The organism is Mesorhizobium sp. M1143, assembly GCF_040318435.1.
In the GTDB taxonomy this organism is placed as follows: domain Bacteria; phylum Pseudomonadota; class Alphaproteobacteria; order Rhizobiales; family Rhizobiaceae; genus Mesorhizobium.
This window is the reverse complement of sequence record NZ_JAMYMJ010000010.1, coordinates 1-52,527: the sequence shown is the minus strand read 5'-3', so window position 1 is coordinate 52,527 and position 52,527 is coordinate 1. Positions and strand designations below refer to the sequence as shown.

67 protein-coding genes (1 of these 67 only partly in view) are annotated in these 52,527 nt (G+C 62.5%); 33 read left to right on the top strand and 34 right to left on the bottom strand.

Translation table 11 applies throughout. From position 1 onward, the window contains the following. The 3 genes from NKH35_RS10580 to NKH35_RS10570 all read right to left on the bottom strand — a co-directional run. Nucleotides 1-143, bottom strand: the beginning of a protein-coding gene (locus tag NKH35_RS10580) for an amino acid ABC transporter permease (RefSeq protein WP_023705694.1). Its footprint begins 1,015 nt before the window's first position; the window shows 143 of its 1,158 coding nt (coding positions 1-143); its start codon is at nt 141-143; its stop codon lies beyond the left edge, outside the window. A 4-nt stretch (nt 144-147) separates the two neighbouring features. Next, complete coding sequence (locus NKH35_RS10575; RefSeq protein ID WP_023671481.1) at nt 148-1,335, bottom strand: amino acid ABC transporter permease; 1,188 nt, start codon at nt 1,333-1,335, stop codon at nt 148-150. Nucleotides 1,336-1,397: 62 nt separating this feature from the next. After that, nucleotides 1,398-2,426 carry an amino acid ABC transporter substrate-binding protein gene (locus tag NKH35_RS10570; RefSeq protein WP_023671480.1) on the bottom strand — a complete coding sequence of 343 codons (1,029 nt, stop codon included), beginning with the start codon at nt 2,424-2,426 and terminating at the stop codon, nt 1,398-1,400. 458 nt (nt 2,427-2,884) lie between these two features. Here NKH35_RS10570 and NKH35_RS10565 point away from each other — a divergent pair, with 458 nt between their 5' ends. From NKH35_RS10565 to NKH35_RS10545, 5 genes are all read left to right on the top strand, one after another. Beyond that, nucleotides 2,885-4,054 carry a cystathionine beta-lyase gene (locus NKH35_RS10565; RefSeq protein ID WP_023734276.1) on the top strand — a complete coding sequence of 390 codons (1,170 nt, stop codon included), beginning with the start codon at nt 2,885-2,887 and terminating at the stop codon, nt 4,052-4,054. Nucleotides 4,055-4,279: 225 nt separating this feature from the next. After that, nucleotides 4,280-5,368 carry an HPP family protein gene (locus NKH35_RS10560; RefSeq protein WP_023734277.1) on the top strand — a complete coding sequence of 363 codons (1,089 nt, stop codon included), beginning with the start codon at nt 4,280-4,282 and terminating at the stop codon, nt 5,366-5,368. A gap of 103 nt (nt 5,369-5,471) precedes the next feature. Further along, the gene (locus tag NKH35_RS10555; protein WP_023730437.1) at nt 5,472-6,140 is read left to right on the top strand and encodes an RNA polymerase sigma factor; all 669 of its coding nucleotides are present in this window, start codon (nt 5,472-5,474) and stop codon (nt 6,138-6,140) included. A 115-nt stretch (nt 6,141-6,255) separates the two neighbouring features. Further along, nucleotides 6,256-6,780 (top strand): DUF4142 domain-containing protein, encoded by a 525-nt coding sequence (locus NKH35_RS10550; protein WP_023705691.1) that lies wholly within the window; start codon nt 6,256-6,258, stop codon nt 6,778-6,780. 10 nt (nt 6,781-6,790) lie between these two features. After that, a complete protein-coding gene (locus tag NKH35_RS10545; protein WP_023671475.1) occupies nt 6,791-7,102 on the top strand; it encodes a cupredoxin domain-containing protein in 312 nt (103 codons plus the stop codon). On the opposite strand, the gene NKH35_RS10540 is transcribed toward NKH35_RS10545, so the two are convergent. Next, nucleotides 7,078-7,962 (bottom strand): crotonase/enoyl-CoA hydratase family protein, encoded by an 885-nt coding sequence (locus NKH35_RS10540; RefSeq protein WP_023734279.1) that lies wholly within the window; start codon nt 7,960-7,962, stop codon nt 7,078-7,080. The two genes, NKH35_RS10545 and NKH35_RS10540, sit on opposite strands and share 25 nt — an antisense overlap. A gap of 81 nt (nt 7,963-8,043) precedes the next feature. On the opposite strand from NKH35_RS10540, the gene NKH35_RS10535 reads away from it, so the two are divergent. After that, nucleotides 8,044-8,634 (top strand): TetR/AcrR family transcriptional regulator, encoded by a 591-nt coding sequence (locus NKH35_RS10535; protein WP_023734280.1) that lies wholly within the window; start codon nt 8,044-8,046, stop codon nt 8,632-8,634. Nucleotides 8,635-8,726: 92 nt separating this feature from the next. Here the strand turns inward: NKH35_RS10535 and NKH35_RS10530 are convergent, their stop codons facing one another. Beyond that, entirely contained in the window at nt 8,727-9,953 is a 1,227-nt protein-coding gene (locus NKH35_RS10530; RefSeq protein WP_023709703.1) for an anion transporter, read from the bottom strand. 766 nt (nt 9,954-10,719) lie between these two features. Beyond that, complete coding sequence (locus NKH35_RS10525; protein WP_023684337.1) at nt 10,720-10,956, bottom strand: hypothetical protein; 237 nt, start codon at nt 10,954-10,956, stop codon at nt 10,720-10,722. A gap of 274 nt (nt 10,957-11,230) precedes the next feature. Between NKH35_RS10525 and NKH35_RS10520 the strand changes: the two genes are divergently transcribed. Then, nucleotides 11,231-11,557, top strand: coding sequence for a hypothetical protein (locus NKH35_RS10520; RefSeq protein ID WP_023727873.1), 327 nt, complete (start codon nt 11,231-11,233; stop codon nt 11,555-11,557). Nucleotides 11,558-11,765: 208 nt separating this feature from the next. Here the strand turns inward: NKH35_RS10520 and NKH35_RS10515 are convergent, their stop codons facing one another. Next, nucleotides 11,766-12,119: an HWE histidine kinase domain-containing protein gene (locus NKH35_RS10515; protein ID WP_352914460.1), complete on the bottom strand. Its 354-nt coding sequence runs from the start codon at nt 12,117-12,119 to the stop codon at nt 11,766-11,768. Between the two features lie 608 nt (nt 12,120-12,727). Here NKH35_RS10515 and NKH35_RS10510 point away from each other — a divergent pair. The 4 genes from NKH35_RS10510 (at nt 12,728) to NKH35_RS10495 (ending at nt 14,596) form a co-directional block, all read left to right on the top strand. Further along, entirely contained in the window at nt 12,728-12,895 is a 168-nt protein-coding gene (locus tag NKH35_RS10510) for a Thivi_2564 family membrane protein (protein WP_352914385.1), read from the top strand. Nucleotides 12,896-12,908: 13 nt separating this feature from the next. Beyond that, a complete protein-coding gene (locus tag NKH35_RS10505) occupies nt 12,909-13,202 on the top strand; it encodes a hypothetical protein (protein ID WP_023734282.1) in 294 nt (97 codons plus the stop codon). A gap of 161 nt (nt 13,203-13,363) precedes the next feature. Next, nucleotides 13,364-13,834, top strand: coding sequence for a GFA family protein (locus tag NKH35_RS10500; RefSeq protein ID WP_023734283.1), 471 nt, complete (start codon nt 13,364-13,366; stop codon nt 13,832-13,834). Between the two features lie 567 nt (nt 13,835-14,401). Further along, nucleotides 14,402-14,596 (top strand): hypothetical protein, encoded by a 195-nt coding sequence (locus NKH35_RS10495; RefSeq protein WP_023684343.1) that lies wholly within the window; start codon nt 14,402-14,404, stop codon nt 14,594-14,596. A gap of 70 nt (nt 14,597-14,666) precedes the next feature. Here the strand turns inward: NKH35_RS10495 and waaF are convergent, their stop codons facing one another. After that, on the bottom strand, nt 14,667-15,689 hold the full coding sequence (gene waaF, locus NKH35_RS10490) for a lipopolysaccharide heptosyltransferase II (RefSeq protein ID WP_023734284.1): 1,023 nt from the start codon (nt 15,687-15,689) through the stop codon (nt 14,667-14,669). Beyond that, nucleotides 15,686-16,627 carry a glycosyltransferase gene (locus NKH35_RS10485; RefSeq protein WP_023808296.1) on the bottom strand — a complete coding sequence of 314 codons (942 nt, stop codon included), beginning with the start codon at nt 16,625-16,627 and terminating at the stop codon, nt 15,686-15,688. Before NKH35_RS10485 ends, waaF begins: the two co-directional genes overlap by 4 nt. A 483-nt stretch (nt 16,628-17,110) precedes the next feature. Between NKH35_RS10485 and NKH35_RS10480 the strand changes: the two genes are divergently transcribed. Continuing rightward, nucleotides 17,111-17,704, top strand: a complete 594-nt coding sequence (locus tag NKH35_RS10480; RefSeq protein ID WP_198029717.1) for a glycosyltransferase family 25 protein — start codon at nt 17,111-17,113, stop codon at nt 17,702-17,704. 56 nt (nt 17,705-17,760) lie between these two features. Further along, nucleotides 17,761-17,955 carry a hypothetical protein gene (locus tag NKH35_RS10475; RefSeq protein ID WP_050590411.1) on the top strand — a complete coding sequence of 65 codons (195 nt, stop codon included), beginning with the start codon at nt 17,761-17,763 and terminating at the stop codon, nt 17,953-17,955. A gap of 19 nt (nt 17,956-17,974) precedes the next feature. Here NKH35_RS10475 and msrA read toward each other — a convergent pair whose 3' ends face one another. The 6 genes from msrA to NKH35_RS10445 form a co-directional block, all read right to left on the bottom strand. Then, on the bottom strand, nt 17,975-18,493 hold the full coding sequence (gene msrA, locus NKH35_RS10470; protein WP_352914381.1) for a peptide-methionine (S)-S-oxide reductase MsrA: 519 nt from the start codon (nt 18,491-18,493) through the stop codon (nt 17,975-17,977). Nucleotides 18,494-18,561: 68 nt separating this feature from the next. Then, a complete protein-coding gene (locus tag NKH35_RS10465; RefSeq protein WP_023734288.1) occupies nt 18,562-18,885 on the bottom strand; it encodes a hypothetical protein in 324 nt (107 codons plus the stop codon). A 3-nt stretch (nt 18,886-18,888) separates the two neighbouring features. Beyond that, the gene (locus tag NKH35_RS10460; RefSeq protein WP_023734289.1) at nt 18,889-19,080 is read right to left on the bottom strand and encodes a hypothetical protein; all 192 of its coding nucleotides are present in this window, start codon (nt 19,078-19,080) and stop codon (nt 18,889-18,891) included. Further along, a complete protein-coding gene (locus tag NKH35_RS10455; RefSeq protein ID WP_023734290.1) occupies nt 19,065-19,304 on the bottom strand; it encodes a hypothetical protein in 240 nt (79 codons plus the stop codon). The genes NKH35_RS10460 and NKH35_RS10455 overlap by 16 nt, the downstream gene beginning before the upstream one ends. A gap of 96 nt (nt 19,305-19,400) precedes the next feature. Further along, a complete protein-coding gene (locus NKH35_RS10450; protein ID WP_023689878.1) occupies nt 19,401-19,604 on the bottom strand; it encodes a Pam3-gp28 family putative phage holin in 204 nt (67 codons plus the stop codon). Next, entirely contained in the window at nt 19,601-20,293 is a 693-nt protein-coding gene (locus NKH35_RS10445) for a glycoside hydrolase family 108 protein (RefSeq protein WP_023734291.1), read from the bottom strand. The genes NKH35_RS10450 and NKH35_RS10445 overlap by 4 nt, the downstream gene beginning before the upstream one ends. A 51-nt stretch (nt 20,294-20,344) precedes the next feature. Here NKH35_RS10445 and NKH35_RS10440 point away from each other — a divergent pair, with 51 nt between their 5' ends. Continuing rightward, the gene (locus tag NKH35_RS10440; RefSeq protein ID WP_156937223.1) at nt 20,345-20,668 is read left to right on the top strand and encodes an LbetaH domain-containing protein; all 324 of its coding nucleotides are present in this window, start codon (nt 20,345-20,347) and stop codon (nt 20,666-20,668) included. Here the strand turns inward: NKH35_RS10440 and NKH35_RS10435 are convergent. Both NKH35_RS10435 and NKH35_RS10430 read right to left on the bottom strand, forming a co-directional pair. Further along, entirely contained in the window at nt 20,665-22,446 is a 1,782-nt protein-coding gene (locus NKH35_RS10435) for a phage terminase large subunit family protein (protein ID WP_352914378.1), read from the bottom strand. The genes NKH35_RS10440 and NKH35_RS10435 overlap by 4 nt on opposite strands. A 241-nt stretch (nt 22,447-22,687) precedes the next feature. Beyond that, nucleotides 22,688-23,320 carry a hypothetical protein gene (locus NKH35_RS10430; protein WP_156937244.1) on the bottom strand — a complete coding sequence of 211 codons (633 nt, stop codon included), beginning with the start codon at nt 23,318-23,320 and terminating at the stop codon, nt 22,688-22,690. 117 nt (nt 23,321-23,437) lie between these two features. On the opposite strand from NKH35_RS10430, the gene NKH35_RS10425 reads away from it, so the two are divergent. Then, a complete protein-coding gene (locus NKH35_RS10425; protein ID WP_352914375.1) occupies nt 23,438-24,259 on the top strand; it encodes a HEAT repeat domain-containing protein in 822 nt (273 codons plus the stop codon). A gap of 322 nt (nt 24,260-24,581) precedes the next feature. Here the strand turns inward: NKH35_RS10425 and NKH35_RS10420 are convergent, their stop codons facing one another. From NKH35_RS10420 to NKH35_RS10410, 3 genes are read right to left on the bottom strand one after another with little or no spacing between them, the layout of a single operon-like run. Continuing rightward, nucleotides 24,582-25,292 carry a terminase large subunit domain-containing protein gene (locus NKH35_RS10420; RefSeq protein WP_023734731.1) on the bottom strand — a complete coding sequence of 237 codons (711 nt, stop codon included), beginning with the start codon at nt 25,290-25,292 and terminating at the stop codon, nt 24,582-24,584. Continuing rightward, a complete protein-coding gene (locus NKH35_RS10415; RefSeq protein ID WP_023734730.1) occupies nt 25,219-25,608 on the bottom strand; it encodes a hypothetical protein in 390 nt (129 codons plus the stop codon). Before NKH35_RS10415 ends, NKH35_RS10420 begins: the two co-directional genes overlap by 74 nt. Beyond that, nucleotides 25,601-26,011 (bottom strand): hypothetical protein, encoded by a 411-nt coding sequence (locus NKH35_RS10410; RefSeq protein WP_352914373.1) that lies wholly within the window; start codon nt 26,009-26,011, stop codon nt 25,601-25,603. The genes NKH35_RS10415 and NKH35_RS10410 overlap by 8 nt, the downstream gene beginning before the upstream one ends. 421 nt (nt 26,012-26,432) lie before the next feature. On the opposite strand from NKH35_RS10410, the gene NKH35_RS10405 reads away from it, so the two are divergent. The 5 genes from NKH35_RS10405 (at nt 26,433) to NKH35_RS10385 (ending at nt 28,958) form a co-directional block, all read left to right on the top strand. Then, a complete protein-coding gene (locus tag NKH35_RS10405; RefSeq protein WP_023734728.1) occupies nt 26,433-27,248 on the top strand; it encodes a class I SAM-dependent methyltransferase in 816 nt (271 codons plus the stop codon). 246 nt (nt 27,249-27,494) lie between these two features. After that, nucleotides 27,495-27,938: a Ros/MucR family transcriptional regulator gene (locus tag NKH35_RS10400; RefSeq protein ID WP_023671447.1), complete on the top strand. Its 444-nt coding sequence runs from the start codon at nt 27,495-27,497 to the stop codon at nt 27,936-27,938. A gap of 42 nt (nt 27,939-27,980) precedes the next feature. Beyond that, nucleotides 27,981-28,175 (top strand): hypothetical protein, encoded by a 195-nt coding sequence (locus NKH35_RS10395; protein WP_023689866.1) that lies wholly within the window; start codon nt 27,981-27,983, stop codon nt 28,173-28,175. 113 nt (nt 28,176-28,288) lie between these two features. After that, the gene (locus tag NKH35_RS10390; protein ID WP_023697755.1) at nt 28,289-28,558 is read left to right on the top strand and encodes a hypothetical protein; all 270 of its coding nucleotides are present in this window, start codon (nt 28,289-28,291) and stop codon (nt 28,556-28,558) included. A gap of 94 nt (nt 28,559-28,652) precedes the next feature. After that, nucleotides 28,653-28,958: a hypothetical protein gene (locus tag NKH35_RS10385; RefSeq protein ID WP_023671444.1), complete on the top strand. Its 306-nt coding sequence runs from the start codon at nt 28,653-28,655 to the stop codon at nt 28,956-28,958. Nucleotides 28,959-28,980: 22 nt separating this feature from the next. Here NKH35_RS10385 and NKH35_RS10380 read toward each other — a convergent pair whose 3' ends face one another. Beyond that, complete coding sequence (locus NKH35_RS10380; protein ID WP_023734727.1) at nt 28,981-29,394, bottom strand: DoxX family protein; 414 nt, start codon at nt 29,392-29,394, stop codon at nt 28,981-28,983. A 145-nt stretch (nt 29,395-29,539) separates the two neighbouring features. Continuing rightward, entirely contained in the window at nt 29,540-30,013 is a 474-nt protein-coding gene (locus NKH35_RS10375) for an Lrp/AsnC family transcriptional regulator (RefSeq protein WP_031262516.1), read from the bottom strand. Between the two features lie 114 nt (nt 30,014-30,127). Here NKH35_RS10375 and NKH35_RS10370 point away from each other — a divergent pair, with 114 nt between their 5' ends. Next, a complete protein-coding gene (locus NKH35_RS10370; protein ID WP_023734725.1) occupies nt 30,128-30,685 on the top strand; it encodes an RBBP9/YdeN family alpha/beta hydrolase in 558 nt (185 codons plus the stop codon). A gap of 83 nt (nt 30,686-30,768) precedes the next feature. After that, nucleotides 30,769-31,134 carry a VOC family protein gene (locus tag NKH35_RS10365; RefSeq protein WP_023727100.1) on the top strand — a complete coding sequence of 122 codons (366 nt, stop codon included), beginning with the start codon at nt 30,769-30,771 and terminating at the stop codon, nt 31,132-31,134. Here the strand turns inward: NKH35_RS10365 and NKH35_RS10360 are convergent. Continuing rightward, a complete protein-coding gene (locus NKH35_RS10360) occupies nt 31,131-31,295 on the bottom strand; it encodes a hypothetical protein (RefSeq protein ID WP_023671439.1) in 165 nt (54 codons plus the stop codon). The two genes, NKH35_RS10365 and NKH35_RS10360, sit on opposite strands and share 4 nt — an antisense overlap. A gap of 241 nt (nt 31,296-31,536) precedes the next feature. On the opposite strand from NKH35_RS10360, the gene NKH35_RS10355 reads away from it, so the two are divergent. After that, nucleotides 31,537-31,713: a hypothetical protein gene (locus NKH35_RS10355; RefSeq protein ID WP_023671438.1), complete on the top strand. Its 177-nt coding sequence runs from the start codon at nt 31,537-31,539 to the stop codon at nt 31,711-31,713. A 114-nt stretch (nt 31,714-31,827) separates the two neighbouring features. Further along, nucleotides 31,828-32,121, top strand: a complete 294-nt coding sequence (locus NKH35_RS10350; protein WP_023685943.1) for a DUF982 domain-containing protein — start codon at nt 31,828-31,830, stop codon at nt 32,119-32,121. 49 nt (nt 32,122-32,170) lie between these two features. Here the strand turns inward: NKH35_RS10350 and NKH35_RS10345 are convergent, their stop codons facing one another. After that, a complete protein-coding gene (locus NKH35_RS10345) occupies nt 32,171-32,890 on the bottom strand; it encodes a Crp/Fnr family transcriptional regulator (protein ID WP_023671436.1) in 720 nt (239 codons plus the stop codon). A gap of 284 nt (nt 32,891-33,174) precedes the next feature. Between NKH35_RS10345 and NKH35_RS10340 the strand changes: the two genes are divergently transcribed. Both NKH35_RS10340 and NKH35_RS10335 read left to right on the top strand, forming a co-directional pair. Next, a complete protein-coding gene (locus tag NKH35_RS10340; protein WP_023671435.1) occupies nt 33,175-33,405 on the top strand; it encodes a DUF6894 family protein in 231 nt (76 codons plus the stop codon). Nucleotides 33,406-33,511: 106 nt separating this feature from the next. Then, nucleotides 33,512-34,012: a hypothetical protein gene (locus NKH35_RS10335; RefSeq protein WP_023685942.1), complete on the top strand. Its 501-nt coding sequence runs from the start codon at nt 33,512-33,514 to the stop codon at nt 34,010-34,012. A 37-nt stretch (nt 34,013-34,049) separates the two neighbouring features. Here NKH35_RS10335 and NKH35_RS10330 read toward each other — a convergent pair whose 3' ends face one another. The 3 genes from NKH35_RS10330 to NKH35_RS10320 form a co-directional block, all read right to left on the bottom strand. Continuing rightward, nucleotides 34,050-36,164: an EAL domain-containing protein gene (locus NKH35_RS10330; protein WP_352914367.1), complete on the bottom strand. Its 2,115-nt coding sequence runs from the start codon at nt 36,162-36,164 to the stop codon at nt 34,050-34,052. 144 nt (nt 36,165-36,308) lie between these two features. Continuing rightward, entirely contained in the window at nt 36,309-36,866 is a 558-nt protein-coding gene (locus tag NKH35_RS10325; RefSeq protein ID WP_023734724.1) for an RNA polymerase sigma factor, read from the bottom strand. Nucleotides 36,867-37,017: 151 nt separating this feature from the next. Further along, nucleotides 37,018-37,407 carry a DUF427 domain-containing protein gene (locus NKH35_RS10320; protein WP_023734723.1) on the bottom strand — a complete coding sequence of 130 codons (390 nt, stop codon included), beginning with the start codon at nt 37,405-37,407 and terminating at the stop codon, nt 37,018-37,020. Between the two features lie 819 nt (nt 37,408-38,226). Here NKH35_RS10320 and NKH35_RS10315 point away from each other — a divergent pair. From NKH35_RS10315 to NKH35_RS10300, 4 genes are read left to right on the top strand one after another with little or no spacing between them, the layout of a single operon-like run. Then, nucleotides 38,227-38,718, top strand: a complete 492-nt coding sequence (locus NKH35_RS10315) for a Csu type fimbrial protein (RefSeq protein ID WP_023734722.1) — start codon at nt 38,227-38,229, stop codon at nt 38,716-38,718. A 26-nt stretch (nt 38,719-38,744) separates the two neighbouring features. Then, entirely contained in the window at nt 38,745-39,467 is a 723-nt protein-coding gene (locus tag NKH35_RS10310; protein ID WP_031262512.1) for a fimbrial biogenesis chaperone, read from the top strand. Further along, nucleotides 39,439-41,850: a fimbria/pilus outer membrane usher protein gene (locus NKH35_RS10305; protein WP_352914364.1), complete on the top strand. Its 2,412-nt coding sequence runs from the start codon at nt 39,439-39,441 to the stop codon at nt 41,848-41,850. The genes NKH35_RS10310 and NKH35_RS10305 overlap by 29 nt, the downstream gene beginning before the upstream one ends. A 14-nt stretch (nt 41,851-41,864) precedes the next feature. Next, the gene (locus tag NKH35_RS10300) at nt 41,865-42,809 is read left to right on the top strand and encodes a Csu type fimbrial protein (protein ID WP_023734719.1); all 945 of its coding nucleotides are present in this window, start codon (nt 41,865-41,867) and stop codon (nt 42,807-42,809) included. Here the strand turns inward: NKH35_RS10300 and NKH35_RS10295 are convergent. From NKH35_RS10295 to NKH35_RS10270, 6 genes are all read right to left on the bottom strand, one after another. Further along, on the bottom strand, nt 42,803-43,789 hold the full coding sequence (locus NKH35_RS10295; RefSeq protein ID WP_023707120.1) for a branched-chain amino acid ABC transporter permease: 987 nt from the start codon (nt 43,787-43,789) through the stop codon (nt 42,803-42,805). The two genes, NKH35_RS10300 and NKH35_RS10295, sit on opposite strands and share 7 nt — an antisense overlap. A 1-nt stretch (nt 43,790) precedes the next feature. Next, a complete protein-coding gene (locus tag NKH35_RS10290) occupies nt 43,791-44,678 on the bottom strand; it encodes a branched-chain amino acid ABC transporter permease (protein ID WP_023671423.1) in 888 nt (295 codons plus the stop codon). A gap of 175 nt (nt 44,679-44,853) precedes the next feature. Next, nucleotides 44,854-45,558, bottom strand: coding sequence for an ABC transporter ATP-binding protein (locus NKH35_RS10285; RefSeq protein ID WP_023734718.1), 705 nt, complete (start codon nt 45,556-45,558; stop codon nt 44,854-44,856). Further along, a complete protein-coding gene (locus tag NKH35_RS10280) occupies nt 45,555-46,358 on the bottom strand; it encodes an ABC transporter ATP-binding protein (RefSeq protein WP_352792485.1) in 804 nt (267 codons plus the stop codon). The genes NKH35_RS10285 and NKH35_RS10280 overlap by 4 nt, the downstream gene beginning before the upstream one ends. A 2-nt stretch (nt 46,359-46,360) precedes the next feature. Beyond that, nucleotides 46,361-47,569: an ABC transporter substrate-binding protein gene (locus tag NKH35_RS10275; protein ID WP_023689847.1), complete on the bottom strand. Its 1,209-nt coding sequence runs from the start codon at nt 47,567-47,569 to the stop codon at nt 46,361-46,363. A 426-nt stretch (nt 47,570-47,995) separates the two neighbouring features. Then, nucleotides 47,996-48,586, bottom strand: coding sequence for a YdeI/OmpD-associated family protein (locus NKH35_RS10270; RefSeq protein ID WP_031262508.1), 591 nt, complete (start codon nt 48,584-48,586; stop codon nt 47,996-47,998). Nucleotides 48,587-48,754: 168 nt separating this feature from the next. Between NKH35_RS10270 and NKH35_RS10265 the strand changes: the two genes are divergently transcribed. Beyond that, on the top strand, nt 48,755-49,369 hold the full coding sequence (locus NKH35_RS10265) for a hypothetical protein (protein WP_023730413.1): 615 nt from the start codon (nt 48,755-48,757) through the stop codon (nt 49,367-49,369). A 188-nt stretch (nt 49,370-49,557) separates the two neighbouring features. Here NKH35_RS10265 and NKH35_RS10260 read toward each other — a convergent pair whose 3' ends face one another. Next, nucleotides 49,558-50,469, bottom strand: coding sequence for a S1C family serine protease (locus NKH35_RS10260; protein WP_023671416.1), 912 nt, complete (start codon nt 50,467-50,469; stop codon nt 49,558-49,560). A 431-nt stretch (nt 50,470-50,900) separates the two neighbouring features. On the opposite strand from NKH35_RS10260, the gene yghU reads away from it, so the two are divergent. Then, nucleotides 50,901-51,770 carry a glutathione-dependent disulfide-bond oxidoreductase gene (gene yghU, locus NKH35_RS10255; protein WP_352914359.1) on the top strand — a complete coding sequence of 290 codons (870 nt, stop codon included), beginning with the start codon at nt 50,901-50,903 and terminating at the stop codon, nt 51,768-51,770. A gap of 197 nt (nt 51,771-51,967) precedes the next feature. Next, the coding region (locus NKH35_RS10250) for an IS256 family transposase (protein ID WP_352653161.1) at nt 51,968-52,527 on the top strand (560 nt) is incomplete at its 3' end.

Below are 52,527 nucleotides of genomic sequence, written 5' to 3'. Positions count from 1 at the left end.
ATAGCCACTACAGTCAGGATGACGTCGCCCACCGAACCGATCAGGTTCTTGCGAACCCAGGCCAAAGGCCCTCGCACGCCGGCCGGGGCTTGTTGAGCGAGTGCCATTTCGGTCCGCACCCAGGAGGTATCATGTTCCTGCATGGCCTTACCTCTCCACCAGCGCCATCCTGGCGTTGACCACATTCATCACCGCCGACGTCACCAGGCTGATGATGAGATAGACGACCATCATGATCAGCACACCCTCGACCGCTTGACCGGTCTGGTTCAGCACTGTGCCGGCGATCGCCGTCAGGTCGGGGTAACCGATGGCAATGGCCAGCGACGAGTTCTTGGTCAGGTTGAGATACTGGCTGGTCAGCGGCGGGATGACGATCCGCATGGCTTGGGGAACGACGACAAGCCGCAGGATAGATCCCGGCCGCAGCCCCAGGGCGCCAGCCGCTTCGGTCTGACCCTTGCTGACGCCGAGAATGCCGGCGCGCACGATCTCGGCGATGAAGGAGGCCGTGTAACAGGACAGCGCCAAATAGAGAGACAGGAACTCCGGCCCGATCTGAAAGCCTCCGGTCAGGTTGAAGGTCGATTGTTTTGGAAAGTCGAAGCTCAAGGGAAAGCCGCTCAGCGCATAGGCCAGGAGCGGAAGGCCGACGATCAGCGCCGCCGAAGTCCAGAATACGGGAAACTGCTGGCCCGTTGCCATTTGCCGCTGGCGTGCCGTGCGCGCGACAAAAAAAGCCATGGCGATGCCGACAAGCAAGGCGACAAACATCAGCCAGGAGCCGTCGCCCCAGATAGCGCGCGGAAAATAGAAACCGCGTTGGTTGAGGAAAGAGCCGAACGGCAAATTGAAACTGTCGCGAGGCGCCGGCAGTACCGCGAGCACGCCTGAATACCAGAAGAAGATCACCAGCAGCGGCGGGATGTTGCGGAACACCTCGACATAGACCGTGCAAATCTTGCGAACCAGCCAGTTGCGCGATAACCGGCCGACGCCGACAATGAAGCCAATGATGGTCGCGGTGATAATGCCGGCAACGGCGACGATAATGGTGTTGATAAGCCCGACGACAATGGCCTGGCCATAGGTCGAGTCGGAATCATAAGCGATGGGCCTGACTGGAATGTCAAAGCCTGCTCGGTTGTTCAGGAAGCCAAAACCGGAAGTAATATGCAAGCGCTGCAGGTTGACGATGACGTTGTGGACGATCCACCAGACGCCCGCCACCAGCAAGATGACAACCACCGCCTGAAAGAAAAACCCGCGGACTTTCGGATCGTTGATGAAGGAACCGCGGCTCGGCTCCTCGCGAAGAACTTCCTGCGACGCCATTGCTCATCCCCTGGAAAGAGAAACCGGAAGGCAGATGATCTGCCTTCCGGATCACATTTCGATCAGCGGATCGGCGGTGCGTATTGCAGGCCGCCCTTGGTCCACAGCGCATTGATGCCGCGCGCGATCTTCAGCGGGCTGCCGGTGCCGACATTGCGCTCGAACATCTCACCGTAATTGCCGACTGCCTTGACGATGTTGACGACCCAGTCATTGCTCACGCCAAGGTCGGTTCCGATCTTGGTTTCGGCTTCCTGACCGAGCACGCGCTTGATCTCCGGATTATCCGAGGTCTTCATCTCTTCGACATTGGCCTGGGTGATGCCCAGTTCCTCTGCCTGCAACAGGGCGAAGTAGGTCCACTTGACGATGTGGTACCACTGGTCGTCCCCCTGGCGTACGGCGGGGCCGAGCGGCTCTTTGGAGATGATCTCGGGCAGCACGACATGGTCGGCCGGCGCACTCAGCGTCAGGCGGATGCCATAGAGGCCGGATTGGTCGGTGGTGTAGACGTCGCAGCGGCCGGCGTCATAGGCAGCGTTGACCTCTTCCAGCTTTTCGAAGACGACCGGGTTGTACTCCATCTTGTTCGCCTTGAAGTAATCGGCGAGGTTGAGCTCGGTGGTGGTGCCGCTCTGCACGCAGACTGCCGCACCTGAAAGCTGCAGCGCCGAATTGACGCCAGGCAGTTTCTTGGCGTTGATCATGAAACCCTGGCCGTCATAATAGGTGACGCCGATGAAGTTCAGGCCAAGCGCGGTATCGCGATTGATGGTCCATGTGGTGTTGCGCGACAGGAGATCGATCTCGCCCGACTGCAACGCGGTGAAGCGCTCCTTGGCGCTGAGCGGCGTGAACTTGACCTTGGAGGCATCGCCGAAGACTGCACCAGCGACAGCGCGGCAGAAATCCGCGTCGATGCCTTTCCAATCGCCTTTGTCGTCAGGCGCCGAGAAGCCGGCCAGGCCCGTCGAGACACCGCACTGGATGAAGCCCTTCGCCTTGACGGTATCGAGCGTTGTCGCCGACGCGGCCGAAGCCATCCATCCAAGCGCAGCGGCACCGAGAATGCCAATTGCAATATGTTTCATAACCCACAGACCCTTTTCTGTTTTCAGGTAAACCCTGATCCTCAGGCAAATCCTGATCTTTTCCCGCGTGAACCCGGCTCCCATCCGGCTCATTCCGGAACCTCGCGTCGTAACCGACGCCCGGCCCCTCCCATTCACGAACTGCATCGAAGGCGATTATCTCTGTGAGGTCAAGGGAAATGACCGTTTCACGACAGCTTTGAAAACCAATTGCCGCAAATGCCTGAATTGCAGACAACAGCATCAGGAAGGCAGCAAGCCCCGCAAATAAAACCGGCAAAGTCCGTCGACGCTAATCCACATCCACTCATGAAATCCGCGGCTCTGGATCGCCACGCATTCCAGACTATTCATGGGGGAATTGGCCTATGCAAAGGGCACCGCCTGGCGGGCGCCCGCTGTTGCACGGCCAATGCCGCCGCTCTATGGCTAGCGCTTTCACCACGAGGCGAAGAGCAATGGCGACTGACGGCAACGAAATGGGTATCAACACGCGGCTTGCCCATTCGGGCAACAACCCGCACGACTATTTCGGCTTCGTCAATCCGCCGATCGTGCATGCCTCGACCGTGCTCTATCCGAATGCGTCGGCGATGGCGGCGCGCAGCCAGAAATACACCTATGGCACACGCGGCACGCCGACCACCGATGCGTTGGCGCATGCGATCGACGCGCTGGAAGGCTCCGCCGGCACCATAATCGTGCCGTCGGGCCTGGCGGCGGTGACCGTCCCGTTTCTGGCGTTTCTCTCGGCAGGCGATCACATCCTGATTGTCGATTCCGTCTACCATCCGACCCGCAATTTCGCCGACACGATGCTGAAGCGGCTGGGTGTCGAGGTCGAGTATTACGATCCGCATGTCGGCGCCGGCATCGCCAGCTTGATCAAGCCGAACACCAAAGTCGTGTTTACGGAATCACCGGCCTCCAACACCTTCGAGGTGCAGGATGTGCCGGCGATCGCCAAGGCGGCGCATGAAACGGGCGCCATCGTCATGATGGACAACACCTGGGCAACGCCGCTCTATTTCCGTCCGCTCGACCACGGCGTCGATATCTCGATCCATGCGGCGACGAAATATCCGGCCGGGCATTCGGACGTGCTGCTGGGCACAGTGTCTGCCAATGCCAACTGCTGGAAGCAGCTTTGCGAGACGTTCTACACGATGGGCTGCTGCGCGGGCCCCGACGACGTCTACCAAGTCCTGCGCGGCCTGCGCACGATGGGCGTTCGGCTGGATCACCATCAAAAGAGCGCGCTTGCCATTGCCGTCTGGCTTGAAGGCCAGCCCGGCGTGGCCCGCGTGCTGCACCCGGCGCTCCCCAGCCACCCCGACCACGCGGTGTGGAAGCGTGATTTTTCCGGCTCGAGCGGCATCTTTTCCATCGTGCTCAAAGGCGGCGGCCAGAGACAGCAGCATGCCTTCCTCGATGCGTTGAAAATCTTCGGTCTCGGCTATTCCTGGGGCGGCTATGAGAGCCTTGCCGTGCCGGTCTTCCTCGGCGACCGTACCGTCGCCAAGGGCCCCTATGACGGCCCGCTGATCCGGCTGCAGATCGGGCTTGAGGATGTCGAGGACCTCAAGGCCGATATCCTGCGCGGGCTGGAAGCGGCCGCTGCGGCATGACACCAGCAAACTTGCCAAGCTGATTCCGCTAGCCGGCTTAACCCGTTGAAAGGATTGGCGAGCGACTTTCGCAGGCGATTGACCTCGCAAAGCCGCTCGTCGGTCAACCAAGCGCAATGTTATTTCCCCAACGCGCGCTTTTTCGGATCGGTTTGACTTTCAAAATCGTCGGGCCAACGCCATTGCAGGCGCTGCGCGCACAATTCCAGCCGGACTGAGCTTGCCATGGCCTTTCGTCTCTTTGTCCCCATTCTCGCCGGCGCGACGCTGCGCGAGCGCCTCATCGCCTGCATCGGGGCGATGATCGGCATTGCGCTGACCGGCGCGATCGGCGCGCTGGTGCTTGGCAATGGCCCGCATGTGCCGCTGCTGGTGGCGCCGATGGGGGCGTCGGCGGTGCTGCTGTTCGCGGTGCCTGCAAGCCCGCTGGCGCAGCCATGGTCGATCATCGGCGGCAATACAATATCGGCGCTGGTCGGCGTGATCGTGGCCCATTTCGTCCATCAGCCCGTTCTCGCCACGGGCATTGCCGTGGCGATGGCGATCGCCGCCATGTCGTTCTCGCGCTGCCTGCATCCGCCGGGCGGAGCCGCCGCACTGACCGCCGTGCTCGGCGGGCCGGCCGTGATCGGTGCGGGCTTCCTGTTTCCGTTCGTGCCGGTGGCGCTGAACTCCATGATGCTGGTCGCGCTCGGCTATGCTTTCCACAGGCTGTCGCGACGCAGCTACCCGCATGTGCCGGCCCCTGCCCCGAAAAGCACGCACGGAACCAGCGATCCGCCGGCTCAGGAGCGCATCGGCTTCCGGGCCGAGGACATCGATGCCGCGCTGGCTGCGCTCGACGAGACCTTCGACATCGACCGCAACGATCTCGAACAACTGCTGCGACAGGTCGAACTGCAAGCGACGATGCGCGCACACCGAACCATGTTGTGCGAGGACATCATGTCGTGCGACGTGATTTCGGTCGATGAACACGCGTCCGCCGATCGGGCGCGTCATCTGCTGCTCGACCACAATATCCGCACGCTGCCGGTTGTAGACAAGGACGCCAGGCTGGTCGGCACCGTTGGATTGAGGGAATTGGCGCGAGCCGACGAAGCCGTCGGAAGCGTTACGTCGACAGCGTCGACCGCCGCCGCCGGTACGCCCGCCATGGCCCTGCTACCGGTGCTCACCGACGGCCGCACCCATGCAGTCATCATCGTGGACGGGGACAGCCGCATCCTTGGCCTGATCACGCAGACCGACCTGCTTGCGGCCACGGCGCGAGTGCAGGCTGCTGACAAGCCGCTGGCGGAAGCAGTATTCTAGGCGCCGTCGGAGCCGGGCGAAAATGGCCGGGAACCTTTTGCCGGCGATGTCATCCAATGTCTTGATCGAGGTTTCGGACGGGGATTGGATCGAGGAACTGGCCATGCCTGCTATGTCTGTACCAATGCCCACGGCTGCTTCAAGCGAGATGCTTCTCGTGCGCCGCGCGCTGGCACGCGAAGGCAACGCCTTCTGCATCATCATGAAGACCCATAATCAGCGGCTCTATCGCATCGCTCGCGGGGTGGTGCGCAACGATGCCGAAGCCGAGGACATCGTCCAGGAGGCCTATGTCAGAGCCTTTGCCCATCTCGATGCCTTTCGCGGGGAGTCCTCATTGGCCACCTGGCTGTCGCGCATCGTCATCAACGAGGCGCTCGGTCGTCTGCGCAAAAGGCGGCGGACGGTGGCGAAAAACCCGCAAGCCGAAATCATCCAGTTCCCCCTCAATCCCAGCGACGATCCGGAGCGGACGATGGCGCAGCGGCAGATCCTCGAGTTGGTGGAACGGGCGACCGACAGCCTACCCGATGTTTATCGGACGGTGTTCGTGGCGCGGGTTATCGAGGGGCTCAGTATCGAGGAGACCGCCGAGCTGCTTGGCGTGCGGCCGGAAACCGTCAAGACAAGGCTACACCGCGCCCGCGCCCTGGTACGCAAGGCACTCGACGACCAGATCGGGCCGGTGCTGCTCGACGCCTTCCCGTTTGCCGGCCGGCGCTGCGACAGGCTGACCAGCGCCGTCATGCAGCGGCTCGGCCTGGAGAGCTGATCATCGGCTGATTTGGCCGATTTCCCCGGGAACGTTTGCCGCCGCTGCGCATCCAATGACCGTCAACTGAAAAACACGGCCCGGCGCGATCCCGCGTCCGGGCGAAGGAGATGCCATGGTTACCCGACACACCGCCGCCCTCGCTGCCTTGCTGCTGCTTGGCGCTGCCCCGCTCGCGCAAGCCGCCGACAAGCCGACGGACCCGCAGATCGCCCACATCGCCTACACGGCAGGCGTCATCGATGTGGAAGCCGCCAAGCAGGCGATCAAGAAATCGAAGACCAAGGAGGTCGTGGATTTCGCCAACGACATGGTGCGCGACCACGAAGCGGTCAACGCGCAGGCACTGGAACTGGTAAAGAAGCTGAAGGTGACGCCGGAAGACAACGCAACCAGCCAGGCGCTGACCAAGGCTGCGGCCGAGGAGCGGGCGAAGCTCGCCAAACTCGACGGCGCAGCCTTTGACAAAGCCTATGTCGACAACGAGATCGCCTACCACAAACAGGTCGACGGCGCGCTTGAAACCCTTTTGATCCCATCGGCCAGTAATACCGAGTTGAAGAGCCTGCTGGAGACCGGCCTGAAGATTTTCCAGGGCCATGAACAGCACGCCGAGCATGTTGCAGGTATGCTGAAGTAAGGACCAGGCCATGTCGAAACGGCTGCTATGGATTGCACTGGCGCTGGTCTTCGGGACCTCACCCGTGCAGGCCGAAACCATCCAGGTCACCATCGACAAGCTTGTCTTTTCGCCGGCCACCGTCGAGGCGAAGGTCGGCGACACGATCAAGTGGGTGAACAAGGACGTGTTCGCACATACGGCTACCGTCAAGGGTGGCTGGGAAGTGATGATCCCGCCGAAGGCAACAGCGAGCCTGACCCTGCGGAAGGCGGAAGCGGTCGAATATTTCTGCCGCTTCCACCCCAACATGAAAGGTCATGTGGCCGTGACGGCGCCTTGATCCCGGTCCGCAAGCCCGTCCTGCTGCGTTGAGGCTCGCCTGGCTTCATCCGGCCGGGTGATGTGCGTCCACGAGCCGTCACAGCCCGGCTGGCGCCGTGCGATCCAGGCATCCAGCCCTTCGCGCAGATCAGCGGTCGGAGCCATGCGGGCGAACTGCTCGGCCTCGACAGCCAAGCCTTCCGCGATGCTCTGGTTCAGGCCCCGCGCCACTGCTGTGAGGATCGAGGCAATTGCTGCAGGAGAATGCCTGGTCATGCGCCGGGCGAGATCAATTGCGGCGGGCATCAGCTCCTCATGCGGCACCACCTGATTGACGAGGCCGAGTTCGAGGGCGCGCGGCGGCGGGAACCAATCGCCGGTCAACAGCAGCTCGAGCGCCCTCTTGCGCCCTGCCAGTCTCGGAAGCCGCTGCGTGCCGCCGAAAGCAGGCGGCATTGCAAGGTTGATCTCAGGCTTGGCGAACAAGGCGCGGTCGCTGGCGATAGCGAGCGGCACGGCTTCGGTGATCTCGCAGCCGCCGCCGAAGGCGATGCCGTTGACGGCGGCGATGACGGGCTTGCGGAATGCCTCCAGCCTTGCCGTCAGCCGCTGTCCGCGCATGACGAAGTCGCGCAGGGCAACGTCGACGCCGATGGCCACGCTGCCTGAGAATTCATGGATGTCGCCGCCGGCGGAGAAGGCGCGCTCTCCTGCTCCAGTGAGGATGACGGCGCGGATGGCATCGTCGGTCTCGGCGGCATCGAGGAGCGCAAGCAGGCGATCAATCAGCGCATAGTTCAAGGCGTTGAGCTTCTCCGGCCGATTAAGTGTGAGGATGGCGATCCCGTTGCGGGCCCCGGTGAGCACAAGCTCGGTCATGTCTTTTCCTTCCCTGTGTTTGTCGACGGAGAGGATCAGGCTTTCGGTTGTATGTATATTCACTAGTCGGTATACTTGCGTATGAGCCAAGCACCAAGCCCTACCCGCAAACGCATTGTCGATGCCGCAACGAAGCTGTTCTATGCCGAGGGGATCGGCCGCGTCAGCGTCGATGCAGTGGCGGAAAAAGCCGGGCTGACCAAGCGCACGCTCTACTATCATTTCAAGAGCAAGGACGATTTGATCGCGGCCTATCTCGACGGTCGCGACCAGCCGAACCTCAAGCAGATAGCCGGCTGGTTCGAGATGGCCGAAGGCGATGTCGAGCGCAAGGTCGAGGCGATTTTCACCAATCTGGCGCGCGTGGCGAAGCACCCGAAATGGAGAGGCTGCGGCTTTCTGCGCACGGCAGCCGAACTCGCTTCCATGCCCGGACACCCGGCCGTTAAAGCGGGGGCGCGGCATAAGCAGAATTTCGAGACCTGGCTGGCCGGCGAACTCACAGGCCACGGCGTCGACGAGCCGCAGACCCTGGCGCGCGAAATCGTGCTTTTGATGGACGGCGCGTTCTCGATCATGCTGATCCACCGCAACCCCGACTATGTCGAGGCCGCCGGACATGCCGCTGCAACGCTGGTTCGAGCAAGGTCAGGATCGGCGACTATCCGCTAGAGCGTTCACCGTTTAATGGAGACGGCGAAACACGCTATCTCTTTGACGCAATTCCGGACGGAGAACCACTTCACACTTTTCGTGGAGTTGCTCTAGAATCCAGCCGCCAGCCATGCCGTGCCGACGGCAAGGGTCAGCAGCGTCAGTGGCAGGCCGACCTTGAAGAAGGCTGAGAAGGACAGCTGCGTGCCGGCCGCCCGCGCCTGTTCGGCGACGATCAGGTTGGCGACCGAGCCAAGCAAGGTGAAGTTGCCGGCCAGCGTCGAGCTCATCGCCACCACCAGCCAGGCACGCCCGGGGTTCTCAAGGCCGGGTATGAATGGCCGCAGCGCCAGCACGGCCGGAACATTGCTCATGATGTTGGAGAGCACCGCGGTGAAGCCCGATAGACGCCAGACGTCGTCCAGCCCGAGGTTCTTGGCCGAGGCGATGATGTCGGGCGTCAGCAGCGTCTTTTCGGCGCCGGCGACAACGATGAACAGGCCGGCGAACATGAACAGCAGCGGACCGTCGATCTCGCGGTAGATGCGTGCCGGCTTGATGGCGCGGGTGAGCAGCAGGATGGCGCCGCCGATGAGCGCTGCCTTGGCAACCGGAACGCCGGCGAAGAAGGCGATGGCCAGGCCAATGCAGACAACCACCGCCTTCAGCACCTGTCCCGGCAGCATGCGGCCGCGATAGACTTCCGGGTTGAGATCGGCGGTGCGGGCGAATTCGGCGCGGTAGACGATGCGCACGATGACGACGACCGCGACGAGGCCGAAGAGGGCAACCGGCGCCAGGGCGGCCGAAAAAGCTGGGTAGGAAATTCCCGACAGCGCGCCGATGACCATGTTCTGCGGGTTGCCGGTGATGGTGGCGACGCTGCCGCAGTTGGACGCGGTGGCGGTGGCGATCAGATAGGGAATGGGATTGCGATTGATGACACGGGTGACGTGGACGACGATCGGCGCCATGACCAGGCAGATGGCGTCGTTGACCAGGAACGCCGACAGCACGCCGGTCAACAGCGTCACCATCACCAGCAGCACGAAAGGCGCGTGCGCATGCTCGATAGCGTAGGCGCCAAGCGCCCGGAAGGCGCCGGACACCTTCAGATGCGCCACCACGATCATCATCCCGAGCAGCAGCGTAATGGTGTCGAAATTGATGGCGCGATAGGCATCTTCCATACTGAGTGCGCCGATGGCGATCATCGCCGCACCCCCCAGCAAGGCGATCCCTGCCCGGTCGAGACGGAGGCCTGGAATACGCCCGATTGCGACGCCGGCATAAGTCAGGACAAGGATCAAAAGTGCCGCTGCGCCCATCAATGTCATTGGCAGACATCCTTGTCCAAACGAACCGACGCAGGAACGGACTGTTCCCGCTCAGGCATTTGCCGGGCAGCTTTAACGCCGCTCCAGCAAAGCGAAAGCCTATAACGATCCGAATGCGAAAATCGGTGGGCAAAATCGCGGGTTGACCGATGCCGGGAGCAACCGGAGCTTGATCTTGAGACGGCCGTGATTGGGAATGAGACAGGCGCGGCGGACTGCCGGTGGCCTGAGATTGCCATCCGCGAACTTCCCCTCGGAAGGCTCTCGTGGCGTATGTAATTAAATTCTAATTTAGGCTTTCCGGGTATGGATAGCTTAGCCATGTTTCGGCCTTGGGGTTTCAGATGGTCCAGGTTCTTGAGAGGGAATGCCGTGTCTCGGAAAACGAGGCTTTGCTGGCCCGCCCGATGGAATGTCCACAATGCCACGGAACCCGCAAGGTGTTTGTCTGTGCCCGGTGGGCGAGCTCGAACGGCCATTGCTGCCCCGGAGGAACACACCGGCTCAGTTGCCCCGGTCACAGCGTCGCGTGCATGGAGTGCGAAGAGAACCTTGAGCGTGTCTGAAGCGATCGCGACTATTTCCTGTTGGGAAAACGCAAAAAGCCCGCTCCGGCGAACCGGAGCGGGCTTTGCAACCATACGCCAAGAGTACCCTGCTGAGACCAGTACCCTGCCGAGAGCCGACCCGCTTTGCGTTTCCGCCACCGCAATAAATTGGTAGCGGCACTTCCAGAAAAAGCGATTGTTGGCTAACCGCCGTCGGATTACTCGCCCGACTGGCCGTCGCCAGTCACACTGCTGCCCAGAATTCCAAAGTCCTGAGACTTTGTTCCTTGTCCCGCAGTCAGGAATCCATCCGCATCCAGGCCGCGCCGCAGCAGTTCCCGCACTGCCGCGGACCGGCTTGGCATGCGCTTTTCGAAGCGCCAGTTTTCCAAGGCAGCCAATTCCTCGGCTGTCAGCATGATCTGCAGTCGCTCGGGTCGTTCCAGGTCGGCCATTCGCGCCTCCAACCGTCAAGACCAAAAAATATGGTGAGTTAGTATGTGCCTCAATTGCAGTATAGCTAGGGGTCCCCGTGCAGCGCGTCAAGAGAGGCTGATGGGTGACTCACATACAAGACCAACGATGAGGGAGATACGCCGATAGCACAACCAGTGTAGTCTTCTAACTATTTGATTTGGTTGAGAATATCTTATATTCTTCTTGCCATCTGAAGGTCGTTAGCGCATCTTGATCACGACGGGACAACCGGCTCCTGAAAGGAAGGTTTCCATGCGCTACGGATATTCGGCTCGGCTACGGGAGGATCTCAATTCACGGGTCCTGGGCGCGCTGCGCTCGCGCGGAATGGTCAATATTGCGGTGGTTGCCGAGGACATACGATTGCGTAACCTGGACGAGAACGTCGCCCTTGAAGACGTCGAGCGGCTTGTGATGCAGACGGCCCAACTCTACGGCGCGGTGATGGAATTGGACGGACTGACCTCCGTCGAGGCGGGGAGATTGACTTCGCTTGCCGACGATAAGCACGAACTGTCTGGCATCGGCAATTCCGACACCACAGGCGGTCAAACCGCTCCCCTGCTGGGATTGTCCTAAGCGCGACCCTCTCTTTCAATCGACAAAATCCGCGAGAGAGATTTGGACCGAACTCGGCGGCGCTTTGAGCGTCCAGACGACGCCTTGTCCCCAAATTCCAGTTGTCCGGTGCCGCTAAGCGCTTGTGGCGCAACCCGCTGGAGGACGACGGAGCCAAAACCGCGGCGCGTCGTCCCACTCAGGTTCGGCCCATCCAATTCACGCCAGGTCAAGCTAAAGGTATCGGTGCCGTCGGTTGCCGGCGCCGTATCCCAGTCGATTTCGACTCGTCCGCCGTGACGTGACAGTGCTCCATGCTTTGCCGAATTGGTGGCCAGTTCGTGGAAAGCGATGCCGAGATACTGCACGGCATTCGGGCGAGTGTGATCAAAGGCCCGGCCACCGACAAACGGTCCTGCGCCGCGAAAGCTTTGAGTTGCGCCTTGATCAGGTCGCCGATGCTGGCGCCGCGCCATTCGGCGTCGACCAGGAGATCGTGCGATTGCGAAAGCGCCGAGATGCGCTTTCGCACCTGTTCGAGGAATGTCGCCGGGCTGCCCGCCGATTTGCTCGTCTCACCGATTATCGAAATGATGACCGGATCCGGGCTTCGTCAGCTTGCGTTTGCGTGCGCAGATCAAGCAGCTGTTGATGGCGCCGACAATTTCGCCGATTCGTCGCGGAGCAGGCGTGGTTGGGCTCTAAACGGAATAAGTTCGCCATCCGGCCGCTCTGCAATGGCCTGGTCCCACGGGATATCGCTTCCTTCAACCATGGAAACGGCCATCGGGCACTCAGCATGCGCCATCGGCCGACCATCGAGGTGACGGAGTTTTCACGCACCGCACCACAGGTCTCGGCCAATGACCGGACGATGCCCCAAACGTCGGCAGCGGCCTCGTTGTAGAACGTGATGCGGCCGTCTTTGTCGGAAGCTCGTCAACCCGAGGCGGTTCTCCCGTTAGCCCCGCCTGAGGCCAGCAACAAGTTGCCTGGAACTGTGTCGCCGATGGCAAACGACAACCATTGCGGCAAACAGGCCCTGATCGGCGTTCAGCTTCAAAGGCCGCGGAACGCTGTTTCGCAGCCTTTACGTTGCGCCGGCGGCTTCGCATCGACAGGAACCAATCAACGGTCAGAGCGTTTGCCGCTGCGTACTCTTTTCAGACATAGCCAATCGGAGTGAGGGACATGGCTTCATCGGCACTTATCGGCATTCTGATCACCTTCCTGGTGATCGTGCTGGTGCTCCATCTCGTCCAGCGTCTGCCGCTCGATGGCCGCACGAGGCAGATCGCGCAGATCGTTGTCATCATTATCGGCATTATTTCGCTGTTGAAATACCTGGCAGTATTTTAGGATATGGATCGCCATGACATCACAAGCAATCGCAGGGATCATCGGAACGGCGTTGTTTGTCGCGACAAGCACGGCGTACGCCCGACCCGACACGCGTTCGATGACCTGCGAGGAGACGCAGCGCCTGATCCAGAGCCATCACTCGGCGGTGTTGACGACCGGCCGGAATACTTACGATCGCTATGTCCGCCAATACGGCAACGAGTGCGACTGGCCGGAGGTGCCGGTCGCTGCCTCCGTTCCGACACGTGATGGCCAGTGCCGTGTCTATTGGTGCCGGGAACCGGTGTTCGATTTCCCGAACTGACATATCCAGCAGCCTTGCGGCGGTCGTTGCTATGGCGCTCCCGGGTTCAGACGATGCATTGCGCGAGGCGACATGGAACCCTTGCGCTGCGCGTGAATTGATTGTGCGCATGGCCCTGCAAGATGTAGCGGTGTGATGCCCAACCAGATGGAGGAGCGGTCATGCCCAATGATACAAGGCGGAGCGGCAGCTGCCTGTGCGGCGGCATCCAGTTTTCGGTGACGGGAGATCCCTTTCGGATTGGCCTTTGCCATTGCAAGGACTGCCGCAAGGCTAGCGGGTCGGCTTTTTCGGCGTTTGCAGTGTGGCCGCTCGAGGCATTCGAAACGACGGGTATCGTCAGCAGCTACGGCGACAGAAGTTTTTGTCCCACCTGCGGCGGCCGGGTCCCTTTGGTTCGTGAGAATGAGGTGGAAGTGACGATTGGCAGCCTCGATGAGGTGCCCACCGAAGGGCTGGAGCCCAGCTATGAACTCTGGGTCAATCGCCGTGAGCACTGGTTGCAACCCTTGCCTGCCGCCCGGCAATTCGAGCACGACCGGGTCGATGACGAGCCGACAAACCGTACAGCCGAACCGATTTCTGACGGTGTCGAGACGCCGTCTAGCTTGCCGCAACGCAAGTCGGCCTAGCGCGAGCGGCGCAGACAGCCGGCAGGCAGGAAATCGTTCTCGAAACCGCCCGATGCCGACAGAACCGGGTCCGACAACATTTCACCCGGCAGAAGCCAAACGCAAAAAGCCCGCCTTGGCGTCAATCCAAGGCGGGCGGTAGATCATCCGGCCTGCGCTGCCGTGGAACGATGGGTTGGCCAAAGCCCTGGGCTGAGACCCATGCCGTTTGTAACCGGCGATTGACTACGGAGCGGCCCCGGTCAGCTGGAATTCGTCTTGTGGTTGCAACGATGCTACGTTTGTTTGGGAACGAGAGCTTAAGACCACGCAATATCGTTACGTCAACTATGCTGTCCAAGTATCTCGTGGTGTGAACTGAAGGAATCTTCCTGTCTTGTACAAAAGAACGCTTTGTTTATTTTCTTTCCGTCACATAGTGTAGCGAATCTTGAAGCCGGATGGGGCGATTTTCGTGCAGGCAGCGCCTTCGCAGGATCGCGGTCCGCACGTGCAATATCCACTTCACGGCAATCTTCATGCAGCATAGCCAGCGCAAAGTTCATACGCAGACGTTGGGGGGCACCGATGGACCAGCCGAGCAAAATGGAGAACCTGCAGTTCGCGCAAGGGATACTGCGGGAGCTTAGGCAGAAAGCCGAAGCCGACGGCGAGAAGCTTCTGACTTATCTCATCGACATGGCCTACCTTGAAGCCAGCGACCGCATCCGTGCACATTGGGTCGGCAATCACGAGCCCGAAAGCCGCAGGGCCATGGGGTAACCGAAACGCAGCGATGGTTGCCCCCACGGGGCGTTTTTAACCAGACGCCTGGGGCCGGCGAGACCATTGGTCAGTTGGCGATACCGGCTGAGATGTCAGCCAGAGCCTCCCTCACCCGAGTTTCGCTGATGCCCCGCGTGTCCTTGACCCAGCTGGGCGTCGAAAGCGGTGGTTCGATAAAGCGAACATGGTTGTTTACGGGCCCATGCACATAGGGGCGATTCAGCCCGTAGATGAGCGCGCATGGGACGTTCAGGGCAGCGGCGGCGTGGGAAATCCCGCCATCAACCCCGAGGAACATGGTTGACGCAGCGATCTGGCACATCGCGTCAGCAATCGACGGGGTCGAGGTGAAGTCGATTGCCTCAGGAATGGCGGCGCGGATTTTTGCGGCACCGGCGTGCTCGCGCGGTCCGCCTACAATCCAGATTGCCCAGCCGCGATCATGATGGTCTCTGGCGATCGAAATGAAGCGCTCGACGGGCCATGAGCGGAAATTCTCAATGTCGGCAGTATAGAGCGCCAGGGCCGGTCGGCCGGCATCGATCTTCTTGTGCTGGCGCCAATCGTCCAACTCGGCCGGATCGACCACAAGCCGGGGCGCCGGCCACTCTGCGCCCGCAGCCGGCTTTTCGCCAAGCGAGGCAATCGAGCAGACCTCCTCGAAGAGCCGCGTCTTGCGGGCTCCGAAGGCCCATAGATGGGCCAACCAGCCGGCGGGGAAGCGATTGAGGAGGCCGAATTGCAACTCCTGCGGATAGCCGATGCGCTCCTCTATTCCGGCCATGAACGCCATCAGCGCCGCCTTGGTGCTGCTGGTCATCAGATAGGCCGTACGGTAATTTTCCTTGCGCAACTCGCCAACCAGGCGGCTGCGCTCGCCAAAACCGGGGCGCTGATGACGCTTGGCAAGCGCCCAGCCCTTCCTGACATGCGGCATCAGGCGCGCCAGCGGCGCTGCGACAGGCGAGGTGACGACATCTATGGGGCGATCAGGAAATCGCGCAGCGATGATCTGGATGGCGGAATGGCAACGGACGAAGTCGCCGACCGCGGGGAAGCCGACGAAGAGGATTGGATCGCCGGTCGTCAAGGAAGCGCTTCGCCGTCAAGGATGCGGGCATAGAGATCCAGATAACCGCGCGCCGCTTTTTGGATGGGAAATCTCGTCGCGGCCGATTCGCGGCATTGCTGAGGCGTAAGGTCGGCGACGGCCTCGAAAGCGGCCGCAAATTCTTCATCGGTCTCAAAGAAGCGCCCGCTGTCGGCATCGACCGTCTCGGGCAATGCGCCTCGCGTCGTCGTCAGCACCGGAGTGCCGCACAACATGGCTTCGACCGGTGCGTTGCCGAACGGCTCCTCCCAGGCGATGGGGTTGAGGAAGGCTCGCGCTTCGCCGAGAAGGCGAAGCTTCGGCTCGCCGTCAACGATTCCGTGGAAACGGTATCGCCTGCCAAGGCTCTTGAAAAACAACCCTTCGCGGCGGGTCTGACTTCGGCCCAGCAGTTTCCAACGCGAGCCACCGGCGATATCGAGACCGAAATCGAATTTTTTGGCGAGATCGACAGCGCGGTTGAGGCCTTTGCTTGATCGTGCAATGCCGGCGAGAAATAGCAGGCGGTCGCCCTTTGCAGCCGACAAACGATAGGCGTCCACCGGAAAGCCATTGTAGACGAATGTCTCGCGCCCATGCTGGCGGGCATGATTGGCGCTGATAAAGCTCCAGTTCGCAACTGGCATGGGCTGGTCCGGCATAAAGCCGCGCTGCGTATTCAGCGTTGGAAATGGCACCTCGACGGGCCAACTATGGGTGTGGACGATTTGAGTGTCGCGCGGAATGGCTGCCCGGCATTCGGCATCGGTCGAAGCGTGCCGGACTTCGAAGAGCGGGTGGCTGGAGCCAGGGCCAGCGATCACCACGACTTCGTGTCCGAGACGAACCATCTCCGTGGCCAGCCATTCGACCTGACGCTGAATCCCACCGTAACCTCGGCAGGGTATTACGCCCTTCAAAACGAGCGTCACCCGCATTGACCTTGCCTCACAATGCTCTCAAGACGGCCCAGTTGCGTCACGGGCTGGGCATTGTCAAGGTCGCGCCAGCAACGCAAAAAGCCGCGGCGGCCTCGACTGGGTTACGGAATCGTTAATCAGCGCTTGCTACTATGCCGGATGACCAAGAATCTCGGCAATGCGCCCACGACCATCTCCAGGCAACAGCCAAAGACCTCCGCTCTTGGTCGGCTGGCGCCCGCCCTGTTTCCCCTTGTGGTCGTCGCGCTTGGATACATGATCGGCCGGCAATTCTTCGGCTTCTAGGGCGACTCGACTCGTCTACCCGCGCACGGTTAAGCCTCGCGCCTCGCCGGGGATGCAGTCAATGTCCACCCAACCTCCAAAATCAACCGGCGGCACGTACGCCGCTACTGCCCCGCACGTAAGCAAATTTTGTGCAATCACGGGAACGTGATATTCACTGATCACCGGACAAAGGGGGCGCTGATGAGGTGTCTGGTGATCAATCTTGATCGTTCTCGCGATCGGCTGGCGCATGTCGCGTCCGAGTTCGGCCGGATCGGAGTACCATTTGAGCGTGTCTCCGCCATTGATTGCCCCGATTGCTGCTCTGTCGCCAAAAGCCCGCTGAGCGCTGCTGAGGTTTGCTGTTTCCTGAGCCACCGCTCGTGTTGGGAGATCGTTGCGGACGGCGCGGATCAATATGGCGCGGTTTTCGAAGACGACGTCGTTTTCGGCGCTGGCGCCGGCTCGCTGCTTGCTTCCGATCGATGGGTGCCACGCGATGCCGATGTGATCAAGCTGGAAACGCATTTTGCCAAAGTGAGGGTCGGACGCAAGGAAGTCGCTCTCGATGATGGGTTTTCGCTTGCCAGACTTTATGGCCTGCACGCGGGCGCCGCAGGCTATGTCCTCTCCAGATCGGCAGCGCAAAGATTGCTGCGCGGGACCATGCATCTGAGAGGAGAGGTCGACTTCGTTCTTTTTCACCCAGGATTCATGACCTGCTCGCTCAACCGAATCTATCAGATCATGCCGGCGCTTTGCGCACAGCACCATTTTGTTTCGGACGAGAGCGCTTTCCAAGCCTAGTGCGACGGCCCGGGAGGCGGCCAAAACCGTTTCTCGATCGAATTGTTGGAGAAGCGGTGCGAACCTTCGCCTATCTTCGAAACCAGAGCCTGACCGGAACAAAGAAGATCGAGGCCGTCGCGTTCTCAGGCTCTGAGGTCGACGGCAAACCCGTCCACGGCGCGTTCGTCTATGGGCAGCCCGAGCACGGCCACCTCTACGAGGCGGCCGGCATACCGATCGCGCGGAAGAATAGTTCGACCGCCAGATAAGCAGACGATAGCGGCTGCGTTACGAAACAGCCTTTTCGCGGACCGGAAGCTTCCAGCCCGGCCTGACAAAGTGGCAGGTATAGCCGTTGGGGTATTTCTCGAGATAGTCCTGATGCTCTGGCTCCGCCTCCCAGAAGTCGCCCGCCGGCGCAAGCTCGGTGACGACCTTGCCCGGCCACAGTCCAGAGGCATCGACATCGGCGATGGTGTCTTCGGCGACGCGCTTCTGCTCGTCGCTGGTGTAGAAGATCGCAGAGCGATAGCTCATTCCGACATCGTTGCCCTGGCGGTTCCTGGTGGTCGGATCGTGGATCTGGAAAAAGGATTCGAGCAATGTGCGAAAGCTGATCCTGGCCGGATCGAAAACGATCTCGATGGCTTCGGCATGGCTGCCGTGGTTGCGATACGTGGCGTTTGGCACATCGCCACCGCTATAGCCGACGCGGGTAGAGATCACGCCGGGATAGCGCCGGATCAGATCCTGCATGCCCCAGAAACAGCCGCCGCCAAGGACTGCACGTTCGATGGACGTCGCCATATCATACCTCCATTGGATTGCTCCTTAGGTAGGCATTGTCGCTGGCTTCTTCCAGCATCTCAAGTGCATCACTCGTTGCCGGCCGAGCCGAACCGCCGCACGATGACCTCGAAGACGATGTCGGAAATCCACATGGCCGAGACGCCGATCAAAAAGGCGGCGGCGAGCGTCGTGGTATCGTCGGCCGGATCGGGGATAGGCACGCCGGTTGCCCTGAACCAGGCGACGGCAGGCAGCGTCAGATACGCAGCCGCCAGCGCCCCGCAGATCGGCGAGGCAATCATCTCGCGCAGCTTGTAGCGATGGCGCGACAGTGCTCGCAGCACGCCGCCGGCTAGCCCGGCGGCGACGACCGGCCCCTTGATGCCGAGCATGTCGAAGAGGTCGTGCATCGGCTAAGGCCTCCATCCGCAGAGCTTTTGTCCCTTGCGGTTGTGCGCCAGGAGCGCTCTCGCCTCGGCGTCCGACAGGACGTCGACGGCTTCGGCCGAATGGCGCAGCGGGCTCGAAATCGCGCAGAAGCCGCCCGAAGCAGTCGTGCACCCGGCAAGCGCCACAAGCAGCGCAAGCATCAGTCCCTTGCCCATGATTTCAGCTCCTTTCGAACAGCGTCCGCCGGCAGTGCGCCGACGTCGTTCTGCACCTGCTCGGCGACCGCGCGCGCCGCGGCCTCAGCGGCCGCCAGTTTGCTGCGCTCGGCCCTGGCGCCGGCCAGCCGCTGGTGAACGCCCCAGCAAAGGGCGGCGATGACCGATGCCAGGAAGCCCAGCAGCGCCTTGTTGCCAAGCAGGACGGCGAGGAGCGCGCTCACAGCAGCCACCCGGCGACAAGCCCGGCGGCAAAGCCGATAGCATAGGGTTTCGCGGCTTCGAGATAGGCGATGAGCAGTTGTTGAAACCCTTCCATGTCAGTGCTCCCAGCCGGATTTGCGGGCCAGCCAGTGCCAGGTCTCCGTGACCGAGGCGATGGCGAGACCGGCGGCGATCTCCAGACCAGCTTGAATGTCGGGGTCGGAAGAAAATGCCGCCGCGTCGTCGGCGCCGAGCAGGCCACGCGCGACCAGAACACCGGCGCCGTAACGCAAGCCGATGCGGATGAAGACGGCGATCATGTCGAACTCCTTGCGAAAATCGATTTCAGGATTTGAAGCAGCGCACGCCAGAACGGCAGGCGTTCGACGGGGCTGACGCGCCCGCCGGTAGACACCGGCGGCATCGCACTGCCGGGCTTCGGCGAGAGCGCTGATGGCTGGGGCGGGGTGCCCGGCAAAGGTGCCGGAGCGGGCTGTAGTGCCGACATCAACAGCGCCTGGGAACGGACCGACCGGATGCGATCGCTCCAACCCTTGCCGAAAACCGGCCAGGTCGGCAGCCGCCGCAGGAATGCCAGGCGGGCATCGCAAAGATCGTCGATGACTGCGCCCGGTGGCCTGGCGCCGACAGCTTTGAGCGTGGCCGGGCCGATCCTGCCGTCCTGTGCGGTGCCAACTGCCGCCTGCAGATATTTAGCCGCCCTGCCCGGCCCACTGTTCACGGCGAAGTCGAAGACGGCATAGTCGACACCGCCGGGAAGCTCGGCGCCCGCAGCGGCATCCCAATAGAAGCGGCGATAGACCGTCGCCACCTGAGCATCCGTGATATGGCGAAGGTCGTCCTTCGTCGCAACCGCCTTCACGTAGCGGCGGAAATTGGCCAGCGTCACGCCCTTCATGGTTGCGCCGCCGGGATCAGCCGGATTGTCGGACCAGCCGCCTTCCGATTTGAGGACGAGCGCAAGCGCCCGCGCGAAGTTGCGGTCCATGGGGTTTTCCTTTCTGCCCGCGAAAGGCAGGTTGTCGATTTGCGAAGCTGCTTGCGGTTAGGCGTCGATCATCGAGACAACGTCGCTGGAGACCTTGGCGGGGCGGTATTTGGTGGCGTCGGCCGGAAAGGAGATCGGAACGGCGAATCGAGCGACGGCACCATTGCCGTCGTCGCCGCTGCGATGGTGATCGAAGATGCACCTCCGTATGCAGTGTTAGGAAGAATTCCGGCAAAGGTGATCAAGAAGCGCTTCGACGACGAAAATAGCCGAGGCTTATTGAGATTCGGTGGTGGATTGGGCAGACGCCATATCTCGGAAAGAGAGAGCGGCCTTTTGATCTTTCTTTTGAAGATTCACTCGAATTTATGTTAGGCCCATGCCCTAATGACAAGCCGCCAGCTTGCATTGGTAATATTTAGAAATCCACCAGTGTCTTTGCGTGTAATCTGAACGGCACTAGAAGCCTGCGACCCAAATCTAACGACCATGTTTGTAGTATCGGGAACGACACTTAGGCCTCGATTGGTGCTTGCTTCGTGCGATCCAATCGAGACAGGTTCTTCGTCTCCAATAGAATAGCCACCCTCAGCAGTGGTGCACTGTAAGAATGCAAGGTAATTTTTCGGCTTCACCCCCAGCCCATGAGCCAACGTCAGCGACCCGCCGGATGTGATGGTCTGTTGCGGGCTTTCATAAAACTTCTGAAGCAACGCCGTGGACGACTGGACATAGCGTGCATCCTGTTCGGCCTGCGACCATTGCAGCTTGATCCATCCTCCCCAGGCACCGCCAGCCTGCCTGCGCCGCCATAGCTTTTGGTCTGCCGCCGTAGTGTCGTTGACGAAATCATGCACCGTCTGCGTCCGGTAGCCAGTGCTTCCGTGCGCTTCCACAAACCCCAGGAACCAATTTACGCCGTCTGGCGCATTAGCCGCCGCCGAGGCCATATACCAGCCGTTGTCCAGGGCGTTGTTCCAATCGGTGATCGTCTGCGCGACGACACCGAGGTTAGGTCGGCTATCAAGTTTCAGATCAAACCCAGCCTTGACGAACCCCGTTGTAGCCAATTGCGTGGTATTCGTTCCAGGCGCTGCGGTCGGCCCCGTTGGCGTCCCGGTAAATGTCGGGCTGGCCTTCGGCGCCAGGCTGGACACCGCGATCCCACTATCCTTCCCCACCTTGCCCGTGGTGCCCGCGAAAGTGACAATATTGTCGGTTGCCGAAGACGCAGGCCCCAAAAAATCTCCTACTCCCGTCCCGTCGGCGCCTCTGTCGCCGGCGCGGTCGAACATCAACCAGATGCCGTTGGCCACCGTCGGCAAAGTGCCGGCGCCACTGACATAGGCGAGCGTCAGTTTGCGGTAGCGCGTCGCCGCCATCAAATCGTCGCGCAGCTTGACCACATGGCCGTCCTTGCGGTGGTAGAGGCGAAACTCCTCGAACCAGGGCAGCAAGGTCGAAAACACCTTGAAGCGGCCGGATTGCATGCGGTCGAGCATCTCCATCAGCCCGGCCTCGACCGAGACCGAGCCGTCGGCGAAGCGGGCGTGGCCCGACAGCATGTTCAGCCCATGCGCGGAATATTGTCTGGCAAGTGCGGTGCCCGCCCCTTCCAGCGTCTCGCGGCGGCCGTCGCGCGGCCAGGCCCAGGGCAGCCACTCGCCCCACGGCTTCAGGGCCAGTACCTGCATGGCCGGCGTCTGCTGCGAGGCCCTGGCTGCTTTGGTGACGTAAACGATATCAGCTTCCGTATCCCAGGCGAGTTCGACGGCGGCCGAGGGATGGTCCCATCCGAAATCGAGCGCGCCGATCCGCGGCCAGTAGCGCGGCAGCCGGAACGGCTCGCAGGCGATCAGCTCCTCGGCAATCGGAAAGATGCGGCCGGAGCCCAGCACCGGAACGCCGCGCGCCCGCGCCTCGCGCTCATGCTCGGGATAGGCGGCGACGATCGCGGCGCGCTCGTCAGGCGAATAGTGTTCGACGTCGTCTATGGTCATGAAGGTGACGTGACGGGTCATGCAAGCATGCTCCAATAGAGTGTGGCCATTGATACCACCGCTCATCAATGCGAAGCTGACCCAAGACTTGGGGGAACACATGATTCGGATTGCAATCGTTGTCGCCATTGCCGCCAGTGCATCGGCATGCACCAGCCAGGCGAATGTTCCTTACGATACGAGTAAAAAAATCTGCAGAACCCGTACCGATCCAGGAACAGGGTTCAAACGCGAGGTCTGCGTCCCCGACACTCCCAATCAATCCTGTATGCTCTATATATATCAGTATACCGGTCGAGAGAAAATATTGTGCGGCCCATTAACGCGCAAATCGCCAACCGCCGAGGGTCGTGCCAGGCAGCTTGCGGGCACCAAATATCCCTGATTCGACTTATCAACTGGGTTTGATGCGGATCACCTTTGGCGCCTGCGCATCCATGAACATGTAGCACCTGCCGAGCAGCGCCTTTTTGCCGAGCTCATCGAACACATTCTGCCCCAGCGGCGTGATCAGCACCTCGCCCGTAGCCAGCCCATCCTGGTGGCGGGCCTCGATCTCTTGCCAATGCGCATTCGCAACGTCGGAGAGCACGACATTGAAGGCTGGATGATTGTAGCTGACCAGCACGTTGCCATCATCCATGTCGGACGGCTTCATGTCCGGGTGATAGTTGTAAATCATGGCAAGCGTCTGGATGGCGGCCATGGCTGCCGCCTCATCGGACAGGCCGGCTTCCGTCAGCACGCAGGTGCCGTTTTCAAGGATGGCAAAGTCACGGCCTCTGTCGAAGTAATAGCCGAACCGTTCCTCGATGCGATCGATGGGTTGTGAAAACGAGGGTCGCCATTTGGGCACCTGGGGCTTTGATACCTCAGCACCACCCGCCGGCGACACGACAAGCGACGACAAACCGCCTGTCAATACCTGCCGCCTGTTCATGGACTTGGTTCCTCGACAACCTGGCCACCAGTCTAGTCGCGGTTCGCGATTCCGCAACGCGCCGAAACGGGAAAGCTTCGCTCTCATCTTTTCCTTTATCGCTTTATGCGGTAGGTCTTGCCGTGCATCGGCGACATCGATGCGTCTGGCTGGTGCATTCTGCGCGGCCTGTACTCTACGCGGGTGGGACAGCCACTCTTTGCCATGACAGATCTATTCGAGGCGATGCGCCTGTCCGCCGAGGACAGCGAGGTTGCTCATCTTTTTTTCAGCGAAGGCGGTAAGATCCTGCTGCCACTCGGCAAATCGACAAATGCCATGACAGGTCAGGAGATGCTGGAGCGGCTGCTGTCGTCCCCGCATGATGACGATGGCGCGCTTGCCAACGACCTTCTCGGCGAGCTCGGCAAGACGGTGCCGTTGGAAAGCCTTCGTCTCCTGCTGACCTCTGCCAATGCTGAGACGCGAGCGGCGGGTGCGTTTATTGCCACCTTTCAAAACCAGAACATAAGTTCGATGGTGGGTGAGCTGGCCGCGCTGCTTAGGGACAGCAACCCGCGCACGCGCTTCGATGCCGTGGAGTCTATCTTGCGATGCAGTACGCGGAACGATGGTCAGCATCTCGCGCACGCGTTGTTTGCCCTTGATGATTATCACGATGGTGTACGCATGGGAGCCGTCAAATTTGTGCGCTTTGCAAAAGACTGGCAGTTAAAGCTTGCGCGTCAGCACGCCGCGTTGCTCAGGCCGCAAACGCCGTTTTCGGTGATCGCCGATATCTCCGGGCAATGGCGAGATGATGCATCAGGCATGATCCGTGCGATGCTCGACCATTCAGAGCCGGTAGTGCGCCGTTACGGCCTGGGGCTGGCCAGCCGGGCGAGGTTGGTCGTTGTTGACGCGTTCGTCGAATGGGCGCAGGCGTCCGCCGATCCTGAAATCAGCAAACTGGCAACCGATTGCATCGAGCACAACCAGATATCGCACCACGCCGTATGGCAATCATCATTGCCGGCAATCGCCTGAGGCACCGCTGATCTCGGGGACGTGACATGACGTAGAGCCTGCCGAACTGATTCAAAGTAATGTCGTATGATGTTGTCCGCGCACGATATTTGCGCCGGGCGTGGCGGCTCTTACCTTCTCCCCTTGTGGGGTGAGAAGCGGTCCGCGTGGCGGACGAAAAGCCAATTGCTTGGCTTTTCGAGCTTCGAACGCCCTGAGCCTGCGAGGGGCCGGATGGTGGCCGATCCAACCTGCCGGGTCCCCGCTGCTCCGCAGCGTCCCGGCGTTCGCCGGCCTTTCGTCGTGCCACTGGCACGACGAATTCGCTTCGCGAACCAGCTGCTCACCCCACAAGGGGGGAAGGGAGAACCTCCTGCGCCGTTAAAAACCGCAACACCACGTCGCTCATGCCCAGCAGCGGCGTGAACGTCACGATGGTGATGCCGCCGGTGGCGTTGGTGCGGGTCAGGCCTTCGGAATAGATATCGAGCGGCGGCTCCTCGTCGAACCAGACGCCGTGCAGGGTTTCGCCCTGCCACTTTTCGCGGCCCTTCTCATAGCTCTTGAACGAAAGCACCGATTCATCGGCCTGCACGTCGCCGCCGCCGCCCCAGCGCACCACGATGCTGTCGAGCGCGCCCGGGGCGCCGCGGCCCATGGTCGTGTGCAGGATGGCGTTGGCCGGGATCATGCCGGTGCCCCATGCCGCCTGCTGCTGCGGCGGGCCGACCAGCACGCGCTGCGGGTTGTCGCGCGTGCCCTCGCCCGTCACGCCGGCAGCCCATAGCCTGACGGGGGTGTCGAAGGTCTTGCCCTGCCACCACGCGGGGTAGCGGCCGGTGAGATGCATGGCCCATTCGGCGCCGCCGGCCCTGGTCTTGCCGAGCTGGTTGCCGGCTATGAACAGACGTTCCCGGTTCTGCGCGCCGGCGGCGTGAAACTGCGCCTGCCTGGGATAAGGCCGGTAGGCGGCAAGCTGGTTAGTCCTGCGCCTGCGGTCCAGTTCCTGCAGCAGCGCCAGATAGTGGCGGCTCGCCTTCAGGCTGGTCGCCAAACGGCCCGAGGACGGCTTCGAGGCCGCGGATGCGGCGGCGGATCTCGTCATCGCTCAGGGCTTCCAGATTGTCAGATGAAACATGCAAATCCTTGGCCAGATCCTTGGGCAGCACCGATTGCACGATCTTCAGATACTGGTCGGGCTTGTCGGCCCGGACCGCGGCAATGACGCCGGCTCCATGGGCGCGGAAGTCGGCGCGCACCGCGTCGAGGAAATCATCGCCAAGCGTCTTCTTCGTCCGCTTCGGCTTGGCAGCGGCGGCGGCAGGCGCCTTGCGGTCAGGGCGCGCACGCGGCGCCGTCCGGTCAGCCATGATCCGAGATCCCGGCGGGCTCGGCAGTCGCTGCCTGCTTCGCCGGCCGCTTGATCTTGGCGGACTTGATCTTGCCGGACTTGCGCCGTGCCGATTTTGGCCCTGACCGTTTTGGGGCGGCCTTGCGGGCTGCATCAGCGGCCGGCGCGTGGCGCTTTCCGGCAGACGCGGCTTTCAGGCTTGCCCTGGCGATCGCCCTTGCGTCGTGCGCGCCGCGCGGAAAGCCGAAGCCGCCGATGGCATCGACGGGACCACCGCGAACCATGCCGATCAGCACGCCCGGCACGACCGGCTCCATACGGCCGATGCGCGCCTGCGGGGCAGCGCCCTCGAACACGCCAATGGCGCTGACGACCTCGCGGCCGTCATCGTCGGTGATGATGGTGGCATAGCGGTTGGACAAGGGAGGCCTCGCGGATAAGGCAGAATGAACCGAGGATAGCGTTCCTTCACGCCCCCCTCTGTCCTGCCGGACATCTCCCCCTCAAGGGGGGAGATTGGCAGCTCCAGGGTCGCGACCAATTTGCAGCGCCGACGATTGGCGAAAGCAAGGCGGCAGTCCGATCTCCCCCTTTGAGGGGGAGATGGCCGGCAGGCCAGAGGGGGGTGCTGCCCGCCGACATCCGATATCCGCACGTTGTGGGCATCAGGAAAACAAAACCCGCCTCGTGGGCGGGTCGGTGGACAAATCATAGCAAAGCTGCCCTCACCCGTCAATGCAAAAAAGGAAATAATTCCTACTTCGGTCAAAGCCGCGTCTTGGCGCGGCCGCGCATTGCGCAAGGGCAGCATCGATGGGATGCTGCGTCTCGTCGGAGAGCGCAATGAGCAATGTGACCAGTCACTATGGCAGCGGCGGCATCGTCGAGCGCATCCTGTCGGCTGTGCCGGACGCCAGGGCCGGCAGCCTCGCGGCCGAACAACTCTATCCGTTCGACCAGCTTCATGGCCGCGAGCTGATCGCCACGCAGGACCATGCCGCGCGTCTTGCGCCCTCCGCCGGCGATCGGGTTCTGGACATCGGCAGCGGCATTGGCGGCCCAGCCCGGTTCCTTGCCGAGACCTATGGATGCAGCGTCGACGGCGTCGACCTGACGCAGGCGTTCGTCGAGGCATCCCGCCGATTGACCGAGTTCTGCGGCCTCAGTGACAAAGTGCGTTTCCATGAGGCCGATGCGACAAGGCTGCCTTTTGCAGACGACACATTCGACGCGGCAATCTGCTTCTATGTCGGCATGAATATCGCTGACAAGGCGGCGGTCATCGGGCAAGCGTGGCGCGTGCTGAAGCCGAAAGCCAGGCTTGTCTGGACCGAGGCGGTGCTGGCGGACGGCGAGCCTTACTATCCCTTGCCTTGGGCGGTGTCGTCGGCGGCCAGCCATCTTGTCGACGGCGAGACCCTGAAGGGTCTGTTTGCTTCAGCCGGATTCCGGGTCGACGATGTCATCGACGAAACCGGCGATCATGTCGAGCTGGCGTTGAAACGGGCAAATTCCGGCATCGTGCCCTCGCCCGCCCAGCAGCAGGCCAATGAGATCGTGCTCGGCGCCGAGTTCGTGCGTCGGCGAAAAAACTACATAAGCAGCCTGAGCGAGGGAAAACTCGCCTCACTGGCCGTTATTGTTTCCAAGCCGGCATGAAACAAAAACCCGCCTCGCGGCGGGTTGCTGGCGCAAATCAGCACCATGAAAAAATTATAGCATAGCTGCCCTCACCGGTCAAGATATGTCAGGAAATAATTCCTACATCGACATCGATCGGAGACTCGGCGATGCTAGCGCTACCACATCCGGCGTCAAGTCATATGCATATGTTCTAAAGTGCCATGCCGTCGGCGGATGTTGTCTGATAATTTGCCCTTTGGCATCAAGGGGGCAAAAGAAGCCATGTCTGAGGACAAAATCCGAAATATAAATCTGACCGCCGACATCGTCGCGGCATTCGTGCGCAACAATTCAGTGCCTCCGGATAGCCTGCCGGCGTTGATCGAGAGCGTCAATGCAGCGCTCGCGGCCGTGGACAATCCCGTTGCTCCGCCGCAACCTGCGCCTGAGCCCGCGGTCAACCGCAAGCGCTCGGTAACGCCGAATTTCATTTACTGCCTCGAGGATGGCAAGAAGTTCAGGTCGCTGCGGCGTCATCTCGGCTCCGCCCATGGCATGACGCCGGAAGCCTATCGCGCCAAATGGGACCTGCCCGGTGACTATCCGATGACGGCGCCCAGCTACGCCGCCAAGCGCTCGGAGCTGGCAAAGGAGTTCGGGCTCGGCATCAGGACACCCGAGGCCCCGGCCGCCAAGGCGCCGGCCAAGAGCAAGACCAAGGCGTAAAGGCACGCCCCCTCCGTGCCGTACGCCTGCTGGAGGACGATCGTGGTGGCCGGAGAGCCCAATGACGTTCGCGTGGAACGTGTGGACCGCCGCCAATGGGCGGTGCTGGTTGCCGAGAATGGCACGGTGACCCAGCATCTGTTCATGGCCCAGGAAGCGGCCGAGGAGTTTGCCGACGGCGAGCGGACAAGGCTCGGCCTTCCCGCCAGGCCGCCGGCGGCGGATCCGCTGGCCTGAACAGTCCTTCAACGGGCTGCAGGATACAAGACGCAGCCTTCGACAGGCCGTCTAGCGACTGGTCATTAGCTGGCTCTTATGGAATCATTCCACTCCAATCGGGGGAGAGCGGGATGGACAAACCAGCCATGGCATCCGTGTTCAGGATGCGGCAAGCGCCAGCCACTGTTTCGGGCGTTCGCAGCGTCGGCCAAGGCCAGGCCGATCCGGTCATCGGCAGAAGGCCGCTCGGCGAGGCGATCCGCTTCGTCATCGACGCCCATCCCCATTACGACATCAGCGGCGTTTCGATCGCCTATGGCGACGGCTCGGCCCCGCGCCTCGGCAGCCGGGAGGTCAAGGCGCTGTGGGCCGAATATGGCCGCCGCTGGATGGAAGAGTAGCGCAGGCCATCGGCCGACGCCTATCGCTTGCATCCCCGTCCGGATCGTAACAGCGGCTCATGCGTTGAGCGTGAGCCAAATGGGAGCAACAGCCATGAACGTCGCCAATCTGCAACTCGAAGGCCTGCTGATGGCCGTCGCCTCGATCAATCAGGTACTGGTGCGCAAGGGCCTGCTCACGGTGGAGGATATCGACATTGCGCTGCGCAAGGCCGAGGCCATCGAAACCGGCGAGGAGCGGTCCGACGGCATGTCGGAGTCCAACCGCGACGCCGTCAACTTTCCGATCCGACTGCTGGAACTGGCCAATCAATGCCAGCCGGAGGCGGACATGCCGTCCTTCTCGAAACTGGCCCGCATGGTCGGCCAGATGAAGGAACCCTACAACGACCAGATGTGAGGCGGTCTGCCGACGCGGGGCCTCACCCTCGGCCGAGCTTCGAGGCCAGCACGCTGCCCGGTCCATGCACGCCGGCGAACAGCAGGCCGGCGGCGAACGGGAAATGGGACATGAAGGCGCCGAACTCGGCCTGGTTGCCGGTCCAGTGCGACGGACCGTGGAAGGCAAAGCCGAGGAAGACCACGTAGACGGCGGCGACCAGGGCGGCCGGTGTGAAGAATGCTCCGGTCAGGAGGGCGATCACCAGCAGCGTTTCGAGGATCGCGGCGCACCAGGCCAGAAACAGCGGGAACGGGAAGCTGGCGGCGGCGATGTAGCCGGCGGTCATGTTCATATCCATGAACTTGAACGCTGCTCCCATCGCGAACATGGCGGCCAGGGTCAGGCGGGCGATGAGAATGGCCGCGGTCTGCCACGGCGATTGAACGGCTTCCATGATGTGCTCCAAAGGTTTGCAACGGGTTTCATCCCAAGGACGGGCGCGACGCCGCCGATCCGACATCGTCCCGCAAAATTCTTTCCCGGCGAAGCAGAACTTCTGAAAAGGCCGCCGCTTGCGGGCAAGCCTGATTGCCGCCCGCTCAGAGCTTCGCCATCAGCTCCCGCCCCAACCGCTTCGGCGGCTCGGCGCGCAGCACCACATCGGTCGTCACCGCGCCGTAGCGGCCGATGGCGTCGACGATGCTTTCGAGGTCGGGCGGCGACGGGACGACGACCTTGACCAGAAAACAATCCTCGCCGGTCACCCGCAGCACCTCAACCACTTCCGGCATGGCCGCGAATTTCTTCAGGCAGGTCTGGATGTGCTCATGCGTGGTGCGCAGGCGGATCATGGCCATGGTGCCGAGACCGAGGGCGGTGGGATCGATCGCGGCCCGGTAGCCGGCGATGATGCCGCGCTCCTCCAGCCGCTTCACCCGCTCCGACGTCGCGGGCTGGGACAGGCCGACGCGGCGGCCGAGTTCGGAAATGCCGATGCGGCCATCCTCCTGCATGATCTCGATGATTGCCATGTCGGTGGGGTCGAGCCGTGGCCGGTAATCGCCGTTTGCCATGAACACCTTCAATCCATCGGAATTCTTCGTCGCTTTCCGATGATCTCTCATTCCGCGAACAAGGAGAAGCCCTAGGATTGGGACATCATCTGCGGCGAAGAAACAGGATTTTCCATGACCGACTTCATCATTCTGCCGGGCAGCGGCGGATCGGGCGAGGCCCACTGGCAGACACGCTGGCAACAGGCCGACCCGGCGATGCGCCGCTTCAGCCCGGCAAGCTGGGAGCTGCCGGATTTCGACGACTGGGTGGCGGCGCTGGACGTCGCGGTGTCACAGGCACAGACCCCGCCGGTGCTCGTCGCCCACAGTCTCAGCTGCCTGCTGGTCGCGCATTGGCAGGCGGTGTCGAGCAGTCGGATCGGCGGGGCGTTTCTGGTTGCGGTTCCCGACCCGGCCTCGCCGGTCTATCCCGCTTACGGAATTCCCTTCGCCGATACGCCGCGCGGGCCGCTTCGCTTCCCCTCGCTGATCGTGGCCAGCACCGACGATCCCTATGATCCGAACGGCTATGCCGGTGAGAAAGCCACACAATGGGGCAGCGAACTGCACATCGCCGGGCCGCTTGGTCACATCAACAGCAATAGCGGGCTGGGCGACTGGCCGGCGGGAATGGAGCTGCTGACGGCCTTCGTGAGAGAGAGACAGGCCGACCACGCAATCGCACCGTAGGCGCCCGAAGCGTGCGCGCGGGCTTGCCCCGACTTGTCCCGCCAGCTATCTCTCGGGAGGGGCGTTTGTGAGGGAGCCTGCGAATGGTGTCCGTCCGATATCTGGTCCGCGATGTCGATCTGTCCATCGCGTTTTATACGAGCCATCTGGGCTTCGCGCTGAAGCAGCAATTCGGTCCGGCGATGGCCATCCTGACGCGCGGCGACCTTTCGCTCTGGCTCGCCGGCCCCCTGGCGTCGGCAGCCAGGCCGATGCCGGACGGCCGGACACCCGAGCCGGGCGGATGGAACCGCTTCGTGCTCGAAGTCGAGCAATTGCCGTCAATCGTGACTGAGATGGGCGAGGCCGGCGTGCGGTTCCGCAACCAGATCGTCGAAGGTCCGGGCGGGCGACAGATTCTTTGTGAAGACCCGTCCGGCAACGTGATCGAGCTGTTCGAGCCCAGCTAGGCTTCGGCCGTCGCCTCGGATTCGGCGCCGGGCTTTGCCTGGCCTTCCCACTGCCGCTCCGCCTCTGCTTTGCGCTTCGGACAATCCTCGTAGTCATGCTCTCGCGAACCGCAATAGGAGCAGCATTTTGCCGGCGTGTCGGTTCGAAGCATTGTGGCCATGCACAAGAATGCACGAAAATTCATCCGGTTGCAGCAGCGTCTGCGACGTCGCTGCTGGGATGCGTGACCGCCAGCCTGGCGCCGCCCTCAATAGCCGCCGCCGAGGATCGGCAGAATCTCGGCGGCAGACATTGCGCGCGGCGCGTATTCGTCCGGCCTATATCAAAGTTAAATGCGGATGCTGGGCGTGAGGTGGTAGGTGATCCCGATGGGGGGACTCTCAACGCGCTCGAGGTGTCCCATGGACGTTCGAAATCTGATTGCCAAACTGTCGGCCGCGGTATTGCACCGCCGCGCCGCGTCTTCGCCGATACTGTTCAGGCCGATCCGCAACTCGCTCGCCGACATCCCGTTGAAGCCGGCGCCGCGGCCGCCTTATCGTCCGCATCGGCCGATCTGGCCGGCAAGCAACATGTAGCTCGCCAGGCCTGCAACCAGTTTGTGATTTCCTCGTTTATGGCGATCCCGTTTTCAAGGAGGCAAGTGATGAGATCGATCCGGGCGAGACGCGAATGGTTTGGATGGTGAGCGCATGAGCCGTTTTCTGCCCCTGACGATCAGATTCGTGGACGGCAGCGCGATGACGGTGTCGTCGATCGCCGACGCCAGGAGGGCGCTAGGCGGAACTTGGAAGAACAAGCAGACGGCGGCCTACAAGGCGGCCGACAGGCTGGTGGACGACGCGTTGAACGGCATTTGCCGCCCGGACATCGCCTTTGCCGCTTTCCAGAATGCCGCCGCCCAACAGGGCTTGCTGAAGCCGGCCAAGCCAAGTGCCGCCCTTGCCATGCTCGACGAATTGGCGTCGCTGGATGGGCATCGTTGAAAGACCGGCTGACGGATTGCCTGCGATGTCATGGCGAACGCCGGATAGCCTATCTCGGCTCGCGGTTCATGCTGAGATAAGTCGGGTCGAACTCGGCGATTTCCACCAGCTGCTGCCAGTCCAGAATGGTCACCATGTAATTTGCCCAGCCGATCACACCGATCTTGCGCAACGCGCCGATGACCCGGTTCATGTGGACCACCGAAAGCCCAAGCACATCGGCCAGTTCCGCCTGCGACAGAGGAAGCCGGAAACTCATGCCGTTGGTCTGCTTGACCACTTGGAGCCGCACGAACAGCTCGCACACAAGATGCGCCAGGTGCGAGGTCTTGGACCGCCGGCCCATGGCCACGATCCATTCCCGGTGAATGGCGCCATCGACGAGCGTGTCCAGCCACAGCAAGCGGCTCAGATGAGGCGCCTGTTCGGTGATCGTCCTTAGCCGACTGTGGTCGGCGGCGATCACCCGGCATGGCGACAAAGCTATAATGCCATGGTCCATTGTCTTGAGCAGGAAGGCGTGCAAATCGACAAAATCGCCGGGCACCTGCAACGAGGTGAACTGGCGGCCGCCATCCTCCAGCACCTTGTAGCGCGCCGCCAGACCCTCGATGATGAGCGTGCTGTAGCCTGGCCTCGATCCCTCGGAAACGATGTCCTGACCGGTGGCAAAATCCATCTCGATGGTCATGGCGGCGGCCAGCAGCCCCTTTTCCTGCTCGGACAAAGCGTCATGCTGGCCAAGGTTGAGATAAAGCGGTTCTAGCATCGAGGATCCAATTCGAGATTTCGTGGACATTCGTGGCCTAGCCAAACGCCGGAGATCGGGTGCGGTTGCAATCGGCCGGCACGGCGACGGCTCCTGGCAGGAAATCTGCTCAGGACACAGTCGCATGGAACCATGGGTGCGGGTTGGGATTTAATCCATGTCGCTCAAAAATGGCCCCGATTTTGAGACAACGACATGCATAAAAACACAGACCTGAAGCGCGTCGCCTGCGTCCTTTCAACCGCGATGCGCCTTAGCGTTCTCACGCAGGGATCCTTGCACACATGGAACGGTTCTACTTCGACTTGTACAACGCCGAGACCCAGATTGATGAAGAGGGGCAGCTTTTTCCCAGCCGGGAGCGTGCGGGAGCCGAAGCGCTGCGCATATTGCACGATGTGGCGCGCGACGAGATACCGGAGGGCGACCACCGGCGGATCACCGTCAAGATGCTGAACGAGAACAGGGAGCAGATATTCGAAGCGTCACTGACCATGGCGTCGCTGTGGAGTTGAACTCGTCGACCCTGTCGAGGACTGTATGGAACCTCTTGCCCTCCCCTCTGTTTCCTAAGGAGGGGCCAGCGGCAGAAGCTGCACGGCTGATTGACTGGAGGCATCTATGTCCTTGCAAAAGCTTCATCCCGAGCAGGTCGACGACACACGCAGGCTTGCCTATTCGACCTTTGCCCCGGCGCTGATCGGTTCGCTCACCAAGCGTCTGGCGCGGTGTCAGGGCGTCAAGGAACTGGGCGCCCTGGAAAAGTCGCTCATCCGCCTGATCGAAGACTCTGATGTCGATGGGCCGCAAGCCGAGGCGATGAAAGAGTTCGCCATCGAGCTGGTGGTGTCGACGATATCGGAAGCCCGCGCTCACCCCGACACCAAGAGCGATGTCGAAGCCGTTGGCGAGCGCCGCGCCGAAGGCCGCTCCGAGAACCCGCAGACGCTCGAGGAGCAGTTGCAATCAGGCCTCGAAGACAGTTTTCCGGCCAGCGATCCGCCCGCCGTCGTCTCGACCGCCATTTCCGGCGGCTCGAAGGACCTTGTCGGCACCGACGAGGTGTTGCGCCGCAAGAAGGAGGCGGCGCAGCGAAAGCAGGAAAAGGCCGACGCCGGTTAGCCGGACAAGTCGCGCCAGCTCGGGCGATGAGAAGCCGTCAGCCGAAGCGCTTTTCCGGTGACTGTCCGCTGGATGGTGACTGTTCGCCGGCCCGCGCGACGATCGCCTCGAGCGGCTCCGGCCGGTGAAGCAGAAAACCCTGGCCATAGGCCACGCCCATGCCGCGCAAAATGTCGAGCGCTTCCTGCTGTTCGATCTTTTCGGCCACCACCGCGCAGCCGAGACTTTTGGCGATGCCCGCTATGGCCGAGACGATCTCGCGGTCGAAACGGCTTTCCGCGATATTCTCGATGAACGAGCCGTCGATCTTGATTTGATCGACCGGAAAGCGCTGCAAATATTCGAACGAGCTCATGCCGGCGCCGAAATCGTCGAGGCTGACGCGGCATTGCCGCTCGCGCGCCTTGCGCACGAACTGCTCGGCGGCGTCGAAGTTGGTGACGGCCGCGGTCTCGGTGATCTCGAAACCGATGCCGGAATGCGGCGCCCCAGTCTCGGCGATGACGGCGTCGACGAAATCCCACAGCAGCGGATCGCTCAGCGTCTGCGCCGACAGGTTGAAGCCGAGCATGATGGCGCCTGACCGCATCGCCGCGCCATGCTGCGAAAGCGCTGTCCTGATGATCCAGCGGTCCAGCCGCGAGGCAATGCCGAAGCGCTCGGCGACCGGAATGAATTCGTTGGGCGGGATCAGCTTGCCATTGCGCCCGGCAAGCCGCGCCAGCACCTCGACATGGCGGCTCTCCTGCCAAGGCTGGCCCAGAAGATGGATCTCCTGGCCGAACAGTTTCAGCCGCCCGTCATCCATGGCGTCGACCGTGTCGGCGGCGACACGCGCCGCGTTGAGGCCGCCGGAGCCCGACGCCGCGTCCGCCGAAAACACCGCGAAGCGATTGCGCCCGGCCGCCTTGGCGGCATAGCAGGCGTCGTCGGCGCAGGCCAACGCATCGGCAACCGTGGTGGTGGTGTCCTCGACGAAGGCGATGCCGATGCTGGCCGCGAGCTTTCGCGAGGTCGCCGGCAGTCCGAGGTCGGCGTCACGGACCGCCGCAAGGATGGCGCCCGCCAGCGCCTCGGCCTTGGCCGATTGGCAATTGGGCACCAGCAGCGCGAACTCGTCGCCGCCGAGGCGCGCGGCACGTGCCGATGCCGGCAGGCAGCCCAGAATACCGGCGGCGACACCCCTCAGCGCCAGGTCGCCGGCGGCGTGGCCGGCAAAGTCGTTGAGCGCCTTGAAGTAGTCGAGATCGACATAGAACACCGCCAGCGGCAAAGCCCGCTCGGTGGCGATATGCACGGCCAGCAGCCGGTCGAAGGCGGCACGGTTCAACAGGCCGGTCAGCGCATCGTGGTGAGCGGCGTAGGCGAGTTCCCGCTCGCGTTTCTTGTCCTCGGTGATGTCGCGCACGGTGCCGAGAATCTGGCCCGCCGTCTCGGGCGCCGCGATGAAGCGCACCAGCGATTCGACATGGCGGATTTCGCCGTCGCGCCTGACGATGCGGTATTGCGCGGCGACGACGCCGTCGGTCGAAAGCGGCGCCAGATGGGCGCGCTCTGCGGCATCCTTGTCGTCGGGGTGCAGATAGGAATGCCAGAGGTCGGCGGCCACCTCGTCGGTGTCGGCGACCAGACCGAATATCTCCCTGGTGCGGGCGTCCCAATAGCTCTTGTTGGCGTCGATATCGTGATGCCAGATGCCGGTGCCGCTGGCCGCCAGCGCCAGGCGAAAGCGCACATTGACCCGCTCCAGTTCGGCTTCCGCCTCTTTCTGCCGGCTGATGTCGGTCTGCACGCCCATCAGCCTGACCGGCTTGCCCGTCTCGTCACGCTCGACAATGCCGCCGCGGTCCAGCACCCAGATCCAGTGGCCGTCCTTGTGCTTGAGGCGCAGCTCGGTCTCGATCGAGGCGGTCAGGCCGGAAATGTGCCGCTCGCCGCTGGCCAGCGCCCGCTGGCGGTCGTCGGGATGCGTCAGCTTCAGCCAGAGGTCGTCGCTGTTGGCAAGCTCGCCATCCTCATAACCCAGCATGTGCGACCAGGTCGGCGAATAGAAACAGTCGCCGCTCAAAATATCCCAATCCCATACGCCGAGATGAGCGCGTTCGAGCGCAAGCGCCCAGAATTCGCCGTTGCGTATTTTCTCTTCAGCCATGCCCTGGTTTCGCTCACTCCGTCGCCGCCACTATGCACGCAAGCAGAGAAGAAAGCGTTACCGGGTGGCCGCGCCCACAGTGCGGACAAGGCCTGCAATCGTGCCGGACCATGCCGTAAGGCGTCATCATGCGATTGGGGCTCGTCATGCCATTGGCGCCCTGATTGGAACCGCCCTGGCCGGGCCTGGCTCGACGATCCTTATCGCGCGGCGGCGCGCATTGTCCTCGAGCAGGCCGCGCAGTTCCTCACGGCCGCGCGCGATGCGCGACATCAGCGTCCCGGCCGGCACGCCGAGCATCTCGGCGGCCTCGGCATAGGAGAAGCCCTCGATGGCGACCATGGTCAGCGCGGCACGGCGGTCCGGGCTGATCGCCTGCAGCGCGTCGATGATCTCGCGCGCGGCGACGTTCTCCAGCTGGTCGGCGGGAGAGGCCTGCACCTCGCCGGCCTCCAGCGGCAGCATCGAGGCCTCGCCACGCCGGTTCACCTTGCGCATCTGGTCAATGAACAGATGATGCATGATCGTGAACAGCCATTTTCGCGGGCTCTCTCCCGTCTGCCAGTTGTCCAGCCGCAGCAGCGCCCGCTCCAGGCAGTCCTGGACGAGATCCTCGGCGGAATCGCGGTCGCGCAGCAGCGAGCGCGCATAGCGGCGCAGGCGCGGGATTTCGTCGAGAATTGCTCTCTGCTTTTCGTCCATGACCTTTTGTCTTCGTTTCGGCATGCCGTTGCCGCAAAACCGCTGCGCCCCCGGGTGAGGACAGCTTTGGCTGATCTGAAAAAATTCCTCTGTTCATGCCTGTCGTCGGCTCCAAAAACGCTGGGCACTTTTGGGCGACAGGCATGACGCGCTAGCGCGGCGTGGCGTCGATGGTGACCCGGTCGGGATAGAAGGCGCCGTGGGCGCGAATCTCGGCCATCTCGTCGAAGGGCTGCTCATAGGCCCACATCGCGTCGTTGCCGGTTTCACTCGCCGGCAGCACGTTCCAGTAGCTGGAGTCGCCCTTGTAGGGGCACAGCGTCGACCGCTCCGTCTTCCTGAGCTTGCGGAAGTCGATGTCCTCGAACGGGATGTAGAAGGAGAAGGGATGGGGCGGCTCGGTCACCATTTTGGCTTTTGCCGAGGAAGCGATGATGGTGCCGTTTGCAAACACGACGACACGCCCGTTGAAGGGCTCGACGGTGATCACCTTGCCCGGATTGCGCCTGAAGCCGGGTGACGGGTTCGCATGCTGATCCATGACTGCTCTCCTTGTCCGCTGGTGGTTCGATGCCGGTCGACGGCGTCAGCTCTCACTGGTCACTGATGGGCCGGCGACAGCGGTCACACGCGACAGCTTCTGGCGCTTTTCGAGCTGTGGCTTTTCATAGGTCTTCTTCATCGTTCTTCCTTTTCTGACGTCTGGCAGCCGGTCCGCGCGGCTGCCGGCCGTGGATCATGGCTCCAAGGGACAACAGGCGCATCTCCCGTCCGGCCGATGCGCCGCCGAAGGAAATCCGGGCCAGCGTGGCAAGAACGATTCGCATGTGTTTCGCCGCGATCCGACGGCGGTGGATTTATCTCAGCCGGGACGGCCATGCTTGGGCCGGGCGGAACACGGTTTTGGCGAATGCGGCCCTGTCAGCACGACCGCAAGGCTTGGACAGGCGCGAACAGCTACCGGCGCGGCTATGGCGATGGCTGCTTGGCGCCGGTGCACGCCGCGAAATATCGATAATAAAGGGCGACAGGTGAGACTCTACAAAATCAAGATGATTTGCCAGATATTTTCGCCTTTTCGGCACGAGAAGCAAAATAAATTTTCGACAGACGAACTTTCACTTCGGAAAAATGTCCATTTCATCTCTGTTAACCAAATATTAACCAAAATTATCCGATACATACCGAAGTTATTCGCTGTCGTAATCCGAGTCTAAGTTGTAATAATCATTGCACAGTTCGCTTCTGACATTACTGTATCGTTGATGTCTTGCGAAGCATGCAACGGAGGAGCTGTAGGAGTGAAATCCGGGTCAAGACTGTGTTGCGAGGAACGGTCTGCCCGACGGAGGAAACACGCATGAGATTGCTGAAATATGCGCTGCTGACGGGAGCGTCGCTGCTTCCCATCCTGCCCGCGATCGCCGCGACCGCGACGGGCAGCATGAATGTCCGCATCACGATTACCGACGAATGCAAGGTGCAGACGGCGAGCGATCTCGATTTCGGCTCGCACGGTGTCATTGATGCGAATGTCGACCAGACCAGCACCATCAACGTGCAATGCACGACCGGCAAGTCCTACAATGTTGGTCTGAGCGCCGGAGCGGGCGCGGGCGCAACGGTTGCTGTTCGCAAGATGACCGGGCCGGCGTCGGCGACGATCGACTACACCATCTACAGGGAAAGCACCCGGACGCAGCTTTGGGGCACCACGATCCCCACCGACACGGTCGGCGGAACCGGCAACGGCGCCATTCAGCCGCTGACGGTCTACGGGCGTGTTCCACCGCAGACGACACCGGCGGCGGGCCTCTACACCGACACCGTTGCGATCACCATAACGTACTGACAATCGATACCAACACGAGGACGATCATGCGATCCATGCTTTCATGCATCGGAGCCACGGCTGTTCTGTTGCTGTGCGCCGGTCTCTCACAAGCCGCTTCGCTCAGGGTGGCGCCGACAGGTCTCGAGCTGATCTCGCCCGACGCCTCGGCGGTTCTCAACCTCAGCAACGATGACCCCAAGCGGCCGATCAATGTGCAGATACGCGTCTTCGCCTGGAGCCAGGCTGGCGGGATCGAGACGCTGACGCCGACTACGGACGTCGTCGCCAGCCCACCATCGACCAAACTCGGACCCAATGCCCAATACGTGGTTCGCGTCGTGCGCGTCAGCAAGGCGCCGGTGCGGGCCGAGGAAAGCTACCGCGTCATCGTCGACGAGTTACCCGACCCGTCGCGCAAGAAGGCCGGTACGGTCGCGCTCGCGCTGCGCTATTCGGTCCCGGTGTTTTTCCGCGACGCCGATGCCGCCGCGCCGGCAGTCGCCTGGAGTGTTTCGCGCAAGGGCGGCAGTCTTGTGCTGACAGCCAGCAATACCGGTGAAAGTCGTCTCCGCTTGTCCAACCTATCCCTGACCCAGAACGGCAAAAAGCTCGGCAACCGAAACGGGCTCGTCGGCTATGTGCTGGGCGGCGCGACCATGCAGTGGCCGATCGGCAGCAGCAAATCCTTGTCCGCTGGCTCCGTGCTTTTGAAGGCACAGAGCGATCTTGGACCCTTCGATGCCAAAGTTGCCGTCAAGGGCAAATAGGATCGCGCTAGTCGTCGCGCTCGCGATTTTCACACCTTTCTCGGCGGTGAACGCGCAAGAATTGCCGGCCGTGACGAACCCTGAAGACCCTGGCCAGCAAGCCGGCCGCAGCCTTTATCTAGAGGTGTTCATCAACGACGTCTCGACCAAACTGATCGGCAGCTTCACCCAGATGCCGGATGGCGGCCTGGCATCGACGCCGCAAGAGCTGAAGGAGGTCGGCCTGAAACCGCCGGAGGACATAGCCGACGCCGGCGGCCTGGTCAGGCTCGACCAGTTGGCCGACGTTTCGTTTCGGATCGATGAGGTAGCCCAGCGCCTCTACGTCACCGCCGCCGACGACAGCCGCGAGGCGCGCATGGTCGATCTCGGCTTGCGCTTGCAGGACCGGCCGGCGCCGCAATCGGGCTTGGGCGCGGTTCTCAACTATTCGCTGTTTGCCAGCTCCAACACATTGTTCGACAAGGACGTCGAGCTGTTCCAAGGCGTTTCCGGCGGCTTCGATGCGCGCGTGTTCAGCCCCTATGGCACGCTCAGCCAGTCGTTCATCGCCGGCTATTCCGATGGCAAGCTGGGCGGCTTTACGCGGCTCAACACGACCTGGAGCTATTCCGACCCCGACCGGCTGATGACCTACCGCGCCGGCGACTTCGTCTCCGGCGGCTTGTCGTGGACGCGGCCGGTCTATCTCGGCGGCGTCCAGGCGCAACGCAACTTCCACCTGCGATCGGACCTGGTGACGCTGCCGCTGCCGTCCTTCGGCGGCACGGCGGCGGTGCCGTCGACGCTCGAGGTCTATACGCAAAACGTGCGTACCTATTCCGGCGACATCCAGCCCGGGCCATTCCAGGTCACCAATTTGCCGGTGTTCACCGGCGCCGGACAGGCCCAGGTGGTGCTGCGCGACAGCCTGGGGCGCGAGACCACCGCCACCTTGCCGTTCTATGCCTCCAGCATGATGCTGCGTCAGGGACTGCTCGATTTTTCCGTCGAGGCGGGCATGGCGCGGCGCAATTTCGGCATCTCTTCCGACGACTATGATGGCCGCGTCATGGGCGTCGCCAGCGCGCGCTACGGCGTGACCGACCGGCTGACATTGGAAGCCCATGCCGAGGGCGGCGCCGAGCTGATCAATGGCGGCATAGGTGCTGCCTTCCCGCTCGGGCCTTATGGCGCGGCGTCGGTGGCGGTGGCCGGCAGCCATCATGAGGGGCGCACCGGCTCGCTGGTCGATGCCAGTGTCGAATTCGGCTATGATGGCTGGGCGATCAACGCTCACATGCAGCGGGCCTTTGGCGGCTATGATGACATCGCCTCGGTGACGGCGCAGCCGGTTCTCGACCCCGACGACTTCACCCGTTTCAGCGCCGGCGTGCCGCGCGCTGTCGACCAGGTGACACTCAGCGTGCCGATGCCGATCGATTTCTCCAGCCTCAACCTGTCCTATACGCATTTGAAGAGCGCCAAGGGCGAAAGCAGCCAGATCGTCGGCCTGTCCTACAGCCAGGCATTCTTCAAGCGCAGCACGCTCTATGCCACGGCCTTCGCCGATCTCGATGACGACAGCAGCTATGGCGTGTTCGCCGGGATTTCGATCCCGTTCAACGACGACATCTCGGCCTCGACAGGCGTCGAGCAAGGCCCTGACGGCCTCAATGTCACTGCCGACCTCGCCAAGGCGGAGCGGGCCGAGGACGGCAGCATCGGCTGGCGGCTGCGCACCTCCGAAGGCGAGGTTCCCAACCGCTCGGCAGCGGTGAGCTACCGGGCGCCGTTTGCGCGCCTCGCGGCCGGCGCCCAGCAGTTCGACAATGATTTTCGCGTGACCGGGCAGATGGACGGCGCCATCGCCGTGGCCGGCGGCGGCGTGTTCGCCACCAATCGCATCGACGACGCCTTTGCCGTCGTCGATGTCGGCACGCCGGACGTGGAGGTGTTGCATCAGAACCGGCCGGTCGGGAAGACCGACAGCAAAGGCCGCATCCTGGTCACCGGGCTGAATTCCTATGAGCCGAACACGGTGTCGATAGACCCGAAGAACCTGCCCGTCGACGCCGATATTCCGACCACCAAGGAGACTGTCGTTCCGGCCGACCGCAACGGCGTCGTGCTGAAGTTCGGCGTGTCGGAGGCGGCGCAGGCCGCGCTGGTGACGCTGGTCGACCCGAGCGGCACGCCGCTCGAAGCCGGGCTTGCCGGCCGCGTCGACGGCGGCACGGAAGATTTCGTCGTCGGCTATGATGGGCAGGCCTACATCAAGGGCCTCGGCAAGCAGAATGCGGTGGTGGTCGGTCTGGCGGACGGCAGCTCGTGCCGAGCGGATTTCCCGTTCGAAGCGGTGCGAGGCCGGCAAGTGACGATCAAGGATGTGGTGTGCCAATGAAAATCCCAGGCCAAATGATGCGCGCTGCAGTCGTTATAATCCTCGTACTGCTGCCGTCGCTGGCCCGGGCGCAGAGCTGCACCGGTACCGTCACCGACATGAATTTCGGTCTCATCGACACGCTGTCGGCCACCGCAGCCACCGCGACGGCGACACTCAACATGAATTGCACCGGCGGCGTGGTGCGCATCCTGTTCTGTCCGAATATCGGCGCCGGCAGTGGGGGTGCTACCTCGGCGGCAGCCAGGCAGATGGCGAGCGGCGCCAACAGCCTTAACTACCAGCTCTATTCGGACCCCGGAATGAGCGTCGTGTGGGGTTCCTATGCCTGGGCCTATGCATCGCGCCCGCCGCCGCAGGTGCTGGTGCCCATTCTCATCGGCAATGCATCCGGCAGCGCCACGATCTACGCTCGGGTGACCGGCGGCCAGTCAGCGGTTCCGCCGGGCACCTATCAGTCGATATTTTCGGGCATCCACGTCGAGTTTCGCTACCAGAACGACCTGCTCGGCAACAGCTGCAACACCGGCTTCGGTCTGACGGCGCCCGATCCGACCTTCACCATCAACGCCACGGTCCAGGCAAACTGCCTGGTCACCACCCAGAACATCGATTTTGGCTCAAAGGGCGTGCTCACCGCTAATGCCGATGCCACCGGCCAGGTCTCGGTGACCTGCACGCCGTCGACCGCCTATACGGTTTCCCTGGATGGCGGCACGACAGGCGGCACGCCGACCAACCGCAAGATGTCGAAGGGGGCCGAGCGGGTCACCTACGGCCTCTACAAGGACATTGCGCGCGCGCAGCCCTGGGGTGATGCCGGAACGCCGGGAAGCACGGTGGCCGGCACCGGAACCGGTACGGCCCAGGCGCTCACCGTCTATGGCCGCGTGCCGCCGCAGACGACGCCCTCGGCCGGCGTCTACACCGACACGGTGGTGGTGACCATCACCTATTGATCGCGGGCCTCCTCGCCGTTGGCCGGCGCCAGCCAGCGCGCGTAAATCTCGCCGACGATGCCGCGGCGAAAGACCAGCACGCAGATCATGAAGATCAGGCCGGTGGCGATGGTCACCGGGAAGCCGGAGGTGGCGAGGGTGTTTTCCAGCCCGACTACCAGGCCGGCGCCGACTACAGGACCGACCATGGTGCCGATGCCGCCGAGCAGTGTCATCAGGATCACCTCGCCCGACATCTGCCAGGTGACATCGGTCAGCGTCGCGAACTGGAAGACGATCGCCTTGGTGGCGCCGGCAAGCCCAGCAAGGGCTGCCGACATGACGAAGGCGGCGAGCTTGTAGCGGCCGACCGAATAGCCCAGCGAGATGGCGCGGTTCTCGTTCTCGCGGATCGAACGCAGGATCATGCCGAAGGGCGAGTTGACGATGCGCCAGACGGCGAAGACGCCGATGAGGAAGACGGCAAGCACGACGAAATACATGTTGAGCGTGACGTTGAGATCGACGATGCCGAACAGATGCCCGCGCGGCACGCCCTGTATGCCGTCCTCGCCTTCGGTGAACGGCGCCTGGACACAGAAGAAATAAAACATCTGCGCCAGCGCCAGCGTGATCATCGAGAAATAGATGCCTTGCCGGCGGATGGCGAGGAAGCCCATGACCAGGCCGAGCACGGCCGCTCCGGCGGTGCCGAGCAGGATGCCGGCCTCGGGCGGCCAGCCCCATGCCTTGACGGCGTAGGCGCAGAAATAGGCGGCGGCGCCGTAGAAGGTGGCGTGGCCGAACGACAACAGCCCGGTGTAGCCGAGCAGCAGGTTGAAGGCGCAGGCAAACAGCGCGAAGCACAGCATCTTCATCAGGAAGATCGGATAGACGAAGAAGGGCGCGGCTATCAGCGCCAGTATGGCCAATGCCAGCAATACCCGCTCCAGCCGCACGGAGGCGGCGGTGCGCTGTTGGTGAAGGGTTGCCTCGCTCATCTCAGGCGTCCCTTCCGAACAGGCCGGCGGGGCGCAGGAGCAGCACGACCGCCATGATGACGAAGACGACGAGGTTCGACGCCTCGGGATAGAACACCTTGGTCAGGCCCTCGGCGAGGCCAAGCATATAGCCGGTGACGATGGCCCCGAGGATCGAACCCATGCCGCCGACCACGACGACGGCAAAGACGACGATGATGATATCGGAGCCCATCAGCGGACTGACTTGGTAGACGGGCGCGGCGAGAATACCGGCAAGGCCGGCGAGCGCCGCGCCGAGCCCATAGGTGAGCGTCAGCAGCAGCGGCACGTTGACGCCGAAGGCCTGCACCAGCTCGGGATTTTCGGTCGCGGCGCGCAGATAGGAGCCGAGCCTGGTCTTTTCGATCAGGAGCCAGGTGCCGATGCAGATAATGAGCGAGGCCACCACCACCCAGCCGCGATAGTTGGGCAGGAACATGAAGCCGAGATTGGTGCCGCCGGCAAGCTGCGCCGGAACGGCATATGGGTTGCCTGACACACCGTAGTAGAAACGGAACACGCCTTCGATGACCAGCGCCAGTCCGAAGGTGAACAGCAGCCCGTAGAGCGGATCCAGGCGGTAGAGCCGCGACAGCGCCACGCGCTCGACCGCCATGCCGAAGACGCCGACGATGAGCGGAACCAGGAGCAGCGCCGGCCAGTAGCCGATGCCGAGATGGACGAGCAGCAGGTAACCGATGAAGGCGCCGAGCATATAGAGTGCGCCATGGGCGAAATTGATGATCCGCAGCAGGCCGAAGATGACGGCCAGGCCGAGGCTCAGCATGGCGTAGAAGGAGCCGTTGATCAGCCCGACCAGCATCTGGCCGAGCAAGGCCTGGACGGGGATGCCGAAGATCATGGTCATGGCGTCACCGAGGGTGTTGCAAGCGGGATGCGTCTGTGCGGCACGTACCCCCACCCGGACCTTCGGTCCGACCTCCCTACAAGGGGGAGGTAGGGCGGTGGCCCTCCACCCTCCCCCTTGTGGGGAGGGTCGCTGCGCAGCAGCGGGGTGGGGGTACTGCCGTGGGCTGTCGTCATCATACCCCCAACACCTCGTGCAGCTGTTGCGTGTGAGCGGCAAGCTCGCTTGCGGCAAAACCCTCCACCACCTTGCCATGCTCCATCAGATAGAAGCGGTCGGCGATGCGCGCGGCGAAGCGGAAATTCTGCTCGACGAGCAGGATGGTCATGCCGCGCTTTTTCAAGGTCGCCAGCAGTTCGCCGATGAGCTGGACGATGACCGGCGCCAGGCCCTCGGTCGGCTCGTCGAGCAGCAGCATCTGCACGCCCGTCCGCAGGATGCGGGCCATGGCCAGCATCTGCTGTTCGCCGCCGGAGAGTTTGGTGCCGGGGCTGTTGCGGCGCTCCTTGAGGTTGGGAAAGAGATCGAAGATTTCCTCGACGCTCATGCCGCCCTTGGCCACCACCGGCGGCAGGATCAGGTTTTCGTCGACGGTGAGCGTGGCGAAGATGCCGCGCTCCTCCGGCACGAAGCCGATGCCGCGATGGGCAACACGATGCAGCGGCAGGCGCATCAGGTCGCTGCCGTCGAACGCGACGCTGCCGCTGCGCTTGCGGACCAGCCCCATGATGGCGCGCAGCGTTGTGGTCTTGCCGACGCCGTTGCGGCCGAGCAGCGTCACGGTCTCACCGCGAAAAACGTCGAGGTTGACGCCATGCAGCGCATGGCCCTCGCCATACCAGGCATGGAGATCGCGCACGGCAAGCAGCGGCTCACTCATGCTCGGTCCCCCTGCTCGGTCCCCATGTAGGCGACCCTGACGCGCTCATCGTTGCTCACCGTCGCGTAGTCGCCGGCGGCGAGCACCTGGCCGCGCTGCATGACGGTGATCCAGTCGCAGAGGTCGGCGACGACGGTGAGATTGTGCTCGACCATCAGCACGGCGCGGTCCGTTGCCAGCGAGCGGATGATGCCGGAAATGACACCGACATCCTCGTGCCCCATGCCGGCCATCGGCTCGTCGAGCAGCAGCACTTTCGGGTCGAGCGCCAGCGTGGTGGCGATCTCGAGCACGCGCTTCCTGCCATAGGAGAGATCGCCGGCCGGACGATGCGCGACATCGTCGAGACCGACGACGGCAAGCAGTTCGCGCGCCCGTGGAGTCAGTTGGTCAAGCGCGGCCAGCGAGCGCCAGAACTGGAAGCCGAGCCCGCTCGGCCGCTGCAAGGCGACGCGGACATTGTCGAGCACGCTCAGATGCGGAAAGATCGCCGATATCTGGAACGAGCGGACGAGACCCATGCGGGCCACCCTGGCCGGCGCGGTGCGGGTGATGTCGTTGCCCAACAGTTTGATCCTACCGCTGCTCGGCTGCAGGAACTTGGTCAAGAGGTTGAAGATCGTCGTCTTGCCGGCGCCGTTCGGCCCGATCAGCGCATGGATCTGGCCGTGATGGACGTCGAGGTCGACATTGTTGACGGCGACGAAACCGGCAAAGTCGCGCCGCAGGCCGCGGGCGGAAAGCACCACCCGCGGCTGGATTTCGGCACCGTCCTGCTGGACGGCCACGGCTTGCACCATCGTCACTTGGTGACGAGCGGGCAGCCGCTGTCTTCGGCCTTGATGAAGGCCTTGTCGCCCGGAATGGTCGCAAGGTAGGTGTAGTAATCCCAGTCCTTCTTCGACTCCTCGGGCTTCTTGACCTGGTAGAGATACATGTCGTGCACCATCGAGCCGTCGGCCTGTACCTTGCCGTTGGCGTTGATGATGTCGTCGACGGGCATTTCATGGAGTTGCTTGGCGACCGCCTCGGTCTCGTCGGTGCCGGCCTTGTCGATGGCCTTGAGATATTGCAGCACCGCCGAATAGGTGCCGGCCTGGATCATGTTGGGCATGCGGTTGGTGCGCTTGAAGAAGCGCCCGGCGAAGTCGCGGCTCTTGTCGTCGCGGTCCCAGTAAAACCCTTCGGTGAGCACCACGCCCTGCGCCGCCTGCAGTCCGAGGCCGTGCACCTCGGCAAGCGTGAACAGAAGTGCTGCCAGCCGCTGGCCGCCGGCGACGATGCCGAACTCGGCCGCCTGCTTGATGGTATTGGAGGTGTCGAGGCCAGCATTGGCAAGGCCGATAACCTTGGCGCCGGAGGACTGCGCCTGCAGCAGGAAGGAGGAATAATCCGTCGATCCCAAGGGGTAACGCACCTCGCCCAGCACTTTGCCGCCGCTTGCCTCAACAACCTTTGAGGTCTGCTCCTTCAGCGAATAGCCGAAGGCATAGTCGACGGTGATGAAATACCAGCTGTCTCCGCCCTGCTGCACCAGCGCGCCGCCGGTGCCGACCGCCTGCGAGTGAGTATCGTAAGCCCAGTGGAAACCGTAGGGCGAGCATTGCTTGCCGGTCAGGTCGGCCGATGCCGCTCCGGTGACGATGTCGATCTTCTTCTTTTCCTTGGACAACCCCTGGACGGCGAGCGCCACCGAGGATGTCGTCAGTTCCATGATCGCGTCGACCTGCTCGGTGTCGTACCACTGGCGCGCAATGTTGGAGGCAATGTCGGGCTTGTTCTGGTGATCGGCGTTGACGATCTCGATTGGCGCGCCCTGCACCTTGCCGCCAAAATCCTCGACCGCCATCCTGGCGGCCTCGACCGACCATTTGCCGCCGAAATCGGCATAGACGCCCGACTGGTCGTTGAGGATGCCGATCTTGACCTTGCCGTCGGAAATTTCGCCGGCCGCCGCCGGCATCGCAGTCGCCGCAAGCAGCGCGGCTGAGACGAGATAGGATGCTTTCACAGGTGGTTCCTCCCTTGTGGCCGACGCCGGGAAACGCGGCGGCCTTGCAATGGTTCAACAGTTCCGTCCGGTTCTCGCTGAATCCGGGCCAGCGCCCGTCACTTCTCCTCTTGGCAACCCCTCCGCCCTGGGTGCGCCGGGAACCGTAGCATCACATTTCGCGAGGCGAGAATGCTATTTTCGCAGCATGGCGTGCAGGCATAACGACAAGCCTTGGAGGCCGAGTTCCTTCACCCCCCTCTGTCCTGCCGGACATCTCCCCCTCAAGGGGGGAGATTGGTTGTCACTGCCGCCGTTGCCAGTCGCCGACGTTGCAGGGTGGCGCCGTCAGCGAAGCTGCTGATCTCCCCCCTTGCGGGGGAGATGTCCGGCAGGCCAGAGGGGGGTGTTCAAGCGCTAGCTTATGAGTGACTAGGAGCGAACGCCTCACCGATTCTGCGGATAGATCGTCTCGCCGCGCTTCAGCATCGCGACGAAAGCCTCGATCTTCTTCTTGCGCCCCGCCTCCGTCTTCATGTTGTGGGTGCGGAAGGCGAGCGCGAAGCGGTTTTGGGCGGAAAGCTTCGCCAGCATCTCTTTCGCCTTTGGCTCGGCATCGATGGCGGCCTGCAGATCGGCGGGGATTTCCATGGCTGAGCCATAGGCACGGTCCCAGCGGCCGTCGGCCTTGGCCGCCTCGACCTGTTTCAGCCCGTGTTCGGTCATGCGGCCCTCCGCGACCAGGCGGGCAACATTGTCGATGTTGATCTTGCTCCAGATGCTCTTCTTGCCGCGCGGCGTGTAGCGCTGCAGAAAGCTCTTGTCGTCGAGCCCTTTGCGTACCGCGTCGATCCAGCCGAAGCACAGCGCCACGTCGATGGCCTGCTTCGGCGTGATCGAGGCGAGGCCCGAGCCGACCTTGTGGACCTTGATCCAGACCTCGCTCTCGCCGGCATGATTTTCGCGCAGCCAGGCGTAAAAACTGTCGGGATCGGGGAATTCATGAACCTTGTCGGGATCGACCTTGAACGGCGCCATCATCACCTCGTTGTTGCCGGGCCGGCTGTATCGGCTGTCGATGCCAGTTTCCGTCAGCTGCGTCGATAATCCCTAACTATTCCGCACTGGCTTGCGCCGCAGCCGACGCCCGTGGCAGTTTCCTGCTGGTCAGCCGGGCAAGGCAGACTGCAATTCGGGGGAAATGCCATGCGAGCGATGTTACTCGGCCTCATCCTTCTGCTGCCGGCCTCGGCACTGGCCGAACCGATCGAAACCCAGAAAATCATCACCGCGCTGACCGGCGACTTCAATGGCGACGGCGCCGCCGATCTGGCGATGATCGTCGAGACCGAGCCCGAAGACGATACCATGGACATGCATTTCTTCCTGAGGGACAAAAAGTACAATTTTCTGAAACCCGCCGGCGTCGTGCATGAGCAGGTCTACGGCGAATGGAACGACTACGACCAGCCGCATTATGAGGGCTCCGGCATCGAACCGGAGTTGACCTTGCTGCCCAACGGCTCGATCAAGATCTATCTGCCGGGGCTGATCGGCCCCGGCGAGCGGACCGACATGACGCTGACCATCGCCTGGCGCAACGAAGCCTTCGTCGTCGCCGGCGTTGCCTATGACCATTACAAATACCAGTCCGTTGTCGTCTACAGCAGCTGCGACTACGACGTGCTGACCGGCAAGGGCAAAAGTATGCAGACGCAGGATGATGACAGCAAGGTGAACAGTATCGTGTCTGTCGAAGGCCAGGTCGTGCCCTTCGCGGAGTGGGACACGGGGACGCCTTTTAGGGTATGCGGGGATTGAGGGGGCAGCCAATCTCCCCCCTCGTGGGGAGATGGCCGGCAGGGGGGCCGCTGTCCCGCCAACGCACCGGCCAGTGTCAGCCACGTTTATCCCGCGATTCTTGTCAGAAAATAGATCGAGAGGTCGCGATTCTTCGCGCCCCCCCTCTGCCCTGCCGGGCATCTCCCCCACTTGGGGGGAGATTGGCTTCACTGCAGATGCGGTTTCTTCAAAAAGCTGTTTCGGTCGGCGGATTTCACTCGCAGCCAAGTCTCACGACCGTCACGCACGACCCTGAGAGGAATCTCCGAACCCGCCGGATTCTGCCATAGCTTGCGGTAGAAATCGGCGAGCCCGTCGACCTCGCCATCGCGCACGTCGGAGATGATGTCGCCCTGGCGCAGGCCGGCCTTGGCGGCGGGGCCGCCTTCGGCGACGCTCATCACCACGACCGCACCGTTGCTCTCGGCCGAGAAGGCGCCGAGCCATGGACGTGGCGGCTTCGCCACCTGGCCGCGCGTCAGCAGATCGTCGAGGATCGGGGTCAGAAGGTTGATCGGCACGACCATGTTGATGTCAGCGACCTCGCCGTTGCGGCTCATCTGCAAAAGCAGCGAACCGATGCCGAGCAGGCTGCCATCCTGGCCGATGAGCGCCGCGCCGCCCCAGGACGGATGCGCCGGGGCAATGAAGATCGCCTCGTCGAGCAGATATTCCCAATAGCCGGCGAATTCCTGCTTGGTGACGATGTGTGCCTTGACCGAGCGGCCGGTGCCGTCGGCAAACACCACGGGGTCGCCGATCTTGGCCTTCGAGGCGTCACCCAGCGCCACCGCCGGCAGGCCGAGCGGCGCCAGCGCCTGCACCAGGCCGAAGCCTGTCTCCTGGTCATAGGCCAGCGCATGCGCCGGCACGACGCGGCCGTCCTGGTCGGTCAGCCAGACTTCCTCGGCCTCGGTGATGAGATAGCCTATGGTGAGCACCAGCCCGTCGCCGCGGATGACGACGCCGCTGCCTTCCCGGCGCGTGCCCAGGGCATTGGCCGTGAAGGCATCGTCGGGAACCATGGCGCGCACGCCAACGACGGAGCGCAAGAGCGGGGAAACGGGATCGATGGGCATGCTTTCATCCTGGCAGATTATGCGTGGGCAGTATCCTCTATAGGTATGCCGCGCTGCACAGGGCGCAAGGGCTTAGGCAACAAGGCAATCATTTCAGAGGCTGGCGCTGCTCCTCGTCCGCCTGCCGGCACCTTCTCCCCCGTATAGCGACGGGGAGAAGGGAGATGGCCGCAACATCGGCGCTCTTGGCAACGCTGGCAATTGGCGAAATCAGTAGGCGACAGCGTCCTTCTCGCCGTCACTATACGGGGAGAAGTGCCCGGCAGGGCCATGAGGGGCGGCGCCGACATCGATAATAGTTCAACACAAGTTGAACCTTTCTGAATTGCACCTATGTGTTCCCGTATCTAGGTTCCGCCGACTTTTCCGCCATCAGTCTCGCGCCCTCGCGCAAGTCGTTTTCGCCCCGCCAAACCCAAGGAATTTCCCGCATGACCGAATACACCCCGCCGAAAGTCTGGAGCTGGAAGAAAGCCAATGGCGGCACGTTCGCCAGCATCAACCGGCCTATTGCCGGTCCGACGCTTGACAAGGTGCTGCCGGTCGGCAAGCATCCGCTGCAGCTCTATTCGCTGGCGACGCCGAATGGGGTCAAAGTGACTGTCATGCTGGAGGAGCTTCTGGCGCTCGGCCACAAGGGCGCCGAATACGACGCCTGGCTGATCCGCATCAACGATGGCGACCAGTTCGGCTCGGGGTTTGTCGAGGTCAACCCCAACTCCAAGATCCCGGCGCTGCTCGACCGCAGCGGCAAGACGCCTGTCCGCGTCTTCGAGTCCGGTTCGATCCTGCTTTATCTCGCGGAAAAGTTCGGCGAGTTCCTGCCGACCGAACAGCCGGCGCGCGCGGAAACCTTGTCGTGGCTGTTCTGGCAGATGGGTTCGGCGCCCTATCTCGGCGGCGGCTTCGGCCATTTCTACGCCTATGCGCCGGAAAAGTTCGAATACGCCATCGACCGCTTCGCCATGGAGACCAAGCGCCAGCTCGACGTGCTCGACCGGCGGCTGGCAGAGACCGAATATCTCGGCGGCGCCTTCTATTCGATCGCCGACATGGCGGTATGGCCCTGGTATGGCGGCCTGGCGCTCGGCCGCATGTACAATGATTCCGCCGAGTTCCTGTCGGTACAGGACTACGAGCACGTACAACGCTGGGCCAAGGCGATCGACGCCCGCCCGACCGTGCAACGCGGCCGCATGGTCAACCGCGCCTTCGGCGACCCCGCCATGCAACTGCACGAGCGCCACGACGCCAGCGATTTCGAGACGAAGACGCAGGATAAATTGGTGGTGGCGGAGTGACTTTTTTACCCTCCCCCTTGTGGGGAGGGTCGATCCGCAAAGCGGATCGGGGTGGGGGTCGGCGCCAAGCACCCCCACCCGACCTTCGGTCGACCTCCCGGTAGTGTGCTGAGAGTTCTGCAAATTCGCTGAGAGGGGGCGGTCATGGCAGGCTGGTGATTGTTCACGTCACCTGATTCCCGCGAAGGAACGCCACCATGACCAAGACTGAAGTTAAGACCGCCAGCGCTGCCGTCAAAGACATTTTGCTTTCGAACCCGGATGGATTGCACGAAGTGCTCCGTGCGGTGATGCAGGAGGTGCTTGAGGCCGAGATGGACGAGGCGCTGGGTGCCTCGAAGAGCGAGCGCACGCCCGAACGGCTTGGCTATCGCTCGGGCTATTACGGCCGTACCCTTGTGACGCGGGTCGGCAAGCTCGAGCTGCGGGTTCCGCAGGACCGGGCCGGGCGCTTCTCCACCGAGCTGTTCGAGCGCTACCAGCGTTCCGAGCGGGCCTTGGTGGCGACACTGGCGGAGATGTATGTGCAGGGCGTGTCGACCCGCAAGGTGAAGGCGATCACGGAAGAACTGTGCGGCCATGCCTTCTCGGCCTCGTCGATCTCGGCCATCAACAAGCGGCTGGACGAGAGCCTCGCTGCCTTTGCCAGGCGCCCCCTTCAAGAGCCGTTTCCTTACCTCATCCTCGATGCGCGCTACGAGAAGGTGCGTGAAGCCGGTGTTGTCATGAGCCAGGCGGTGCTGATCGCGGTCGGTAT

What these genes read in the sequence shown, in the direction of transcription:
- NKH35_RS10575 (WP_023671481.1), bottom strand. Translation starts at nt 1,335, where the DNA reads ATGGCGTCGCAGGAAGTTCTTCGCGAGGAGCCGAGCCGCGGTTCCTTC.
- NKH35_RS10570 (WP_023671480.1), bottom strand. Translation starts at nt 2,426, where the DNA reads ATGAAACATATTGCAATTGGCATTCTCGGTGCCGCTGCGCTTGGATGG.
- NKH35_RS10565 (WP_023734276.1), top strand. Translation starts at nt 2,885, where the DNA reads ATGGCGACTGACGGCAACGAAATGGGTATCAACACGCGGCTTGCCCAT.
- NKH35_RS10560 (WP_023734277.1), top strand. Translation starts at nt 4,280, where the DNA reads ATGGCCTTTCGTCTCTTTGTCCCCATTCTCGCCGGCGCGACGCTGCGC.
- NKH35_RS10555 (WP_023730437.1), top strand. Translation starts at nt 5,472, where the DNA reads ATGCCTGCTATGTCTGTACCAATGCCCACGGCTGCTTCAAGCGAGATG.
- NKH35_RS10550 (WP_023705691.1), top strand. Translation starts at nt 6,256, where the DNA reads ATGGTTACCCGACACACCGCCGCCCTCGCTGCCTTGCTGCTGCTTGGC.
- NKH35_RS10545 (WP_023671475.1), top strand. Translation starts at nt 6,791, where the DNA reads ATGTCGAAACGGCTGCTATGGATTGCACTGGCGCTGGTCTTCGGGACC.
- NKH35_RS10540 (WP_023734279.1), bottom strand. Translation starts at nt 7,962, where the DNA reads ATGACCGAGCTTGTGCTCACCGGGGCCCGCAACGGGATCGCCATCCTC.
- NKH35_RS10535 (WP_023734280.1), top strand. Translation starts at nt 8,044, where the DNA reads ATGAGCCAAGCACCAAGCCCTACCCGCAAACGCATTGTCGATGCCGCA.
- NKH35_RS10530 (WP_023709703.1), bottom strand. Translation starts at nt 9,953, where the DNA reads ATGACATTGATGGGCGCAGCGGCACTTTTGATCCTTGTCCTGACTTAT.
- NKH35_RS10525 (WP_023684337.1), bottom strand. Translation starts at nt 10,956, where the DNA reads ATGGCCGACCTGGAACGACCCGAGCGACTGCAGATCATGCTGACAGCC.
- NKH35_RS10520 (WP_023727873.1), top strand. Translation starts at nt 11,231, where the DNA reads ATGCGCTACGGATATTCGGCTCGGCTACGGGAGGATCTCAATTCACGG.
- NKH35_RS10510 (WP_352914385.1), top strand. Translation starts at nt 12,728, where the DNA reads ATGGCTTCATCGGCACTTATCGGCATTCTGATCACCTTCCTGGTGATC.
- NKH35_RS10505 (WP_023734282.1), top strand. Translation starts at nt 12,909, where the DNA reads ATGACATCACAAGCAATCGCAGGGATCATCGGAACGGCGTTGTTTGTC.
- NKH35_RS10500 (WP_023734283.1), top strand. Translation starts at nt 13,364, where the DNA reads ATGCCCAATGATACAAGGCGGAGCGGCAGCTGCCTGTGCGGCGGCATC.
- NKH35_RS10495 (WP_023684343.1), top strand. Translation starts at nt 14,402, where the DNA reads ATGGACCAGCCGAGCAAAATGGAGAACCTGCAGTTCGCGCAAGGGATA.
- NKH35_RS10485 (WP_023808296.1), bottom strand. Translation starts at nt 16,627, where the DNA reads ATGCGGGTGACGCTCGTTTTGAAGGGCGTAATACCCTGCCGAGGTTAC.
- msrA (WP_352914381.1), bottom strand. Translation starts at nt 18,493, where the DNA reads ATGGCGACGTCCATCGAACGTGCAGTCCTTGGCGGCGGCTGTTTCTGG.
- NKH35_RS10465 (WP_023734288.1), bottom strand. Translation starts at nt 18,885, where the DNA reads ATGCACGACCTCTTCGACATGCTCGGCATCAAGGGGCCGGTCGTCGCC.
- NKH35_RS10460 (WP_023734289.1), bottom strand. Translation starts at nt 19,080, where the DNA reads ATGGGCAAGGGACTGATGCTTGCGCTGCTTGTGGCGCTTGCCGGGTGC.
- NKH35_RS10450 (WP_023689878.1), bottom strand. Translation starts at nt 19,604, where the DNA reads ATGATCGCCGTCTTCATCCGCATCGGCTTGCGTTACGGCGCCGGTGTT.
- NKH35_RS10445 (WP_023734291.1), bottom strand. Translation starts at nt 20,293, where the DNA reads ATGGACCGCAACTTCGCGCGGGCGCTTGCGCTCGTCCTCAAATCGGAA.
- NKH35_RS10430 (WP_156937244.1), bottom strand. Translation starts at nt 23,320, where the DNA reads ATGAGAGCGAAGCTTTCCCGTTTCGGCGCGTTGCGGAATCGCGAACCG.
- NKH35_RS10425 (WP_352914375.1), top strand. Translation starts at nt 23,438, where the DNA reads ATGACAGATCTATTCGAGGCGATGCGCCTGTCCGCCGAGGACAGCGAG.
- NKH35_RS10415 (WP_023734730.1), bottom strand. Translation starts at nt 25,608, where the DNA reads ATGGCTGACCGGACGGCGCCGCGTGCGCGCCCTGACCGCAAGGCGCCT.
- NKH35_RS10405 (WP_023734728.1), top strand. Translation starts at nt 26,433, where the DNA reads ATGAGCAATGTGACCAGTCACTATGGCAGCGGCGGCATCGTCGAGCGC.
- NKH35_RS10400 (WP_023671447.1), top strand. Translation starts at nt 27,495, where the DNA reads ATGTCTGAGGACAAAATCCGAAATATAAATCTGACCGCCGACATCGTC.
- NKH35_RS10390 (WP_023697755.1), top strand. Translation starts at nt 28,289, where the DNA reads ATGGACAAACCAGCCATGGCATCCGTGTTCAGGATGCGGCAAGCGCCA.
- NKH35_RS10385 (WP_023671444.1), top strand. Translation starts at nt 28,653, where the DNA reads ATGAACGTCGCCAATCTGCAACTCGAAGGCCTGCTGATGGCCGTCGCC.
- NKH35_RS10380 (WP_023734727.1), bottom strand. Translation starts at nt 29,394, where the DNA reads ATGGAAGCCGTTCAATCGCCGTGGCAGACCGCGGCCATTCTCATCGCC.
- NKH35_RS10375 (WP_031262516.1), bottom strand. Translation starts at nt 30,013, where the DNA reads ATGGCAAACGGCGATTACCGGCCACGGCTCGACCCCACCGACATGGCA.
- NKH35_RS10370 (WP_023734725.1), top strand. Translation starts at nt 30,128, where the DNA reads ATGACCGACTTCATCATTCTGCCGGGCAGCGGCGGATCGGGCGAGGCC.
- NKH35_RS10365 (WP_023727100.1), top strand. Translation starts at nt 30,769, where the DNA reads ATGGTGTCCGTCCGATATCTGGTCCGCGATGTCGATCTGTCCATCGCG.
- NKH35_RS10360 (WP_023671439.1), bottom strand. Translation starts at nt 31,295, where the DNA reads ATGGCCACAATGCTTCGAACCGACACGCCGGCAAAATGCTGCTCCTAT.
- NKH35_RS10355 (WP_023671438.1), top strand. Translation starts at nt 31,537, where the DNA reads ATGGACGTTCGAAATCTGATTGCCAAACTGTCGGCCGCGGTATTGCAC.
- NKH35_RS10350 (WP_023685943.1), top strand. Translation starts at nt 31,828, where the DNA reads ATGAGCCGTTTTCTGCCCCTGACGATCAGATTCGTGGACGGCAGCGCG.
- NKH35_RS10345 (WP_023671436.1), bottom strand. Translation starts at nt 32,890, where the DNA reads ATGCTAGAACCGCTTTATCTCAACCTTGGCCAGCATGACGCTTTGTCC.
- NKH35_RS10340 (WP_023671435.1), top strand. Translation starts at nt 33,175, where the DNA reads ATGGAACGGTTCTACTTCGACTTGTACAACGCCGAGACCCAGATTGAT.
- NKH35_RS10335 (WP_023685942.1), top strand. Translation starts at nt 33,512, where the DNA reads ATGTCCTTGCAAAAGCTTCATCCCGAGCAGGTCGACGACACACGCAGG.
- NKH35_RS10330 (WP_352914367.1), bottom strand. Translation starts at nt 36,164, where the DNA reads ATGGCTGAAGAGAAAATACGCAACGGCGAATTCTGGGCGCTTGCGCTC.
- NKH35_RS10325 (WP_023734724.1), bottom strand. Translation starts at nt 36,866, where the DNA reads ATGGACGAAAAGCAGAGAGCAATTCTCGACGAAATCCCGCGCCTGCGC.
- NKH35_RS10320 (WP_023734723.1), bottom strand. Translation starts at nt 37,407, where the DNA reads ATGGATCAGCATGCGAACCCGTCACCCGGCTTCAGGCGCAATCCGGGC.
- NKH35_RS10315 (WP_023734722.1), top strand. Translation starts at nt 38,227, where the DNA reads ATGAGATTGCTGAAATATGCGCTGCTGACGGGAGCGTCGCTGCTTCCC.
- NKH35_RS10310 (WP_031262512.1), top strand. Translation starts at nt 38,745, where the DNA reads ATGCGATCCATGCTTTCATGCATCGGAGCCACGGCTGTTCTGTTGCTG.
- NKH35_RS10305 (WP_352914364.1), top strand. Translation starts at nt 39,439, where the DNA reads ATGCCAAAGTTGCCGTCAAGGGCAAATAGGATCGCGCTAGTCGTCGCG.
- NKH35_RS10300 (WP_023734719.1), top strand. Translation starts at nt 41,865, where the DNA reads ATGATGCGCGCTGCAGTCGTTATAATCCTCGTACTGCTGCCGTCGCTG.
- NKH35_RS10295 (WP_023707120.1), bottom strand. Translation starts at nt 43,789, where the DNA reads ATGAGCGAGGCAACCCTTCACCAACAGCGCACCGCCGCCTCCGTGCGG.
- NKH35_RS10290 (WP_023671423.1), bottom strand. Translation starts at nt 44,678, where the DNA reads ATGACCATGATCTTCGGCATCCCCGTCCAGGCCTTGCTCGGCCAGATG.
- NKH35_RS10285 (WP_023734718.1), bottom strand. Translation starts at nt 45,558, where the DNA reads ATGAGTGAGCCGCTGCTTGCCGTGCGCGATCTCCATGCCTGGTATGGC.
- NKH35_RS10280 (WP_352792485.1), bottom strand. Translation starts at nt 46,358, where the DNA reads ATGGTGCAAGCCGTGGCCGTCCAGCAGGACGGTGCCGAAATCCAGCCG.
- NKH35_RS10270 (WP_031262508.1), bottom strand. Translation starts at nt 48,586, where the DNA reads ATGGCGCCGTTCAAGGTCGATCCCGACAAGGTTCATGAATTCCCCGAT.
- NKH35_RS10265 (WP_023730413.1), top strand. Translation starts at nt 48,755, where the DNA reads ATGCGAGCGATGTTACTCGGCCTCATCCTTCTGCTGCCGGCCTCGGCA.
- NKH35_RS10260 (WP_023671416.1), bottom strand. Translation starts at nt 50,469, where the DNA reads ATGCCCATCGATCCCGTTTCCCCGCTCTTGCGCTCCGTCGTTGGCGTG.
- yghU (WP_352914359.1), top strand. Translation starts at nt 50,901, where the DNA reads ATGACCGAATACACCCCGCCGAAAGTCTGGAGCTGGAAGAAAGCCAAT.